We start from the raw sequence: 57671 nt of genomic DNA, 5'->3' as shown, positions 1-57671 counted from the left end.
CTTCGAGGTCGGAGCGGTGAAGCCGGAGCCGGAGATCTTCCGGACGGCCATCGAGCGGCTCGGCGTCGACCCGGCGGAGACGCTCATGGTCGGCGACAGCGAGGAGGCCGACGGTGCCGCACGCGCGGTCGGCTGCGCGTTCGCGCTGGTAGAGCCGCTGCCGACGACCGAGCGGCCCGACGCCCTGCTCGGTGCCCTGCGGACCCATAACGTGCTGTAATACGGTCACTGCGACGCCGCTCACGCGGACCCCGTACCCTTTTAGGGTGGCACTACACCTCTATGACACCGCGACCCGAAGCGTGCGGGAATTCCACCCCGCCCGTAGCGGAACGGCGTCCATGTACGTGTGTGGTGCCACCGTGCAGGGCATCCCCCATATCGGCCACATCCGCGGCGCGCTGAACTACGACGTCCTGCGCCGCTGGCTCGTCCACAGTGGACTCGACGTGCTGATGGTCCGCAACGTCACCGACATCGACGACAAGATCCTCACCAAGGCCGCCGAAGCCGGTCGTCCCTGGTGGGAGTGGGCGGCCACACACGAGCGCGCCTTCGAATCGGCGTACGAGTCGCTGGGCTGCCTGCCCGCTTCGATCTCCCCACGGGCGACAGGGCACGTCACGCAGATGGTCGAGTTGATGCAGCGGCTGATCGACGGAGGGCACGCGTACGCCTCGGGCGGCGACGTGTACTTCTCGGTCAAGGCGTTCGACGGCTATGGCGACCTGTCCGGGCAGAAGCTCGACGAGGTCCAGCAGGGCGAGACCCTCGCCGAGGGCAAACGCGACCCGCGCGACTTCACCCTGTGGAAGAGCGCGAAGCCGGGTGAGCCGTCGTGGCCGACGCCGTGGGGTGAAGGCCGCCCCGGCTGGCACCTCGAGTGCTCGGCGATGGCGACGACTTACTTCGGCCCCGAGTTCGACATCCACGGCGGCGGCATCGACCTGGTCTTCCCGCACCACGAGAACGAACGCGCCCAGTCCAACGCGGCGGGCGACCCGTTCGCGCGGTTCTGGCTGCACAACGCCTGGGTGACCATGGCGGGCGAGAAGATGGCCAAATCGCTGGGCAACACGGTGTCGATCCCGGCGATGCTCAAGAACTACCGGGCCCCCGAACTGCGGTACTACCTGGTCCAGCCGCACTACCGGTCGACGGTCGAGTACTCCGACGGAGCCGTCGCCGAAGCCGCTCAGGGCTACCGGCGGATCGAGCAGTTCCTCCGGCGTACCGCGGGCATCGCCGGTGATGTCCACCTCGGCGAGGTCCCGAAGGACTTCGCCGCCGCGCTCGACGACGACCTGGCCACCCCCCAGGCGTTCGCAGTGCTGCACAACACGGTCCGCGACGGTAACGCGGCCCTCGACGCAGCCGACAATTCCAAGGCACTCGAATTCGCCGCCTCCGTGCGCGCGATGACCGACGTGCTCGGCCTCGACCCGCTCTCCGCGCGCTGGTCCGAGGCGGGCGGCAACGAAACGCCCACCCGGCAGGCACTGTCCGATCTCGTGGAAGGGCTGCTCACCGAACGGCAGCAGGCCCGCGCCGAGAAGGACTTCGCCCGTGCGGACGCCGCGCGTGACCGCCTCCAGCAGGCGGGCATCGTGGTGGAAGACACCCCGAACGGTCCACAGTGGACCGTCAAGGACGTCTGACACTTACTCGCTTTTCTAGCTCAAGGATTCTCACTGATGGCAGGCAACTCCCGGCGCCAGGGCGCTATTCGCAAGCCCGGCACGAAGAAGGGTCAGGTCGTCGGTTCGGGCGGCCAGCGCCGGAAGGGCCTGGAAGGCAAGGGCCCGACCCCCAAGGCCGAGGACCGGCCCGGGCACAAGGCGTACCGCATGTCGAACGCGCGTGACCGCAAGGAACAGGCGCGCCAGAAGAAGGCCGACAAGCCGGAACTGATCGCCGGCCGCAACCCGGTGGTCGAGGCGTTGCGCGCCGACGTGCCGGCCACCGCGCTGTACGTCGCGATCAACATCGAGATCGACGACCGCGTCAACGAGGCCGTCCGGCTCGCCGGCGACAAGGGCATCTCGATTCTGGAGATCCCGCGCGAGGAACTCGACCGCAAGACCAACCGGGCCATGCACCAGGGCCTCGGCCTGCAGGTCCCGCCGTTCGAGTACGCGCACCCCGGCGATCTGATGGCCGCGGCGAAGGACTCGGGCAACACGCCGCTGTTCGTCGCGCTCGACGGCGTCACCGACCCGCGCAACCTCGGCGCCGTGATCCGTTCGGCCGCCGCGTTCGGCGCGCACGGTGTCCTGCTGCCGGAACGGCGCAGCGCGGGGATGACCGCGGTCGCGTGGCGGACCTCCGCCGGCACCGCCGCCAAGCTGCCGATCGCCGTCGCGACCAACCTCACCCGCCAGCTGAAGGCGTGGAAGGAAGACGGCCTGATGGTCGTCGGCCTCGACGCGGACGGCTCGGTGGACATCGACGAACTGAACCTCGCGGCGGACCCGCTGGTCATCGTGCTCGGCTCGGAAGGCCGCGGGCTCTCCCGGCTGGTCAAGGAGACCTGCGACGCGACCGTGTCGATCCCGATGGCGGCCGGTGTCGAGTCGCTCAACGCGTCGGTCGCGGCCGGGGTGCTGCTGGCCGAGGTGGCGCGCCGTCGTCGTCTCAAGGGACGTGTCTGACCCCGCACTTCGTCACACGTAGTTCATCGACATCGGGCGGGGGCCTCAGGCTAAGGTCACCAGCGGATAACGCGTAACCGCTCTGGGGGACCCCGCACCGATGTCGTTCATTTCGCCGCTGTTCCTGTGGTACTTCATGCCGGCGGTACTGCTCGCCGTGCTGGTGTGCCCGCGCAGCTGGCGGAACGGCATCGTCGCCGCGGGCAGCCTGATCTTCTACGCCACCGGCGCCGGGCCGTACACGCTGGTGCTGATCGGCTGCATGGTGGTCAACTTCCTGGCCGGGCCCGCGCTGGAGCCGAACGCGTGGGACCTGCAAAACAAGCGGCGCAAGCGGCTGCTGCTCGGGGTCATCGGCCTCAACGTCGGCATGCTGCTGATCTGGAAGTACGCGGGTTTCGCGACCCAGCAGATCGCGGCCGTGACACACTGGTTCGGCGGCGGCTTCCCGGTGGCCGACCTGGTCATCCCGATCGGCATCTCGTTCTACACGTTCCACCACATCTCGTACGTGGTGGACATCTACCGCGGTGAACGCCGCGCGCTACGCAATCCGGTGTCGTTCGCCGCGTACATCGCGATGTTCCCGCAGCTGGTGGCCGGGCCGATCGTGCGCTACCGCGAGATCGCCGACCAGCTGCCGCAGCAGCGCTCGCACCGCCTCGACGACATCGCCGCCGGTTTCCCGCGCTTCGCGCTCGGACTGTGCAAGAAGACGATCATCGCGGACTCGCTCAGCCCGATGGTGGACGCGTGCTTCAACACTCCACCTGACCAGATGACCTTCGCGATCGCCTGGCTCGGCGCGATCGGCTACACCCTTCAGCTGTTCTTCGACTTCTCCGGATACTCCGACATGGCGATCGGGCTCGGCCGCATGCTCGGCTTCCGGCTCCCGGAGAACTTCGCGCGACCGTACTCGTCGGTGACCATCACCGAGTTCTGGCGACGCTGGCACATGTCGCTGTCACGCTGGTTCCGCGACTACGTCTACATCCCGCTGGGCGGCAACCGCACCGGCGCCGGGCACACGTACCGGAACCTGTGCATCGTGTTCGTGCTGACCGGGTTCTGGCACGGCGCGCAGTGGACGTTCCTGATCTGGGGCATCTATCACGGCGCGCTGCTGATCGTGGAACGCGCTTTCGGCTACGACGTCACCCCGAAGACCCAGGCCGCCCGCATCGGCCGCCGTGCGCTGACCCTCGTGCTCGTGGTCTTCGGCTGGGTGTTCTTCCGCGCCAAGGACCTGCCGCACGCGCTCGGCATGATCGGGCACATGGTGCTGCCGGACTTCACCGGCCTCACCGACGTCGTCGAGAGCGCGGTGACCAACCAGCGGCTCATCATCCTGCTGTGCGCGCTGGCGATCATCTTCCTGCCCGCGCATCCGGTGACCGGGCCGCTGCTGGAGTCCTCACGGAGCCGCCCGGCGACGGCGCTGCGGATCGGCGTGATGACCGTGGGGCTGGTGTACGCGGCCATCCTGATCGCCACGGGGACGTTCAGCCCGTTCCTGTACTACCAATTCTGATGGAGCACCGAGAATGACCGACCTGGCCACGCAGCCTGGCGTGATCCCCTACGTCGACAACCACGACGGTCCGCGCCGGCTGCTCGTCGTCGACATACCTCCCTTCAGTGTCAACGCGGTGCGCCACTACGCGCCTTTCGCGAGCATCGACGGCAGGCAGTACGTGGTCTCGTGGGGCTCGGTCACGTTCGAGATACCCGCCGACCGGAACGTGCATGTCAGCGTGCATCTCCAGACCAACTACGCGACCGGCGTGACCTCGACCCCGTTCGCGTCGATCGTCCTGGCTCCACACCCCGGGCCGGTCCGGCTGGCGACCCAGTTCACGACCAACGCCGAAGGCTCACTCATGCCGGTCGGTTAGCTTGACTCATGACCGATGACTGGCAACGGGATCGGGTCGGGTCGGCGCTGCGCGGCGAGAACCCGACTGTGCTTCGACGACTGGGCGCGGGATTCGCGGTGATCGGCGACACCCAGTTCCTGCCGGGTTACTGCGTCCTGCTGACCGATACCCCCAACGTCGGCAGGCTGACCGACCTGCCGAAGACGCGGCGGCTGGAGTTCCTGGCGGAAATGGAGTTGCTCGGCGAAGCCGTCGAAAACGTCTGCGCGCAAAGGGATTCCGGCTTCCGCCGGGTGAACCTGGAGATCCTCGGCAACACGGATCCGTTCCTGCACGCGCATGTCTGGCCGCGGTACGACTGGGAACCGGCCGACAAGGTCGGACGGCCGGTCTGGCTCTACCCGGTGGAAAACTGGGCCTCTTCGCTGGGACCTCAGCACGACTCGCTCCGTTCCGAGCTGACCGCGGAGATCGACAGGCTGCGACCCTGAGCACCCCCGCCGCCGAAACCGGCGGCGAGGGCACTGGCTCAGACGAGACCGGTCAGCAGCTCGGCGAAGACCTGTGGCCTGCTGAAGTAGCCGACGTGCGACGAGGCCAGGGTGTGCACCTCGAACGGGTTGTGCGGAGTCAGCTCGTCGGCCTTGCGGATCATGTAGTCCTGGACGGCCGGGGTGATGCTGAGATCCGAGGTGAGCCGGACGTAGGTGTGCGGGACCCGCCCCCATCCGTCGGCCTGGACCAGCGCCCCCGGTTCGAGCACCGCGTAGCTCTCGTCCGGATCCAGGGAGTCCAGCAACAGCCGGAACTGATGGTCGGTGGAGTCGGCCATGATGGCTGCCTTCAACTCGGCGAACAACGCCGGGTCGCCGTGGGCGCTACGCCAGTTCAGCCGGACCACACCGGGTTCGTCCGCGTCCGGCACGGTGATCCGCGCCGCCAGGGCGTCCAGCAGGTTGTCGTCGACCACGTCCCACGGCTCGGTGAGCATGGCCGGGTCGCTGAGGCAGAGCGCGGAGAGGTAGACGACGCGGTCGAGCAGTTCCGGCGCGGCGTTGGCGACGGCACTGATCGTCAGCCCTCCGAGACTGTTGCCGACCAGGACGGCCTGCCCTGTTTCGGCGAGCCGTCGCAGGGTGTCCACCACGTGCTTCACGTTGTCCTGCAACGTGATTCCGCGCAGCGGGGAGGGAGCGGCCGCCAGTGCCGCGAGGTCCTGGGGTTGCCGGTAGTAGGCGGCCGGGCTGTCCGCGTGGTCGCCGTGACCTGGCAGGTCGACGGCGTGCGAGCGGTACCCGAGCAGAGCCAGTTCGTTCTGCAACGGGCCCCAGGCCCGCGCGTTACTGGAACCGCCGTGAACGAAGACGAAAATGGGGCGCGAATCTGCGCGCATGATGAAGATCCTTGTCATCCCTTGGCGAACGGTGGACGTGGACCTTGGCGTCGGCGAGGGCCGGCACCAGGGTCAGCGCGTCGACCGGAGGCGAAAGGCCTGCCAGGTGTGGATGACGGAACACATGGTGATCATCTTAGCGAGGGGCTCCGCCGGTCGCATCTGATTTAGTCGGCAGGCAGCGGGCCGCGTCGAGCACCAGCCGGGAGAACTCCTCGCCTCGCACCATCGGCAGGTAGTGCCCGGCCTCCGGCACGGTGATGAGCCGCCCGTCCGCGCACGCGGCGAGGAACCGGCGCTCGTGGCGGCGGAAGTGGTCGCGTGCACCGTTGATCAGCCAGGTCGGGCCGGGGTAGGTGGCGAGTTCCGCCAGCACGTCGAGGTCGGCGAAGGCCTTGGCCACGTCCGGGATCACTTCGGTCGCGATGCCACCGCTGATCACCGCCTCGGCGAGCTTCGGCGACAGGACGCTCCGGAACTGCCATCGGCTCAGCCGCTCACCCCGCTCCGGCAGCCGCATGAGCAAGCCGTGCGCGACGCGGAACGGCGTCTCCAGCGTCCGCCCTGGCAGAAAGGTCGAATCCGCGACGACGAGGCCGGCGACACGATCCGGATGCCTCGCGGCCGCGGCGATCGCGACGTATCCGCCCAGCGAATGCCCGACGACCAGCGCGGGCTCCTCGATGCCTTCGACAACCGCGTCCACCGCGCCGGTCAGGGTGAACCGCTCGCCTCGGCGGGTGCCGTGGCCGGGCAGATCGACTGCTCGCGCGGAAGCGCCTAAGTGTTCGAGCTGCTCGGCCCAGGCGGCACCGCTGAGCCGGATGCCGTGGACGAAGACGATGGGGACCATGGAATACCTCCTGAATGCAACGCACCGTTGCGTTGCAAAGTACTGGCGTTCGATGCGCAACGCAACGGTGCGTTGTATTGTCGCTCTGTGAGCACGCAGAACGGTCCGCGCAAGGCCGAGGCGATCTTCGCCGCCACCCTCGAACTGCTGGCCGAACACGGCTACGAGAAGCTCGCCATCGAGGCCGTCGCCGCCCGGTCCGGAGTCAACAAGACGACGCTGTACCGGTGGTGGCCGTCCAAGGACGCGCTCTTGGCCGCGGCGCTGCGCGAGTCAGGACTGTTCGCGCTCGACGTCCCGGACACCGGCAGCCTCCGCGGCGACCTTCTCGCCGTGGCGACGCAGATCCACCGGTTGCTGACCTCGGAACACACCGCGCCGGTCGTCACGGAGACGTTGACGGCGGGCCCTCGCCGCCCGGAACTCGGTGAGGTGTCGCGGAGTTTCTTCGCCGACCGTTTGGCACGCGAAGAGCCGATCTTCGACCGTGCCGCCACAAGGGGCGAACTACGATCCAGCGTCGACCCGGTCGTGGTGATGGATCTGCTCGCGGGGGCGATCTGGTTCCGGCTACTCCTGCGCGGCGGCGACTCCGGTCCGAAATTCCTCGAAGAAGCCGTCGACACCGTACTGAACGGAGCCTCGTGAAAATCACCTTGAAGATCGAATCCGAGCGGCTCGACGATTATCTGGTCGCCGACGCGGTCATCGATCACGATCATCCACTGATCCGCGAAACGGCTGACGCGCTGTCACCGACCGGCGGCACCGAAGTCGACGTGATTCGTTCGATGTTTCACTTCGTGCGCGACGAGATCGCCCATACGGTGGATGCCGCCGATTCCCGGGTCACTCTTATGGCCTCCGAGGTTCTGCGCGAGCGGGTCGGCCTCTGCTACGCGAAGGCCCACCTGCTGGCCGCTTTGCTTCGCAGTCAAGGTATCCCGGCCGGGTTCTGCTATCAGCGGATCGGCGTCCTGCACGGGCTCAACGGCGTGTATCTCGCCGGTTTGGACCGATGGATCCGGCTCGACCCGAGGGGTAACAAAAATGGCGCGGACGCCCACTTTCCTTTCATACGAGAGAGTTCACTGGAAGATGAGCGACTCGCGTGGACACTTGACCCCACCAGAGGCGAGATCGACTTCCCCACGGTGTACACCGCGCCGTCTTCGGCCGTTGTCGAAACACTGTCGTCCGCGAAGCCCGGCCCCGCTTGGTACGAAGGGATCCTTCCACACGCTCCGTGAGCGGTTTTTCCGCGTTTCGGCGAAACCTCGGCCGCGAATAAGGTATAGCCGTGCGTTACGTTCGCTGTTGGTATCTTTCCCCCGAATTTCTTATTTCGGCATTGTCACGAGGCGCGTAGAGTAACTCCCCGCACTCGAACAGATACGCAATGCGTTCGTCCGTTCGGGTGCGGATCAAGGAGGTGACCCCCGTGCCCGCGGACGCCGACCGGCTCCGCCGTACCCCACTGCAAGAGATCTTCTGGACCAGGACGAGCTTGTTGCTCACCGTACTGGTCGTCGTCGCGGGCCTCAGCCTGTGGATCTCCAGCATGATGGATCCCGGCGCCGGTAAAACCCTGCTCACTTCAGTGGGCACCGGCACCCTGATCTCCGCGGTGGTCGGCTTCGGCCAGACCCTGATCACCGCCGCCGCGTCACAGCGCGCGTTGGTGACCCCGGTGATCGAGGAAAGCCGACGCGCACTGGAAGCGCTGAGCGCCGAATACCGTTCGCTCAACAAGGAATTCTTTCCCACCCACGTGTTCGAGGCGACCGCCGATCCGGATCCGTTGTTCAACCGGGTCATGACCGAAGACCTCGACGTGGCCCGGCACTACTTCTTCCGAGGGTTCTCCGGCAGGCACGCCGCGGCCCGATTGCTGTTGTCCCGCACCGAAAGGGAGCTTCGCGTGGTCATCGCCGACCCGCGCGACGAGGGAGCCATCAGCGGCAGGGCGCGCTATCTCCTGCGCAGCGAAGAGGCGGGCATGGACTACGAGACGATCCAAGCGCGGCTCAACGACGAGATCAGCATCGGCCTGGTCGGGCTGTTCCTGGCCCGCAGCCGGTGCTCACTGGTGGACATCACCGTCGTCGCCGACCCGCCACTGGACCGGCTCGAGGTGTTCGACGAGAGCGTGTGGGTGACCTTGTACAGCGACATCCGCGGCGCGACCACGCTGTATCCGCGGACGCTGCGGTTCAGCGAAGGTTCCTTCCTGTACAACAAGGAACGCTCCGAGTTCCTGCGCGTGTCCCAATCCCGTTCCGGACGGCACTTCCGCATCTCCACCACGACGACGAGAGCGGATTTCCTCTCCCTGTACGAAAAGATCACCGGCTCTCCCCTATCCGAAGAGAACTTCCTCGAACTGGAAGGGAAGTTCCACACCTTCCGGAAGGAGTTCACCACACTCGCCGAGTTGAACCCCTGACCTCTCGGCGTCGCAAAGTACTAGAACTGAGGAGCTGAAGTTGCTCACTCGCTTGTCCCCCCTCACCCAGTTGTCCGCGCTGCTCCGCACGACGGACCTGCCGCTGGCGCAGCATTGGCAAGTCGTCGACGAGATCTTCCGGGACTGGACGTCGAGACCCGATCTGCGCACGGACCTCCGGCAGCACCTGGATTCGCTGAGCCCGGACGAGGCGAGCGCGGTACTCGGCCGATCCCGCGAGACGACCACCCATTTCGCCTGGTGCCTGCTCGACTCCCCGACGGATCCCTTTTCCATCTGGCTCCACGAGTACAAGGCACCGGAGGACTGGCGTGAGGGCTACGCCGATTCCGTGCACAACCACAGATATCACTTCTGCACCACGATCCTCCGTGGCCACTACGTCCACGAGCGTTATTCGACCCTGCGCGACCAGCTCTCCGGATTGATCACATCGGTTCGGTTACGACGTAGCGCGCTGTGTCAGGCCGGGTCGGTAGGCGTCATGTACGCGGACGAGTTCCATCGGATTCCCGAAGCCACCGAAGGGACTATGACGTTTTTGGTGAAATCACGCCCGGTAAGCGAGTTCAGTCTTTCCTATGACCCGAAGACCGGAATCGGGCATCGTCACGTTCCGGTGGAGGTCCGATTGGGGGACCTGGCCGGCCGCATCTAACTACACACCGCCGCCGAAGGCGCATACCATTACTCCGCCCGTCTGTAAACGGGATCGGAGAGGTGTATGCGCGCGCGAAAGAATACGATTCCTGCCCAGGCCATCGACGCCGTCGAGCATCGCGTCCGGCAACTGTGCTGGCGCTATGCGGACAAACTACAGTTCCACGGCTGGCACCACGTGAGTTTTGTCCGGGCCAAGGCCGCCGGGTTCGCCGAGCACAACGGTGCGGATCGCACCGTCGTGGAGGTGGCGGCGCTGGTGCACGACGTGAACTACATCGTGCTCCGGAACTCCCCCGCGGCCGCCGGACGAGACCTCCGGCTGGGCATCCTGCGGGAGTGCGGGGTCGGGGAAACCGTGGCCCGGTGGATCGACGAGATCATCGACGAGGCCGAGATGGCCACCCGCGGCCGGCACATCTCGCTGGAGGCCCAGGCGTTGAGCGACGCCGACACGCTGTTCAAGGCGCTGCCGGTGACGCCCGTCGTGCTCGCCCACCGCTATCTGCGGGAGAACGGGCTGAGTCTCCGCGAGCTGGCACACAAGATCGTCGGCGAGCAACGCGATGTCCACGACAGCGGCTATTACTTCTACAACCCCAAGGCCGCTGAGACCTACTCACGGTGGGCCCTGGCGAATCTTCAGCTGTGGCAGTGCATCAAGGAAGCCGTCGACGACCCCAACGTCGTCGAACTCCTCGACGCGGTGCACGCGGTGGATCTCGAAGCGGAGCCTGCGGCCTCCTAAAGCTGTCCGTAGCCGCGGAGTTTCTCCACGACGTGCTCGATCTCGGCGGGCGGGAGCAGGTTCGGCATTCCCGCCGCCCGCGCCGTCAGCCAGACCTGGCAGACCCATTCGAGCTGCTGCGCCCGGCTGTACGCGGAGGCGAGACTGTCGCCGAAGGTGATCGTGCCGTGGTTGGCCAACAGGCAGCCCCGGCGGCCTTCCAGCGCCTCCAGCATGGCTTTGGCGAGTTCCTCGGTGCCGTACGTCGCGTAGGACGCGACGCGGGCCGTCGGGCCGATCGCGGCGAGCATGTAGTGGATCGGCGGCACCTCGGCGACGAGGGTGGAGACGGCCGTGGCGTGCACGGAATGCGTGTGCACCACGGCGGAGACCGCCTTGCCGTCCGGATCCGCCGCCTCCCGGTAGACGGTGAGATGCATCGGGAGTTCGCTGGTCGGTTTGAGCGAACCGTCGACGATCTCGCCCTCGAGGTCGACCACGGGCACGTCTTCCGGCCGCAGCCCGGCGTAGTCGACCCCGGTCGGGGTCACCGCGACCAGCTCGCCCTGTCTCGCGGAGACGTTGCCGGACGTGCCGACCACCAGTCCGTCGGCGGTCATCCGGCGGGCGAATTCGCAGACCGACAAGCGCTCTGTGGCCAGGATCACCGTCACAACCTCCGCCGCACCAGAGGCTGGATCGACGACGAACTGTTCGCCGTCGTCCAGCGTTGAGAGATCAGGAAGGACGTGGGCCGTTGGTCTTGGTAGGAGCCGTCTTGTTGGGTGCTTCAGCCGCCTTGGACGCGGCAGTGGCCTCGGGGGCGGGAGCCAGCAGCTTGATGGCCTCCTGGACGGCGACGTCCGTGGCGGAAAGCCGTTCGGCGACCTTCGACCGGAGTTCCAGCGCGAGCTTCCGGGCCTGCTGAGCCTCGGTCTGCTGGGTCTTCGCGTCGGCGAGAGCCTCCGCGACCTGCTCCTGCTTCGCGGCGATGTCCTCCGCCGAAGACTTCTCCGACTTGGCGATCTTCTCCGCCGAAAGCCGCTCGGCTTCGGAGCGCTTGTTCGCCGAGACTCGGTCGGCTTCCGCGATCTTGTCCGCAGAGGCCTTCTCCGCCTCCGCACGACGAGCCGCCGAAGCCTCCTCGGCCTTCTTGTCCGCGGCAGCGCGAGTCCGGACGCTCTCCATGTCCAGTTCCTTGCGCTTCTGCGCCGCCTCGGAGTTCAGCCGCTCGATCTCGGCCTTGGCGTCCGCGAGCAGTTTCTCGCGTTCGGCCTGCGCGTCCTTGGCCGCCTTGTCGCTCGCGCGCTGCGTCTCGTGGGCGTACCTGTCCGCTTCGGTGCGGGTCGACTTGGCGTCGGCTTCCGCGGCCGCTTTGAGGTCGGCGATCTCCTCCTCGGCGAGCTGCATCATCATGCGGACGCGTTCGGCCATCGCGCCGGCGCCGGACGGGCTCGCGCTCATCCGCACGAGGGCGGCCTTGGTCTCGTCGAGTTCCTTCTGGGCGTGGCCGAGCGCCTTGGTGAGTTCACCGGCGGTCGCCACGGCCTCGTCGCGGTTGCGCGAGGTCTGCTTGAGTTCGGTCGACAGTTCGGCGAGCCGCTCGTCGACCTGACGCTTGTCGTATCCGCGGACGGCGCCCGCGAACTGGGGCGATTTCGCTGAGGGCGCCTGAGGCGCCGTCTTCTCAGGAGCGACCATGGCGGACACCTTAATGAGCTTGGGCCCGTCAGGTAGTACCGCCAAACGGCTGCACTCGGCGTACGACCGGTCGATCACATGGCATCCTGCATCGTTGACAGGCCGTAAGCAGGGGAGGCCCGGTTGGACATCTCGGCGATCCTGGACGACATCAGGGAGCACTGGCACGTCTACGCCACGATGCCCTTCATCGCCGCGCTCATCGGCTACATCACGAAACGTGTCGCCATCGAGATGATGTTCCGTCCGCTGGAGTTCGTCGGGATCAAACCCTTCCTCGGCTGGCAGGGAGTCATCCCGGCCAACTCTCGCCGGATGGCGACCACCGCCGTCGACCTGCTAACCAAGAACCTCGTCGATCCGCAGGAGATCTTCTCCCGGCTCGATCCCGACGAGGTCGTCAAGGAACTGGAAGAGCCGCTCCTCAAGGCCGTCGAGGACGTCACCCGCGAGGTGATGGAGCAGTACCAGCCCAGACTGTGGGAACTGCTCCCGACGCGGGCGCAGCGGATGCTGGTCGACCAGGTGCGGGCGCAAGCACCGAAGGTCGTCGCGCGGCTGATGCGCGAGGTGTCGACGAACATCGACGAGGTCCTCGACGTCAACGAGATGCTGATCAACGCGATGGTCCGGGACAAATCGCTGACCTGCCGCCTGATCAAGGAGGTCGCGACCCCGGAACTCCGCTTCATCGCCCGGTCCGGGATCTGGTTCGGCTTCATCATCGGCCTGGTCCAGTTCGTCGCGTGGGCGCTGACGAAGCAGCCGCTGATCATGCCGATCTTCGGTTTCGTCACGGGGTTCGTCACGGACTGGCTGGCCCTGAAGATGATCTTCTACCCGCGTGAGCCTCCCGCGACTACGGCGCGTTGATCGCGGACGAGGTCCTCACCGTGCGGAACGTGATGGAGGCCGTGCTCACCGGCCCGAAGTCGGACAAGCTGTTCTCGATGATCAGCCGTGAGGTCCGGCGGACCATCGACGCGCAGGCGAGTATCGCGAAACCGTTGGTGGCACTGACCGTCGGCGGCAAGCAGTATCAGGATATGAAGGTGGCCGCGGCGGAGAAGGCGATCGCGTATCTCCCCGAAACGGTGAAACACGTGGAGAGCTACGCCACTGACGCGCTCGACGTCCGCAACACGATCGTCGTGAAGATGCAGCAACTGACCCCGCTCGAGTTCGAAGGGATCCTGCGACCCGCCTTCCAGCAGGACGAATGGAAGCTGATCGCGGTCGGCGCGGTGATCGGCGGGCTCGTGGGTGAACTTCAGGTCCTGCTACTCCTCCATTGAGGACAGGCGACTAGGTTCCCTCTAGCAAGACGCGGGAGGGGCTTCAAGTGGACGCCGTCATCGCCGATCTCGGCGAGCACTGGCCGGTGTACGTCAGCATGCCGTTCATCGCGGCGCTGATCGGCTACGTCACCAAACGCGTCGCCATCGAGATGATGTTCAAGCCGGTGGAATTCGTCGGCGTCAAACCGTTCCTCGGCTGGCAGGGTGTGCTGCCGGCGAACGCCGAGCGGATGGCGGCCACCGCCACCGAGATGCTGACGAACAACCTCGTCGACCCGAAGGAGATCTTCGCCAGGCTCGACCCGGCGCAGGTGGCGAAGGAGATCGAGCAGCCGCTGCTGCGGGTCGTCGAGGACGTCACGCGCGAGGTGATGGAGCAGTACCAGCCGCGGCTGTGGGAAGTGCTGCCGAACACCGCGCAGCAGATGCTCCTCAAACGCGTGCAGGCCGAGGCGCCACGCGCGATCACGAAGATCATGGGCGAGATCGCGGAGAACATCGAGGACGTCCTCGACCTCAAACACATGGTCGTGACGAACCTGGTGCGCGACAAGGCCTTGCTGAACCGGCTGATCCGCGACATCTCGCGGCCGGAGATGCGGTTCATCGCGCGGTCGGGGATCGTGTTCGGCTTCTCCCTCGGCTGCGTGCAACTGCTCGTGTGGGCACTGACGAAGTCGCCGGTCGTGCTGCCGCTGTTCGGTATCGGCATCGGCTGGTTCACCGACTGGATCGCGCTGAAGATGATCTTCCTGCCGCGCGAGCCGAAACGGTTCTTCGGCTTCTACACCTGGCAAGGCGTGTTCCAGAAACGCAAGGACCAGGTGGCCGCGGACTACGGCGACATGATCGCGCGCGAGATCATCACCATCCCGAACCTGCTCGAAGCCGTGTTGAGCGGGCCGAAGTCGGACAAGCTGTTCACGATGATCACCCGCGAGGTGCAGCGGACCATCGACGCGCAGGCCAGCGTCGTGAAGCCGTTCGTCGCGATGGCCGTCGGGAGCCGGAAGTTCCAGGAGATGAAGCAGACGGCGGCGGCGAAGGCGGCGGCTCGGATCCCGGAGACGATCCGGCACGCCGAGGGTTACGCCGTCAACGCGCTCGACGTCCGGAACACCATTGTGGACAGAATGCGGCAGCTCAACCCGCTGGAATTCGAGCAGTTGCTGCGCCCGGCGTTCCGGCAGGACGAGTGGAAGCTCATCGCCGTCGGCGCCGTCATCGGCGGCCTTGTCGGTGAACTTCAGGTACTTCTGCTGCTTCACTGACCCGCCACTGCCCCTCCGCCACCTCAACGGAGACGCTGCGCGCCGCTAGCCCTGACTTCGCGATACCGTTTCCCATCTTCGGAGAACAAGCGAGGAGGTCCCATGGACGCCGTCCTCGACGACCTCGCCCGGCACTGGTGGCTGTACGCCGCGATCCCGTTCATCGCCGCGCTGATCGGCTACGTCACCAAACGCGTCGCCATCGAGATGATGTTCAAGCCGCTGGAATTCGTCGGGATCAAGCCGTTCCTCGGCTGGCAGGGTGTGGTGCCCAAGCACGGCGGGCGGATGGCCGCCGTCGCGACCGAGCTGCTGACGTCGAACCTGTTGGACGTCAAGGAGGTCTTCCGCCGGATCGACCCGGCGATCATCACGCGCGAAATCGAGCAGCCGCTGCTGCGGGCCGTGGACGAGGTCGCCCGCGAAGTGCTGGAGCAGCACCATCCCAGGCTCTGGGAGGTCATGCCGACGATGGCACAGGAACTGCTGATCAAGCAGGTCCAGGCGTCGACGCCGCGGCTGGTGCGCGAGTTCATGGCGGAGATGACCGAGAACCTCGACGAGGTGCTCGACTTCCAGCATATGACCGTGCAGCGGCTGACCAGGGACAAGAAGCTGCTCGTCCGGCTGATCCGCGAAACGTCGCGGCCGGAGATGGCGTTCATCGCGCGCACGGGGATCTACTTCGGTTTCGGGCTCGGTGTCGTGCAGGCGTTCGTCTGGGCGGTGACGAAGGAACCGTGGGTGCTGCCGATCTTCGGCGGGTGCATCGGGCTGTTCACCGACTGGCTGGCGATCAAGCTGATCTTCGTGCCGCGCGAGCCGGTGCGGGTCGGCCGGGTGATCCTGCAAGGCAAGTTCCAGCGGCGGCGGGCCGAGGTCGCGCATCAGTACGGCGAGATGATCGCGAACGAGATCCTGACCGTGCCGAACCTGCTCGACGCCGTCCTGCGCGGGCCGCGGTCGGACCGGCTGTACGCGCTGGTCGAACGGCTGGTGGCGCAGGCCGTCGACGAGCAGGCGAGCGTCGCGAAACCGATGGTCGCGATGGCCGTCGGCGGGGCGCGGCTGCGCGAGATCAAACAGGCGGCCGCGCGGAAGGCCCTGGAACACCTGCCGCCGACGATCCGCCATGCCGAGGGCTACCTGACCGAGGCGATGGACGTCGCGAAGATCGTCGAGCGGCGGATGCTCGGGCTGACGCCGCTGGAGTTCGAGGGGCTGCTGCGGCCGGCGTTCCGGCAGGACGAGTGGAAGCTCATCGCCGTCGGCGGGGCCATCGGATTCCTGGTCGGTGAGCTGCAAGTCCTGCTCATGCTCCACTGACCCCGGATCGCGTTTAGCCCGCTAAACGCGCTCCTGGGCCGGGGCGTCGCGGCCCGGCGCACTTGCGTTTAGCGGGCTAATCGCGATCCGGGGCAGGGCTGGGGCCGAGCGTGGCCAGATCGCGTTTAGCGGGCTAAACGCGCTTTGGGGGCGGTTCTCACGTGCGGGAGACACGGGGTGATTACGGTGGAGGGGTGGCGTCCGAATCCCAGCAACTGCCAGCCGTCCACGAGGCGTGGCTTCCGCGTGAGCACGCGCTGCACCGTCCCCGCCACGGCGGCAGGCAGCTGACCGCGCTGATCAGCGCGCTCCTGTTCTTCACCACCCCGGCCCTGCTGTGGGTCTTCGGCGTGCGGCCGGGAGAGATCGAGAACCACAAGCTCGCGAGCTTCCCCGGTCTCGACAAGGGCTGGGGTTTCTTCACCGACCTGCCGACCTGGGCCATCGACCAGCTGTCGTTCCGGCCGGGCGCGATCGCCGCCGCCGACGCGATCAGCCGCGGCGTCTTCGGCGAGGGTGCCCCGCTCGACCAGCCGCCACCGCAGCAGCAGGCGGGCCCGATCCCCGCCCCGCCGGCGCCGACGCAGTCCAAGACCGCGCCCACCCAGGGGCCGACGCCGAACGCCGCGTCCGGTTATCGCCGCGTCGTCCAGGGCCGCGACGGCTGGCTGTACTACGGCTACGACGCCGACGCGAAATGCGATCCGTCCCGGCCGCTGCCCGAGACCATCTCCAAGATCAACGAGCTGCGGCGCGCTGTCGAGCAGTCCGGGAGGCGGTTCGAATTCGTCGTCGCGCCGGACAAGTCGACGATGGTCCCGCAGTTCCTGCCCGACACCTATCCCGGCAAGGACTGCTCGCGTTCGGCCGAGGCGACCACCTGGCACCGGATGCTCAAGGACGCCCGCGCGATCGACCTGCGGCCCGAGCTGCGCGCGTCCGAAGGCCGGGTGCAGCGGCCGATCTACCCGCCGAACGACACCCACTGGGCCGACGAAGGCGCACTGGTGATGACGCGCGCCATCGCGAACGCGATCAAACCGGGCGTCACGCAAACCTGGATGAGCGTGCCCATGGGCCAGTACGACGCGACCGCCGACCTGCCGCCGCTGATCAGCAAACAGGGCACGAAGACGAACACGCTCTACAGCCTCCGCCCGGACGGCCTGGTCGAGCGCGCGGGCGAGACCAACGGCGACATCGACCGGCCGGTGTACCGCACCGCGAGTCCGCTGGTCGGGACCGTCGACGAGAAGGTCCTGATCTACGGCGACTCGTTCACGAAGGCGTCTTCGCGGTATCTGTCGGGCGCGTTCACGAACCTGACGATGCTGGCGCACTTCACCCAGAAGACGTCACAGGCCGAGGCGGTCGACGCTTTCGTGAACGCGAACGTCGTGGTCCTCGAAGCCGTGGAGCGCAGCGTGGCCGGGGGTCAGCTGGCGTTCATCGACCCTGGTTTCCTCGCAGCGGTCAAGAAGGCGCTCGCCGAACACCCGATCCGCTAGCTCAAGGCGGGCTGCGGCGTCCAGCGGGAACCGAACCTGGATCAAACCCCGCACTCACGTGCTCAGAGGCGGATCTCGCGTGTTTGGAGACCGCACACGCGAGTTACGGCTCTGAGCACGTGAGTGCGGCGAACGGGGTCACCGTGGTTGCCCGCGTACTTACGACACGAACCTCGGACCCGATCCGCTAGTGTCGCGCCTGAAATTCGCACCGCAAATTGATGCTGGAACCCGGTCACCCATCGCTGAATGAACCCCACCTGCTGAATCGTTGCTCCTGAGGTTGGCGGGATTATTTACCACTCACGATCCGCTCGCCCGAACGGCCGCCGCCGCTCGCAGTCCCGTCAGGACCCGAATTCGCCAACAACGCCAGACCTGATGCGTCGCGAAAGCCACTTTCGGGACGTCAGATGTCGCGAAAGTGGCTTTCGCGACACGTGCTGGGCGGCTGGGCACGCAGTACACCGAACAGCGTGACACAACACCGGAATCTGAGCACGAACTCAAGCCGCGAACTAACGAATCGCCACACTAGTGCCCCGCGCCGGAGGTTCGTGCGTCCAGCGGGAATCTGGATCAAACCCGGCACTCGCGTGCTCAGAGCCGTATCTCGCGTGCTTGGAGACCGCACACGCGAGATCCGCCTTCAAGCACGCGAGCCACGTCTCCGAGCACGCGAGTTCGGCGAACGGGGTCACCGTGCTAGCCCGCGCACTTACGACACGAACTTCGGACTCAGGACACTAGCTCAAGGCGGGCTGCGGCGTCGCCGTCGGTTCGACGCGGACGCGCGAGGAGCGGCCGCGCAGCCAAGCGATGAGGCGGCAGACCAGGTAGATCACGAACGAGATCGTCGTGACGAACGCGCTCACCGGCTTCCCCGGCGCGAGCGAAAGGATGATCCCGCCGAGCGCCGCGATCTCCGCGAACACGATCGACAGCACGGTCGCCTTCCACGGGCTCGCCGTGACCCGCGCGGCCGCGGCGGCCGGGGTCACCATCAGGGAGACCACGAGCAGCGCGCCGACGATCTGCACGCCGAGCGCGCTCGAAATCCCGACCAGCACCGCGAAGATCAGCGACAGCAGCCGCACCGGCACACCGCGCGCCGTCGCGACCGCGGGATCGACCGTGGCGAACAGCAACGGCCGGTAGATCACCGCGAGCACCACCAGCACGACGACCGACGCGCCGACGAGCAGGTTCAAGTTGGTCGAGTCGATGGTGATGATCTGCCCGACGAGGATGCCGAACTTGTTGGCGCTGCGGCCTTCGTAGAACGAGAGCAGCAGGACGCCCATGCCGAGCCCGAAGGCGAGGATCACGCCGATCACCGAGTCGCGTTCGGACTCGCGGCCGCCGAGGATCCCGATCAGCAGGGCGGCGATGACCGCGCCCGCGAGGCCGCCGAGTTCGACGCCGACGCCGAGCAGCAGCGCGCCCGCCGCGCCGGTGAAGGCCAGTTCGGCGGTGCCGTGCACGGCGAACGACATCCGCCGCATGACGACCAGCGGGCCGAGCACACCCGCCACCAGCCCGAGGACGGCCGCCGCGAGCAGCGCCGTCTGCACGAAGTCGAGACCGAGAAGCTCGCCAGTGAGGGCGAAGTCGAACATCTTGTCCACGGCGCTACGAAACCTGTTCGTCGAAATGGTGGGGTTCGTCCTCGCACAGCGCGCTCTGCGCCCCGGCGACGTGGATCTGCCCGCCGACCTTGAGCACCTCGATCCGCGTGCCGTACAGCTCGGACAACGTCTCCGAGTTCATCACCTCGTCCGGCTTCCCGACCCGGAACTGGCCGTTCACCAGATACAGCACCCTGTCCACATAGGACAGGATCGGGTTGATCTCGTGGGTGACGAACAGGACGGCGGTGTCCGCCGAACGCCGCCGCTCGTCGATCAGCTCGGACACGGCACGCTGATGCGCGAGGTCGAGCGAAAGCAGCGGCTCGTCGCACAGCAGGACTTCGGGGTCGCCGACGAGCGACTGCGCGACGCGGAGCCGCTGCTGCTCACCGCCGGAAAGCCGCCCCACCGGCCGTTTCGCGTACGCCTGGGCGCCGACGGACTCGATCGCCCGCGACACCAGCTGGCGTCGTTTCGAAATCCCGAAGAGCCCCGTCCCCCACCGGTGCCCGTCCAGGCCGAGGCCGACCAGGTCCACCCCGCGCATCGTCAGCCCCTCGTCGAGGGCGCGCTGCTGCGGGATGTAGCCGATCCGCCGGTTCTGCCCACCGGGACGCCGCCCCGCGATCTCGACCGTGCCCTCGGGCAGCCCCTGCTGACCGAGCAGCACCTTGAGCAGGCTGCTCTTCCCGGAGCCGTTCGGCCCGAGGATCGCGAGGAACTCGCCGGGCTCGACGTCGAGGTCGAGCCCGGACCAGAGGGTCCTGGTGCCGAACGCGAGGCTCGCCCCGCGGACACGGACCGCGGGACGCGCCTCGGCAGGTACGGAGGTCACTACTTCAGTGCTCCCGCCAGCGCTTCCACCGACTTGGTCATCCATGCAATGTAGTCGGTCACACCCTGGGGAAGTGTTTCGGTGACGTCGACGACCGCGATCCCGGCGCTCTTGGCGTCGCCGACGACCTGCTGGGTGACCGGGGTGGTGGTCTGCGCGTTGTTGATCAGTGCCTTGACCTGCTTGCCGGAGATCAGCTGCTTGACCTGGTTGAGCGCGGCGGCGGGCACGTCCTGCTCCGCTTCCACGGCCTCGGCGAAGGCGGGCGGGGTCGCGTCAGTGACCTTCGCGCTGTCGAGCAGGTAGTGCGCGACGGGCTCGGTCGCGACGACCTTGCCGCCCGAGGCGCCCAGCCCGGTGACCTTCTTCAGCAGTTCCTGGGTCTTGCCCTTGAACGCGGTCGCGTTGGCGGTGAAGGTGTCCTTCGACGCGGGCTGGATCTCGCCGAGCTTCGCGGCGACCTGGTCGGCGATCTTCTCGACGCCGGGCAGGCTGTACCAGACGTGCTCGTTCTCGTTGCCGGTCGCGGCGATGTCGACGGCGACCAGCTTCTGCGCGTCGGTGGCCTGGTCCGCGAGCTTCGAGAAGAACTCGTCGTAGCCGCCGCCGTTGGACAGCGTCAGCTTCGCGTTCTTCGCGGCGATGGCGTCGCTCGCGGTGGTCTCGTAGGAGTGCGGGTCGCCCGAGGGGTCGTGGATGATCGAGGTGACCTCGACCTTGTCGCCGCCGACGGCGGTCACGACACTGCCCCAGACGTCGGTCGAGGCGACGACCTTGATCTTCTCGCCGCCGCCCGGGTTCGCGGCGGCCGCGTTCTGCGAACCGGAGCCTGTCGACGCCTTGTCACTGGACGCGCAAGCCGTCGCGCCGAGCGCGAGGACGGCAAAGGCCGACACGGCCGCGAAAACACTCTTAGTACGGCGGGAATTCATTTACTGCACTCCTGCGGATGCCCAGGCCAGGTGTCCCAGATGCCGGGTAATGGAAACCGTTGTCAGATTCAACTGTACCCCATCCGGCTGACGACGCCCGCCATCCAGGCGAGAGCTGTACCCAGGGTCACTCTGAATCGAGACCTGCCACACGTCGGGTGATGCTTCTGCAAAACGTTCTGAACCGTTACGGTTTGCGGATGGGCCGTCCTATCCGCACCAGGAGGCAGGCGACACTGGCGTCGTTGGCCGCAGAGCTCGGTGTGTCGAGGACCACCGTCTCCAACGCCTACAACCGACCGGACCAGCTGTCCCCTGAGTTGCGCCGACGCGTCCTCGAGACCGCGCGCCGCCTCGGCTACCCGGGCCCGGACCCGGTGGCCCGTTCACTGCGGACGCGCAAGGCCGGAGCTGTCGGTCTTTTACTCACCGAGAACCTCTCCTACGCCTTCCGCGACCCCGCCGCCATCGGCGTGCTCGAAGGGCTCGCACTGGCCTGCGAAGACGCGGGCGTCGGCCTGCACCTGGTCCCGGCGAGCCCTGGCAACGAGGACGTCGCGGCCGTGCACCGCGCCGGTGTCGACGGTTTCGTCGTCTATTCGGTGCCCGACGACGACCCGCATCTGGGCGCCGTACTGGAGCGCCCGGTGCCGACGGTGATCGTCGACCAGCCGCGCGTGGACGGCGTCGACCGGGTCGGCCCGGACGACGCGGCCGCGGTCACCGCGATGGCCGAACACCTCATCTCGCTGGGTCACCGGCAGATCGGCGTGCTGTGCATGCGGCTGGCCCGCGAGCGCAACGACGACTTCGTCTCCATCCAGCGGCAGAGCGCCGCGCACTTCCACGTCCAGCGGATCCGGCTCGAGGCGCTGGCCACCGCGTTCTCGGCGGCGGGCGTCGACTGGGCGACGGTGCCGGTGGTCGAACGCTTCGATCACACCGTGGACGACGGCGCGTCGGCCGCACGTCAGCTGCTCGACGCGTATCCGCAGGTCACCGCCGTGATCTGCACTTCGGACATCCTCGCGCTCGGTGCGCTGGCCGAAGCGGAACGCCGGGGGCTGCGGGTGCCGCAGGATCTGACGGTCACCGGTTTCGACGGCATCACCGAAGCCGAACGCTCCGGACTCACCACGGTCCACCAGCCGGTGCTCGAGAAGGGCAAGGCGGCGGGCAAGCTGCTGCTCAGCTCGGCCGACCGGGTCGGGCCGAAGGTGATCACCCTGCAGACGGAATTGCGGGTCGGCCGCACGTCGGCGCCACCACGAACGGCCGAAGAACGCTGGTTCGGGCCGTGATCTACGCCCGCACGCGTTGCCTCCACCCGGCGTGTCGGTTCCAATGAGTACGTGACCTCCATCGACGTACTGCTCAAGCGAAATCAGGAGCTGGGCGATGTCACTCCTGGTGACCGCTCCTCCCCGAGGCCATCGCTCCACGTAACGATTCTGACCTGCATGGACGCCCGTATCCGGGTGTTCGAGATCTTCGGCCTGCTGCAAGGCGAGTCTCACGTCCTGCGCAACGCCGGCGGCGTCGTCACCGACGACATGATCCGTTCGCTCGCGCTGAGCCAGCGAAAACTGGGCACGCGCGAGGTGCTGATCGTCCAGCACACCGACTGCGGCCTGTCCATGGTCACCGAAGACGACTTCAAGGACGAACTCGAAGCAGCCAGTGGACTGCGCCCGACCTGGTCGGTCGAGGCGTTCCGCGAGGTCGAGGACAGCGTGCGGCGCTCGGTGCAGCGAGTGCGGCGCAGCGACTTCCTGCCGCACACCGACAACGTGCGCGGCTTCGTCTACGACGTCAAAACGGGGCAGCTGTCTGAGGTCGCGTAGGTGCTGAAGGGGACTTTCCCCGCTCCATCCATGCCCCCGCCACCACCCTCAACGGAGGCGCTCCGCGCCCAGCCTGAATTCCTGCGGGTAAAGCGCCCTTCGCCGCGTGAGACGCGGGGAAAGTCCCCTTCAGCTCCGCCACTACGCTGGACCGGTGGGCGTCGACGCGGATGTGCTGATCGAGTGGTTCGGCGAAGTGGGGCGCGACCTGCCCTGGCGTGAGCCGGAGTGCACCGCATGGGGCGTACTCGTCAGCGAGATCATGTTGCAGCAGACGCCGGTCGCGCGCGTCCAGCCGATCTGGCTCGACTGGATAGCGCGCTGGCCGGTGCCGTCGGCGCTGGCGGCGTCTTCGCAGGGCGAGGTCGTGCGTGCCTGGGGCAAGCTCGGCTACCCGCGGCGCGCGCTGCGGCTGCACGCCGCGGCTGCCGTCATCGCCGCCGAACACGGCGACGTCGTTCCGTCCGATGTGGACACTCTGCTCTCGTTGCCGGGCATCGGCGCGTACACCGCACGCGCGGTCGCGGCCTTCGCTTACGGCAAGCGGGCGCCAGTGGTGGACACCAACGTCCGGCGCGTGGTGGCCAGGGCGGTGCACGGCGCGGGTGACGCCGGGCCGCCGTCGAACACCCGCGACATGGCCGACGTCGAGGCGCTGCTGCCGCGAGAGGACGCGCCCGCCGCGAAGCTCTCGGCGGCACTGATGGAACTCGGCGCGCTCGTCTGCACCGCCCGGTCGCCGCGCTGCGCGGATTGCCCGATCTACGACGACTGCGCCTGGCAGCACGCGGGCAAACCCGCCTACGCCGGGCCCGCGAAGCAGGTCCAGAAGTTCGCCGGTACCGATCGCCAAGTGCGCGGGCTGCTGCTCGACGTCCTGCGCGGCACCGAAGGACCGGTCGAGAAGGCGCGGCTGGACCTCGTCTGGGACGAATCCGGGCAGCGTGACCGCTGCCTCGACTCCCTGCTGGTCGACGGCCTGCTCGAACAGACCGGGGACGGTCTGTTCACACTCCCTGGCGAACACTAACGCACTACGACAAAAGTTGGTCAATGGTTGTCATCGGCGCGATGGCGGGTTAGTTTTCCGGCCAACGCGCATGATGGGAGTTACGCCCGTGGCCGACTTCGACCGACGTACCGCGCTCAAGGGCGGCCTGACGGTAAGTGCCGTCGGGCTACTGGGGACAGCGCCGATTTCCGCCGCAGCCGCGGCGCCTGGGGCAGTACGAGAACCGACGATCCACGGCACGGCGGCCTGGGGTGCCCGGCCGCCGAACGGGGCGATCGAGGTGCAGAACCACAAACCGACGTACATCGTCGTGCACCACACGGTCGATCCCGGCAACACCACCGACTACTCGCTCGAGCGCGCGTTCTGGGGGTCGCGGGCGATCCAGAACTTCCATATGGACACGCGCGGCTGGGTGGACAGCGGCCAGCAGTTCACGAACAGCCGTGGTGGGCACATCACCGAAGGGCGGCATCGCAGCCTGGAAGTGCTGCGCGGCGGAACGCGGCACGTGCTCGGCGCGAACGTGGGCAACAACAACAGCACCTGCATCGGGATCGAGAACGAGGGCCTCTACAGCAAGGAAAACGTCACGCCGGCGCTCTGGGACTCGCTGGTGAAGATGGTCGCGTACATCGCTTCGCAGTACGGGATCTCGCCGGAGTTCATCAAGGGGCACCGGGACTTCAACTCGACCGAGTGCCCGGGGACCGTGCTGTACGACCGGCTTCCGGAACTGCGCACCGAGGTCGGGAGACTGCTCGGCTCGGCGTCACCGAAGGTCGATCTGCCGGAGTGGCCGCTGCTCAAGCCCGGCGACACCGGACCGCGAGTGCGGACGGCCCAGGAACTCCTGCGGGCACGCGGGTTCGCCGTCCCGACTGACGGCCTCTTCGGACAGTCCACAAAGGACGCAGTCGCCGCGGTGGCGGCTCGGAACGGACTGGAGCGCGACGCCTGCGGCGCGACCATGGCGACCGACGAGACCGGGTTCCTCGGGTCGGACGTCTGGCCGCTCATCGTGCGGCCGGGCACCGACCTTCGTGCCCTCAAGAAGCAACTCGTCCTCTAGTCGCGCTAGTTCGTAACGCGTACTACCGCAACCAGAGGACTAATTGCGGCAGGGAACTACCCGATGACGTCGGAGAGAAAAGCTTCGACGGCACCGAGATAGGTCTCCGGGGCTTCTTCGTGCACGACGTGCCCGGCGCCCTCGACGACGATGTGACGGCCGAGGCCGCCGGGTACGCGGGCCGCGAGTTCGGCCTGCTGCCCGTGCGGCATCGCCGTCCGCTCGCCCTCGATGGCCAGCAGCGGGCATTTGACGCGTTCGACGTATTCCCAGAAATCCCGGCGCCCCCATTCGGCCGCGATCTCGTACAGATCGGGGAGCGAGGCGATCAGGTGATAGCCGTCTTCCCGTTCTTCGACGCATTCGATGAAATAGTCGCCGGTTTCGCCGAAGAACTCGCGCACGTGGGCCAGTGACCGGAACGGGACCGGCCAGGATTCGAAATAGCCTCGCCAGTCGTCCACGGACCGCCCGCGCTGGTCGGGCGCGAAGTCCTCGCAGACCACCGCGCGGACGAGGTCGGGATGCGTGGCCGCGGTGACCCAGGCGTGCAGGCCGCCCATCGAATGTCCGATAAGGACCGCGGGTTCGCCGAAGGTCCGCAGCACCGCGGCGACGTCGTCGGCGAACCGCTCGGTGCGCCATGGCCCGCCACGCGGACCGCGTCCGTGGCCGCGCGCGTCGAGACCGTGGACACGCCCGTACCGTTCGAGTCTTCCAGCGACCCGCCACCACGTCGTCGCCCTGCCCATCAACCCGTGCAGGAGGACGATCGGCGGTCCTTCGCCGCCGAAAGTGATCAACCCGTCGCGGTGAATCACCACTAAGCTCCCCTCCATGCGCAGCCGAGTCCCCGCCGCCGGCCTGATTCTGGGGGTCGTCGGCGCCCTGATTATCGGTTGCAGCGTCGATGATCCACCGGCCGCTCCCCCTCCGCCGCCGATGAACCCGGCGCCGGGTGCTTCGGGCGCGGGCGACCCGTATTACCCGATGGACGGCAACGGCGGTTACGACGCGATCGAATACCAGGTCGGGATCACTTACGACCCCGCGAAGGGGCGGCTCGACGGCGACACCACGGTGAGCGCGAAAGCGACTCAGGACCTCAATCGGTACAACCTGGACTTACGCGGCTTGACGGTCCAATCCGTTGAAGTGGAGGGAAAACCGGCGAAGTTCGCTCGTGAGGGCGAATTCGAGCTGGTGGTGACCCCCGCCGAACCGATCCGGAACGGGACCACTTTCCGCACGAAGGTCGTCTACGGCGGCGACCCGTCGGCGACCCCGAAAGCGGGCGGCAGCGAGAACGGCTGGCAGAAGTCGAAGGACGGCGGCGCGTTCATCGTCGGCGAGCCGCATTCGGCGTCGTTCTGGTATCCCGTCAACGAAACCCCGCGTGACAAGGCGATGTTCAACCTCACCGCCCGGGTGCCGGACGGCTGGACCGTCATCTCGAACGGCCGCGAGATCCAGAAGACCTCGGCGAACGGCTGGTCCACGACGTCCTGGCAGGAGCGCACGCCGGTGGCGGCCTATCTGACCACGGTGGCGATCGACAAGTTCACCGTCGACCGGATGGCCCTCCCGGACGGGACGCCGCTGGTCAACGCGTACGCGCCGGGCGCGGAGGACCGGCGCGACACCGGCAGGCGGTTGCCGGAGATCATCGGCTTCCTGACCTCGAAGTTCGGGCCGTACCCGGTGGACGCGGCGGGCGGGATCTACCTCGACGAGGACATCCACTTCTCGCTGGAGACCCAGACCAGGCCCACCTACGCGAAATGGGCCGACCTGATCACCGTGGTGCACGAAACCGCACACCAGTGGTTCGGCGATTCGGTGACGCTGAATTCGTGGTCCGACATCTGCCTCAACGAATGTCTCGCCTCGTACGCGCAATGGCTGTGGCAGGAATCGCGGGACGGCCAGAACCTCGACGACCGTTACCACGCCGCCCTCGAGATCATGCGGGGCAGCACGGATTTCTGGACGCCGAAACTGGTCGGGATGGGGGCCGGGCAGGAATTCCACGGCGTCTACGACAAGGGGATCCTGGCCATCCACGCGCTGCGGCGGAAGATCGGCGAAGGGGCGTTCGCGCGGCTGCTGAAGGAGTGGCCGGCGGCCTATCGGAACGCCAACGCGTCCTGGGCGGATTTCGAGGCGTTCACGATCAAGCTTTCCGAGCAGGACCTGCGGCCGTTCTTCGACGCCTGGTTCCACGGCACGGTGATCCCTCCGGACGCCGAACTGCTCCCAGGCACCCTGCGGGGCTAGGGACGGTCGTGAAGGCCTCCTTACTTGCGCGCAACCCACGCCTCCGCAAGTAGTCCTCTAGTTGCGGTCAACGCGGAGCGGGGCGTTCCGTGCAGGTCGCCAGCCAGATGCCGGCGCGGGACCGGCGACACTCGCGCCGGAAACGAGGATCTTCGTGTCGGCCATCGCGGCGCAAAAGAGTTTCACCGTAGGGTGGCGGTATGGCAGTCGTGAAGATCAACGCGATCGAGGTCCCCGAAGGCGCAGGCCCCGAGCTGGAGAAGAGGTTCGCCGCGCGGTTGCACGCCGTCGACAACCAGCCCGGCTTCCTCGGCTTCGAGCTGCTCCGCCCGGTTTCCGGCGAGACGCGCTACTTCGTCTACACGAAGTGGGAGTCCGAAGAGGCCTACCAGGCTTGGGCGTCCGGCCCGGCGCGCGAGGCGCACGCGGGCGAGCGCGCGAAGCCGGTCTCCAGCGGGGCGAACCTGCTGGAATTCGAGGTCGTCCAGGCTTCGAAGCCGGGTGAGTGAGCTCGAACGAGCCGCGGAACTGATCGACGGCGCCGGCGCGCTGCTCGTCTGCGCCGGTGCCGGGATGGGCGTCGACTCCGGTCTGCCCGATTTCCGGGGCGACGAGGGTTTCTGGACGGCGTATCCGCCGTACGAGCGGCTGGGCATCAGCTTCGTCGAACTCGCCGACCCGCGGCATTTCGCCGAAGACCCCGAGCTGGCCTGGGGTTTCTACGGGCACCGGCTCGCGCTGTACCGGGACACCGTCCCGCATGAGGGCTTCCGGATCCTGCTGTCCTGGGGAGCGCGGAAACCCGGCGGCACACGCGCCTTCACGTCCAATGTGGACGGACAGTTCCAGAAGGCGGGCTATCCGCACGTCGCCGAAGCGCACGGGTCCATTCACCACCTTCAGTGCCTTGCCCGCTGTACCGGCGAGATCTGGGCCGCGGACGACGTAGAAGTCCCTCTCGACGAGGACACGATGCGCGCGCTGGAACCGTTGCCGTCGTGCCCGCGCTGCGGCGGTCTCGCGCGGCCCAACATCCTGATGTTCGGCGACTACGACTGGCTGGAACGGCGCAGCCAGGCCCAGCTCGACGAGCTGACGGCTTGGCGCCGCGCACATCGCGACCTCGTGGTGGTGGAACTCGGCGCCGGACAGGCCGTGCCGACGGTGCGGCGGTATTCGGAACTGGCCAGCGCCGCGACCGGTTCACTCGTCCGCGTCAACCCGCGCGAGCCGCAGATCCGGCACGGACGGGGCGTCTCGCTGGCGAGCAACGGCCTCGACACCCTCAAAGCGCTGGACGCCCTGCTGTCTTAGGGCAGGACGACCTCGGCATAGACGGCGTCGTGATCACTGCCCGGCATCTCCAGCACCTTGAAGTCCGCGATGGCCGTCCGCTTGTCCGCCAGCACGTGGTCGATCGGCACCGGCGGCACCATCCCGTTCGTCCAGGTCCCTTGCAGTGCCTTCCCCAGCTGATCGGCCGCGTCGACGTATCCCCTGGTCAGCAGCTCACGGAAGACTGAATGGTCGAGGCTGGCGTTGAAGTCGCCCGCCAGGATCCGGATGTCGTGCTCGGCGTCGGCGTAGGGCAGGTCCTTGGCCTCGTCGACCCAGGCGTGCCTGTCCCACATCGGCGCCGCCGGATGGACCGCGACGACCTCGATGCGGACCCCGTCGCCGAGGTCGACGCTCGCACTCGGCTGCTTGCGGTTCGAATCGCCGCTCAGCTTCAACGGCGTGAGCGGGTACTTCGACACCAGCCCGGAGCCGGACGCCCACGCCGCCGGGTTCAGCACGCGGAACGGCAGCAGCTGGAACAGCCCGGCCCGCTCCAGCCCGGAAACCGCCTCGGGCGTCATCTCGGTGAGACTCAGGATGTCGACCTGGTGTTCCTTCACATAGCCGACGATCGTGGCCAGCTCCGCCTGCCCGCCGAGCAGGTTCGACGCCAGCACGCGGACGTGCTTCCCGCCGAGCGCCTTCTGCTCGTTCGCGAACGCGCGGGGCAGCACCAGCGCGGCGATCGTGAAGGTCAGCACCAGCGCGATCGCTCCTGTCCACCAGCGCCGCGTTCCCAGCGCGAGGACGGCGAGCACCAGCGTCGCGATCCCCGCGTACGGCGTCAGCGCGAGCGCCGCGATCGTGTACGTGTTGCCGTCGAACCCCACCAGCCGCAGCATCGTCAGCACCGCGAACGGCACCAGCGCGCCGATCAGCAGCCCGCTGACCAGCTTCCCCCGCGGGCTCACGCGCACCCGTTCTTCGATCACCATGACGTCGAGTATGCCGATCATGGGCGGCGTGACGGCGGTCTCCACAACACCTTCACAACCTCCTCACCTCACGCCTACCAGCGCTTATCAGCCGGTGTCAGCGCGCTGTGCGCGGTCTGCCAGCCGGGAAGGGCACCTTTGTCCGCGGGGCGAGATCCACAGGAGGAAACATGACTCACGCGATCAGGGCCGAGGGCCTGGTCAAACACTATGGGGAGACGAAGGCGCTCGACGGGGTCGATCTGGAGGTCCCGGCAGGCAAGGTGGTCGGGGTGCTGGGGCCGAACGGCGCGGGGAAGACGACCGCCGTCCGGATCCTGGCCACCTTGATCCGGCCGGACCGCGGCCACGCGAGCGTCTTCGGTTACGACGTCGTCAAGAACCCGATGCAGGTACGGAGCATGATCGGGCTGACCGGGCAGTACGCGTCGGTCGACGAGGACCTCTCCGGCACCGAGAACCTCGTGCTGATCGGCAGGCTGCTGGAGTTCTCCAGGGCCGACGCGAAGAAGCGGGCGGCCGATCTGCTGGAGCGGTTCGAGCTGACCGACGCCGCCGGGCGCGCGATCAAGACCTACTCGGGTGGGATGCGGCGGCGGCTCGACCTCGCCGCGAGCCTGGTCGGCCGTCCCAAGGTGCTCTACCTGGACGAACCGACCACCGGCCTCGACCCACACGCCCGCAACGAGGTCTGGGCCGTGGTCCGGACGCTGGTCGCGGACGGGACGACGGTGCTGCTCACCACGCAGTACCTGGAGGAGGCCGACCAGCTGGCCGACACGATCACCGTGTTCGACCGCGGGCTGGTCGTGGCGAACGGCAGGGCCGACGAGCTCAAGCGGCGGACCGGCGGCCAGACGTTGCAGGTCCGGCCGACCGCGCTCGCCGATCTCGACGCCGTCGAGCGCATCTTGGCCGGGCTCACCGGGGTCCAACCGAACCGGGACAACGACACGGGGCTGCTCACCGCGCCCGTCGCCGATCCCGTCCTGCTGTCCACCTTGGTCCGCAAACTGGACGAGGCCGGGATCACCGCGGACGAGCTGGCGCTGCGGCTGCCCAGCCTCGACGAGGTGTTCCTCGCGCTCACCGGCAAGCGCCCCGAAGAGTCCACAAAGGACACTACTCCGGAAGGGAGCCTGGTATGACGACCATCGCCGCGCCCGCGCAGGCGCGTGTTTCACTGTCGAGCAGCGTCCAGCATGGGCTTTCCCTTGCCTGGCGCGGCATCCTGAAGATTCGCAAGAACCCGGAGCAGCTGGCCGACGTCACCATCGCGCCGATCATCTTCCTGGTCATGTTCGTCTATCTGTTCGGTGGCGCGCTCGCCCCGAGCATCGACGACTACCTGCAGATGATCGTGCCCGGCATCATGGTGTTCAACATCCTGCAAGCCAGCATGACCGTCGGGGTCCAGCTCAACACCGACGTCACCAAGGGCGTGTTCGACCGGTTCCGGGCGATGCCGATCGCCAGGTCCGCCCCGCTGATCGGCGCCGTGCTGGCCGACATCGTGCGCTACCTGGTGTGCATCACCGTGCTGATGATCGTCGCGACGATCATGGGCTACCGGATCCAGACCGGTCCGGCGGAGTTCGCGCTGGCCGTGGTACTGGTCATCGCGTTCGCGCTGGCGTTCTGCTGGGCGTCGGTGTTCGTCGGGATGCTGGTGAAGAGCCCCGGCGCGGTGCAGGGCCTGATGTTCGTGGTGCTCATGCCGCTGACCTTCGGCAGCAACGTGTTCGTGCAGACCGGCACCATGCCCGGCTGGCTGAAGGCGTGGGCCGACATCAGCCCGGTGTCGCAGATGTCCGACGTGCTGCGCGGACTGATGAACGGCGGACCGGTCGCCGGGCCGCTGACCGGCGCGCTGATCTGGATGGCGGCCGCGGTCGCGGTCTTCTTCCCGCTCGCCACCTGGGCCTATCGGAAGCGCGTCTGACGGGGGTCAGGGGGAACGCGCAGGAAGTCCGTGAAGGCCTCCTTCACTACCTTGAGGGTAGGTAAGGAGGCCTTCACGGACTCGCTTCGGCGCTCAGCCAGGAGAGCAGATCGGCCCGCGGCAGGTCGGCGTCCTGAACGAGCAGGGCCTCGTAGCGCTCCTCCCCGAAGTGCTCGCGGAGGTCGTCGATCAACGCCCGGATCGAGGGTTCACCGAGGTCGAGCCTGCCGCGCAGGAGATTCGCCGCGCCGAGCAGCCGGACGGCGCTGTCGGGCCGCCCTCGCAGGAACCGGATCAGGGCGACGACCTCGACGATCCGGGCGAGGTCGGGCATGTCGCCCCGCTCCTTGGTGGACTTCACGACGACGGCGGCCGCGCGCTCGGCCTCGTCCAGCTCTCCGGCGGCCAGCGCGACCTCCGTGTCGATGAACCCGCCGAACTCCTCGCCGAACAGGCCCGGCAGCGGCACCTGGGACATCAGCTCCCGGAACCGCGCGGCGACCTCGCGGGCCTCGTCCACCCGGCCGGCGCGGCTGAGCAGGTCGGCCTTGCCCACCAGCACCATCACCGCGAGCTGGTCGTTGCCCGTGTCGATCGCGTAGCGCTCCGCCTCCCGGATCTCGCGCATCGCCGTTTCGAGGTCACCGGCCCGCGCGTACTCCGTCGCGAGCCGCCAGCGCTGCTGGATCACGTCGTCCTGCGAACCCAGTTCGAGGGCGAGGGCAATCCCTTGCCGGTACAGGGAAAGCGCGGCTTCGTGGTCACCGGACATCGAGATGTCGGACGCCTTCATGCCCACCGCCATCGCGGTGCCCCACCGGTCGCCAACGGCCGAGAACCCTTCGAAGGCCCGGTCCCTCGCCTTTCCCGCCCCCTCGGAGTCCCCTTCGTCGCCGAGGATGAAACTCTGCGCCCACGAAGCGGCGGCACGCGACCACGGGTCCGGGCTCAGCAGCGCCCGCGCCACCTCGCGGTGCGCGAGTTCCCTGTCCTGGCAGAAGAACGCGAGCATCGGCAGCCCGAGAGCCAGCCCGGCGAACCGTTCCTGCGCGTTCGTCCGCACGCACTGATCGATGAGTGCGAGGCCCTCTTTCGCGTCGCCGATGCCGGGCACCATCGCCATCATCGCGCGGATCGCCTGGAAAGCGGCGGCGAAGTCCTCCTCCAGCCGGTCACCGAAGGCGAGCACCTCGGCGACGAACCCCTCCAACCGGTCACTGTCACCTTTGATCAGCCAGTACCAGTAGGAGTTGCCGAACAGGCGCGCCGCCATCTCCACGTCGTCCGCGTCGATCGCCTGACGAAGCGCCGTCACGAGGTTGCCGTTCTCGGCGTCGTACCGCGAGATGGCGATGAGCTGGTTCCTCGTCCGCAGCGACGGCTCCAGCCGCTCGGCGAGTTCGGCGTAGTAGCGGTGGTACGCCTTCGTCAGCAGCGCACGCTCTCCCGCCTCGTCGAGGCGCTCCGCCGCGTAAGCCCGGATGGTCTCCAGCATGCGGTAACGGGGCTCGCCCTGATCACCGGCCATGGCGTCCACAATGGACTTCTCGACAAGGGAACCGAGGACGTACAGGACGTCTTCGGCGGGCAGTCCTTCACCGGCGCAGACGCTCTCGACCGCTTCGACCTCGGCACCCGCCCCGAAGACCGACAGCCGCCTGGCGAGGACGCGTTCGGCGTCGTCGAGCAGATCCCAGCTCCACTCGACGACGGCGCGCAGCGTGCGCTGCCTCGGCAACGCCGTCCGGCTGCCCGAGGTCAGCAGGCGGAACCGGTCGTCGAGACGCCGCGAGATCTGCGCGACGGTCATCGACCGCAGCCGTGCGGCGGCCAGTTCCAGTGCCAGCGGCATCCCGTCCAGCCGACGGCAGATCTGCGCGACATCGTCCACAGTGGACTCGTCGAGGACGAAGTCCGGGCGCACCGCCATGGCCCTGTCGACGAACAGCCGGATCGCCCCCGCTTCGGCCGCCTCCGGCACGGTCGGGGTGCCGTCCGGCACGGAGAGCGGGCCGAGCGGGCACAGCGTCTCGCCGTCGATGGCCAGCGCCTCGCGGCTCGTCGCGAGGATCCGCAAGGTCGGCACGCGGCGCAGCAGGGTGTTCGCCAGCTCGGCGGCCGAATCGACCAGATGCTCGCAGTTGTCCAGCACCAGCAGCGCTTCGCCGGCGCCGAGCGTCTCCACGGCCCTGGCCAGCGCGTCCACCGGGCGCCGCATCGGGTCGCCGTGCGAGAGGCCGAGGTCCCACAGTTCCAGCGCCGCGAAGACCGCGCCGGGCAGATCGCCAGGATCGCGGACACCGGCGAGCGGCACGAACCAGACGCGCCCGCGCGAGTGCGCCGGATGCCGCGTCGCGACCTCGGTGGCCAGCCGTGTCTTCCCGGCGCCGCCGGGCCCGACCAGTGTCACCAGCCGCGCGCCCGCGAGGAGTTCGGCGACGAGCTTCAACTCGTCGTCACGGCCGACGAAACTGGTCAGGCGGACCGGGAGATGGTCGGCGGCCGCGGGTGGCGGGCCGAGTTCGCCGCGCAGCGCGGCGAGGTGGATCTCCTTGAGTTCGGCCGAGGGGTCGACGCCCAGCTGATCGGCCAGCGCCGCCCGGACCTCCTCGTAGACGGCGAGGGCATCGGACTGCCTGTCCGCCGCGCACAACGCCCGGATCCACAGCCCGGCGAGACGTTCGCGCAGCGGATTCCCCGCGGCCGCTTCCTTGAGATCCGCCAAGACCCGGTCTTGCCCGCCGAGCCGGATCTCGGCCTCGAAGCGATCTTCGACGGCTTCGAGACGCAGATCCTCCAGCCGGGTCGCCGGCGCCTGCGCGAAGGGAGCGTCGAGCACGTCGGACAGCGCTTGGCCGTGCCAGAGACCGAGCGCTTCGGCGAGGATCGCGGCCGCACCGCCGTCCCGGCCCGCCGCCAGCTCGGCCCGCCCCTCCGCGGCCAGCCGTTCGAAACGGAACACGTCGACGTCCTCGCGGGCGACGTCCAGCCGGTAGCCGCCAGGGCCCGAGTCGAGCGTGACGCCGTCGGCACGCAGGACCTTGCGCAGCCGCGAGACCAGGGATTGCAGCGCGTTCGCCGCGTCGGCCGGCGGTTCCGCGCCCCAGAGACCGTCGATGAGGGCCGTCGCCGGGACACCGCGGCCGGGGTCCAGCGCGAGCCTGGCCAAGAGCATGCGGAGGCGGACACCGCCGATGTCGACCGGGGTGCCGTCACCGGCCTCCGCTCCGATCGGGCCCAGCAGCGTCACACGCACGACCCCCAGCTTTCCAGAACGCGCAAACGCATAGCCCACACAGGCGACGGAAGTGGGGATTATCCGGGCACGAAGGATCTTTCCGGGCGGACGGCCGAGGTCACGGCGCTACGTTCGTGACCAAATGACAGCCGATCGACTGGGAGCGTGAATGAGGTACCGGAGTGCGGCCGTCATCGCCGCCGTTCTGGCCGCGAGTGTCCTCGGCGGCGGGACCGCCCTCGCCGACACCGACAAACCCGGCGCCGACGGCGCGGGCGACAGCTACTACCCGCAGGACGGCAACGGCGGCTACGACGTCGGCGACTACAACCTGAAAATCGGCTACGAACCGGCCACCAAGCAGCTCACCGGCCTGCAGACGATCACCGGCCGGACAACGCAGTCCCTGAGCTCGTTCAACCTCGACCTGCACGGACTGACCGTCGATTCGGTCAAGGTCAACGGGCGGAAGGCGGCCTTCACCCGGACCGGAGACCACGAGCTGGTGATCACCCCGGCCCGCCCGCTGCGCAACCACGAGCGGTTCACCGCCGAGGTCGTCTACCACGGTGTCCCGCAGCCGATCAACGATCCGATGCTGGGCGAGAACGGCTGGCAGTACGCGAAATCCGGCGGCGCGTTCGCGGCGGGCGAGCCGAAGTCCGCGACGACCTGGTACCCGGTCAACGACACGCCGCGCGACAAGGCGACCTTCCACCTCACGATCACCGTGCCCTCGGAATGGGGCGTCATCTCCAACGGTCGCGAGCGCGGGCAGTTCAAGAACGGCGAGCACACCACGTACGTCTGGGCCGAAGAAACCCCGGCCGCGCCGTACATGACGACGGTCGCGATCGACAAATGGGAGTTCGAGCGGACGAAGCTGTCCGACGGCACCCCGGTCGTCAACGCCTACGCCCCCGGCACCCCCGCCGCGACCAAGCAGGCCGAGGCGCGGCTGCCGGAGATCATCGACTTCCTGGCGTCGAAGTTCGGGCGGTACCCGGTGGACGCGGCGGGCGGCATCTTCCTCGCCGAGCCGATCGGGTTCTCGCTGGAGACGCTGAGCAGGCCGATCTACTCGGGCGCGGCTGGCAACGTTCCGACGATCGTGCACGAGAACGCCCACCAGTGGTGGGGTGACTCGGTCGCCGTCGACAAGTGGAAGGACGTCTGCCTCAACGAATGCTTCGCCTCCTACGCGGAGTGGATGTGGTCCGAGGCGAAGTCGGGCCAGGACCTCAAGGCGCGCTACCTGACCGCCGTGCAGAAGGCGACGGACCGGTTCTGGGCCGGAAAGCTGTACGACATGGGGCCCGGCAACGAGTTCACTTCCGTGTACTCGAAGGGCCCGATGGCACTGCACGCACTGAAGAACTACATCGGCGCGGCACCGTTCGACCGCATCCTGAAGACGTGGCCCGCCATCCACCGCGACGGCAACGCGAGCCTGCCGGAGTTCCAGAAGTTCGCCGAACGCGTCGCGCACAAGAACCTCCAGGGCTTCTTCGACGCCTGGTTCTACGGCAACACCAAACCGGCGCCCGAGTTCCTCTACCCCGGGGACCTCAAGCCGGCCGCCTGACGTCGGTCACACGTTAGGGTGAGGGGCATGACGTCAGTGCTCCTCACCGGTTTCGAACCGTTCGGCGGTGAGCGGGTGAACCCGTCGTGGCAGGCGGTTTCCCTGCTCACCGGCCGACGGCACGACGCCGTGGCCGTCGAACTGCCGTGTGTGTTCTCGCGTTCGCTGGTCACCTTGCGCGACGCGATCGACGAGTACCGGCCGGAGCTGGTGATCTGCGTCGGCCAGGCGGGCGGCCGTCCCGGTGTCACCCCGGAACGGGTCGCGATCAACCTGATCGACGCACGTATCCCGGACAACGCTGGCTCGCAGCCGGTCGACGTCCCGGTGATCCCGGGTGGGCCCAACGCGTACTTCACGACACTGCCGGTGAAGGCGTGCGTCGCGGGGATCGAGGCCGCGGGACTCCCGGCGTCGGTCTCGCATACAGCGGGGACGTATGTGTGCAATCAGGTCTTCTACGGGCTGATGCACTTGCTGGACAACGATTTCCCCGGTGTGCGGGGCGGTTTCGTGCACGTTCCCTACACGCCGGAACAGGCCGCGCGGACGACGGCGCCGAGCCTCGCCGTGCATCGGGCGGCGGAAGCGCTGGGGATCATCGTCGACACGGCGCTTTCAGTGACCGAGGATCTTTCGACGCCCGCAGGCACCCTGCACTGACTCAGTACAGGTTCTGCCGGTAGTCCACGGAGATCGCGGCGCGCATCATCCGCTCGCCCGCCGCCTTCCGCAGGAGCTTCGCGGCGATGCCCGTGGTCTCGTTGAGCTTGACGTGGTCGGTCCAGATCGCGGCGGGTTTGGGCAGTACTTCCGGATCGACGTGCCGCTCGGCGTCCCAGAGCCGGGCGTCGCGGACCGCTGTGCTGTGCGCGAGCCGGGCGTGCGTCACCTCGACCAGCAGCACCGCCTTGGGCGTGCGGCCACGTTCGGACATCGGCTCGCGCAGTGCGGGATCCGCGCTGACGCTCGCGGTGCCGGTGAGTTCGAGGACGCGGTCGTCGCCGGGCGCGACGGCCACGATCGCCACGTCAGGCCGTTCGAGGACGTTGTGGAACGTGTCGGTGCGGCGGTTTCCGGGCCGGTCGGCGATCGCGAATGTCGACGGTCCGATCGGCCGGATGACACCGGGCGGGTCGCCCTTGGGGCTGGCGTCCGCCTGACCGTCGCCGTCCCGTGAGGTGATCACCGCCAGCGGCGCGGTGGCGAGGAAGGCGACCGCGGCGGGGCCGAGCCCCTTTTCGGTGGTCTCGGTGGCGCCGTTCCCGGACGGCGTGGCGGGGCCCCAGACGTTCGACCGGATCACCGCCTTGCCGCAGTGCAGGAACGCCTCCTCGACGGCGAGGCCGCCGTCGTCCACCGTTCCGTTGATCCGCAACGTCTCGCGCCAGCCCGGAAGCAGGACCAGCAACGCGGCACCGCTGCCGTTCACGGCGTCCGGCGGCATCGGCAGGCGAAGCCGGGTTGGTGTCTCCGGCACCGCGAAGCCAGGAGCGCCACCGATCACCGTGGCCCTCGGCCCGTCCCCGGCGTAACCGAGCACGGCCACCGGGGCCCGGCCGAGCAGCGCGACGCAGTGGGAGTCGAGCCTGTCGATGGATTTCATCATCACCGGCAGCTGCCTGCTCCCCACGACCCGCTCCAGTTCGGCCAGGTCACAGATGGCTTCCATGGAGTTAGGTTACCCTGATCAGGGCTTCAGCTGGGCGGTGAAGAAGTCGACCATCTCCTGGGTCGTCCGCGCCGTCCCGTCGCGACGGGTCGAAACGAGCATCGCGCTCACTGGCGCGTCTTCGGTCCCGAAGAGCACGATGCCGCTTCGCTTGCCGACGCCCGCCAGGTAACGCCCGCGCAGGCCGTCGGCCGCCCAGGTGCCCTCCACGGGCTTGCCCTTGGTCATCTGGCGCCGGGCGTCGTCCTCCAGGCCGGTCATCGCGACGCCCTGGTAGTAGTTGATGGCGTTCGACGCCTCGTCGTTCTTGAACACGCACGTGACCGCCGACGCCGCCCCCATCGCGGCGGCCGCGTCCGGCGCGTCCCGGCAGTCGTCCCGCTGCGGGATGACGGCGGCGATCCGGCGGAGGCAGTCCGTGAACCCCTGCGCGTCCTTCTGGCCCGACTGGTCGCAGGCCGGTCGCGTTTCCGGTGCCGCTGCGATCGGTTCTTCCTTACCGCCACTGAGCAGGAAGATCGTCGTCACGATCGCCGCGACAGCGAGCCCGATGACGCCGTACGTCATGGGCTTCCGCCAATCCCGGCCCGGCGGGGGCTGCGGCGGCGTCCAGCGCGGAGGTTGCGGGCGCCGAGGCGGCGGTTGCCGCTGGACCGGCGGCTGCTGCCCTCGCACCGGCGGCGCGACAGGCGCGAACGCGGGCACGGTCAGTTGGGAGTCTTCGCCGCCCGCCGGCACGTGGTGCAACCCGAACGCGACCGCCGTCTCCGGCTGGTCCTGCGTCGTCGGCGTGATCCTGAGCTGATTCGCCAGCAGACTCGCCAGCAACGGCATCCGGCTCGGCCCGCCGACGAGGTAGACGCCGCCGAGCTGGGCCGGGGCGAGCCCGGCGCGGCGGATGGTGGTGGCCAGGAGTTCGGCGCTGCGCAGGAAACTCGGCCGGACGAGCGCCTCGAGCTCCATCCGGCTGACCCGCACGTCCCCGAACGGCTCCGGCATCGGGATCTCGGTCTGCTGGTGCCGGGACAGGCTTTCCTTGGCGTCACGGACGTCCTGCAGCAACGATCGGCGCGTCCGGCGGTCGTTGACCGACTGCGGGCGCAGGATCCGTTGCCACCGCGCGGGTTCGGAATGCGAAACCTCGCGGCCGATGTGCACCAGCAGCGCCTGGTCGATGTCGAGACTGCCGAGATCGGGCAAGCCGTCCTCGGCGAGCACGGCGAACCCCTGCGCGCTGACACCGACGACCGCGCAGTCGAAGGTGCCCGCCCCGAGGTCGTACACCGCGATCGGACCGGGCGGCCGGTGGCCGTGGTTGAGGGAGGCGTAATGCGCCGCGGCCGCGACCGGCTCGGGAATGAGCAGCGTGGTGCCGAATCCGGCCTTGATCGCGGCGTCGCGGAGGATCTGCTTGCGGTCCGGCCCCCAGCCCGCGGGATGGGAGATGCGCACCTGCGCGGGCGGGCGATGGAGGAGCAGCTCGGCTTCCTCGCCGACGCGGCGAAGGACGGCGGCGAAGGCGTCTGCGATGGGGAGCGTGACGTCACCGAGCTGGAGCGCGCCCTCGTCGATACGCCGCTTCGGGTTCGCTTCGAACCGGCTCGGATCCAGGCGGGCGCGGCGTTCGGCGTCGCGGCCGACGAAGACGGTGCCGTCCTTGTCGACGTAGATCGCGGACGACATCGTCACCGACCCGTCGATCTCGACGACCTGTGTCCCCCTGCCGTGGATCGAGAGCACCCCGACCGTGCTGGAGGTACCGAAATCGATCGCCAGAACGTCCACCTGACCCCCTCCCGGACCCGATGGCATCGTCTCACGCTCCCTGATCACGCGAGTTCCGCGTCCAATCACGCGAGTTCGCCATCTGATCACGCGAGTTCTCCGTCTGATCACGCGAGTTCGCCATCCACGCACACCGGCCTCTGTGCGGAAGGGCGAACTCGCGTGATTGAACACGTAACTCGCGTGATTGAACGGCGAACTCGCGTGATTGGAAGGCGATCTCGCGGGCGCGAACAAGGAAATGCCCGCCGCGGCCAACCCGCGACGGGCATTTCCGTTACCACCGAGACCTACTCCGCCTCGGCTTCACCGTTCTCTTCGCTCGTGCCGGCGCCGATGCTGACCGGCGGGGCGTCCGGGACCGACGAGGGCCGCGCTTCGCCACGGAAGACGAAGTGCGCCTTGTCGTCCTTCTCGCCCTCTTCGTCGTTCCAGCCTTCGACGTCGACCAGGATGATCTGACCGGCCTGGATCTCGCCGAACAGGATCTTCTCCGACAGCTGGTCCTCGATCTCGCGCTGGATCGTGCGGCGCAGCGGCCGCGCGCCCAGCACCGGGTCGAAGCCGCGCTTGGCGAGCAGCGCCTTGGCCTTGGGCGTGAGCTCGAGCTCCATGTCCTTGGCCTTGAGCTGCTTCTCGACCCGGGCGGCCATCAGATCGACCATCTGGATGATCTGGTCCTTGGTCAGCTGGTGGAAGACGATGATGTCGTCGATCCGGTTCAGGAACTCCGGCCGGAAATGCTTCTTCATCTCCTCGTTGACCTTTTGCTTCATCTTCTCGTAGCGGTTGGCGGTGTCGCCACCCTGCGAGAAGCCGAGCGAGACGGACTTGGAGATGTCCGAGGTACCCAGGTTCGAGGTGAAGATGAGCACGGTGTTCTTGAAGTCGACCGTACGACCCTGGCCGTCGGTGAGACGGCCGTCTTCGAGGACCTGAAGGAGCGTGTTGTAGATCTCCTGGTGGGCCTTCTCGATCTCGTCGAACAGCACCACCGAGAACGGCTTGCGCCGCACCTTCTCGGTCAGCTGGCCGCCCTCTTCGTACCCGACGTAGCCCGGAGGGGCACCGAAGAGCCGCGAAGCGGTGTAGCGGTCGTGGAACTCGCCCATGTCGATCTGGATGAGCGCGTCGTCCTCGCCGAACAGGAACGCCGCGAGTGCCTTGGACAGCTCGGTCTTACCGACACCGGACGGGCCGGCGAAGATGAACGAACCGGAGGGGCGCTTCGGGTCCTTCAGGCCGGCGCGGGTACGGCGGATCGCCTGGGAGACGGCCTTGACCGCGTCCTCCTGGCCGATGATCCGCTTGTGCAGCTCGTCCTCCATGCGGAGCAGACGCGTGGTCTCCTCCTCGGTGAGCTTGAACACCGGGATGCCGGTCCAGTTGGCGAGGACCTCGGCGATCTGCTCCTCGTCGACCTCGGCGACGACGTCGAGGTCGCCGTCCTTCCACTGCTTCTCCCGCTCGCCCTTCTGGCCGAGGAGGGTCTTCTCCTCATCACGGAGGCGTGCGGCGCGCTCGAAGTCCTGCGCGTCTATCGCGGACTCCTTGTCCCTGCGCACGTCGGCGATCTTCTCGTCGAACTCGCGCAGGTCCGGCGGCGCGGTCATCCGGCGGATGCGCATCCGCGCGCCCGCCTCGTCGATCAGGTCGATCGCCTTGTCCGGCAGGAACCGGTCGTTGATGTAGCGGTCCGCCAGGGTGGCCGCCTGCACCAGCGCGCCGTCGGTGATCGAGACACGGTGGTGCGCCTCGTACCGGTCGCGGAGGCCCTTCAGGATCTCGATCGTGTGCTCAAGCGACGGCTCGCCGACCTGGATCGGCTGGAAGCGGCGCTCCAGCGCGGCGTCCTTCTCGATGTACTTGCGGTACTCCTCGAGCGTGGTCGCGCCGATCGTCTGCAACTCACCGCGGGCCAGCATCGGCTTCAGGATCGACGCGGCGTCGATCGCGCCCTCGGCGGCACCCGCGCCGACGAGCGTGTGCAGCTCGTCGATGAACAGGATGATGTCGCCGCGGGTCTTGATCTCCTTGAGCACCTTCTTGAGGCGCTCTTCGAAGTCACCGCGGTACCGGGAACCGGCGACCAGGGAGCCGAGGTCGAGGGTGTAGAGCTGCTTGTCCTTCAGCGTCTCCGGGACCTCGCCCTTGACGATGTTCTGCGCGAGCCCTTCGACGACGGCGGTCTTGCCGACGCCGGGCTCACCGATCAGGACCGGGTTGTTCTTGGTGCGCCGCGACAGCACCTGCATGACCCGCTCGATCTCTTTACCGCGGCCGATGACCGGGTCGAGCTTGCCTTCGCGGGCCTGCACGGTCAGGTTGCGGCCGAACTGGTCGAGCACCAGCGACGACGACGGGGTGCCTTCACCGCGTCCGGAGCCGGTCTCGGTCGACTCCTTGCCACCCTGGTAGCCCGACAGCAGCTGCAGAACCTGCTGACGCACCCGGTTGAGGTCCGCGCCGAGCTTGACGAGCACCTGTGCGGCGACGCCTTCTCCCTCGCGGATCAGCCCGAGCAGGATGTGCTCGGTGCCGATGTAGTTGTGGCCGAGCTGGAGCGCTTCGCGCAGCGACAGCTCAAGCACCTTCTTGGCCCGCGGGGTGAAGGGGATGTGCCCGCTCGGGGCCTGCTGCCCCTGGCCGATGATCTCCTCGACCTGCTGGCGGACGCCCTCCAGCGCGATGCCCAGCGATTCCAGCGCCTTGGCGGCGACACCTTCACCCTCGTGGATCAGACCCAGGAGGATGTGCTCGGTGCCGATGTAGTTGTGGTTGAGCATCCTGGCCTCTTCTTGGGCCAGGACGACCACCCGCCTCGCGCGGTCGGTGAACCTCTCAAACATGTGCACTCCCTCGACTGCTGCGACGGCGGCCCGTTTCCATCGTGCTTTCACCGCGATGGATTCAGCACCGTGAGACCACTCTAGTAGCCAAGCGGTCGCGCTGGCGTACCACTACGGCTGATTGCGGCCCGTTCGCGCCCGGCCCGTTCTCCGGCCGTGCGCTCTTTCATCTTCCGGTTGCCCTGCACCTTTACGTCAAGCCCAACGTGCGAACACGCACTCGGATTCCGCCGGACGTGCCTTGTCCGCTGAGCGCGAACACGGCGGGCGATCAAGGACTGCCCAGTGGATGGACACCCGTCCGGAGTAGTCACGGACCGTATGTAAGGTTAGGCGTACCTAATGATGGGAGGATCGGCGTGCGGCATCAGCGGCCCTCTCACGCACTCGCGGCGCCCGAAGACGGGCTCCGAGCCTCCCTTTCGAGGATGCCAGAAGAAGCCGGGATCCGCGGAGCCGTGCCGGAGGCCGAGGCGGGCTGGGTCCGCTGTGACGACCTGCTCGACGAACCGGACCGTCTCGTGCGATGGCGGGAGCGGCTCGGCGGCTGGCTGGCCGAGCGGTATCCGGCGGCGTCCGCGATTCCCGAGCGAATCCCGGCGAGCTGGATCCTGTCCTGGTACCTGCACGTCCCGGCGTTCGCCGGCGCGACGCTGCTGCACCACGCACGCCGCGTCCCGTCGCTGGCGCCGTCCGCGCTGGCCTTCCGGATCGGCGCCGACCGGCCACACCCCGACTCGGTCGCCGTCCTCGACCCAGGCCTCCGCGGGTTCCACTGCCTGCCGACCGACCCGGGTTCGGCGCATCCGGGAGCCGTCGTCGTCCAGGACGAGCGGACGCTGGCGGCGATCCTCCGCGGTCGCTTCATCGCGCACGCGAACCGGTTCATCGACGTCTACGGGCCGCTGACGCGGCTCGGGCGGCGGCAACTGTGGGCGGCCGCCACGGACTCGCTCGACAACGCGCTGTGGTCGGCGGGACAGCTCGGCGGGACCCCGGACGCAGAGGGCGCCGGGGTCGCCGACGCCGCACTGGTCCTCGAATCGCGATTCCCTCCGCTGACATCGGCGTCGAAGCTGCGACTGGCCACGGGAGCCGACGGACGCCGCGAGTGGACGAGAAACCGCGAAAGCTGCTGTTACTCCTATCTGTTACCCGCGGAATCGGAATGCGGCGGCTGTCCGCGAATCCGTTAAGGAGTCCAGCCGGGATTCCGTCCAGTGGCACCCAAGGCGCGTTCGAGGGTGGTCGCGCCTTCCGCGACAACGACTTCTTCGCCGTACACCTTCATCGCCCGCGCCTGCTCTCCGATCTCCAGCGCGATGGCGTGGACGGCATCGGCGACTTCAGGGAGCACGGCGAAGTCCGCGCCGGTCGCCTTGGCGAGGTCCCAGCCGTGGAAGACGAACTCGTCCAGGACCATGTACCCCGCCATCGACGCGGGCATCTGATTGCCGCCGAAGGTGGTCTGCCCCTCCCACGCCGCGGGCGTGCCGAAGACCTCGACGAGCCGCGCTGTCTGCTTCTCCAGCGCGTCGAGCCAGTCGTCTCCGACGAGCCCCGCCTCCGCCTCGCCCGTAACCAACTCGGGCGGCGACGCCTTGCGTCCGGCGGCTTCGAGCCAGGGACCCCAGTAGAGAAGGTGGTTCAGCAACGCACGGACGTCGTACTCGGCGCACGGGGTGCGGGCGGTGAACTCGGGCTCGCCGATCCCGCGCAGGATTCCGGCGAATTCCGCGGCGGCGGGGGCGATCAGGGCAGCGTATTCGGGCATACGGGCATCAGTTCACGGGAAGGGTCGCGCTGTCTTGAAGAAACGCGACACGGTTAGGTTGAGCGGGTGAGCGGGCACCGGATCCCGGCGGGGATCGTCAACGCGCGAGGGGCGAACGCGGCGTTCAGCCTCGTCCGGCACCCGCCGACGCCGGAACTGCGGCCGTTCGTCGACCATCACTGGGTTCTGCGCTGGGATCTGGACGGCCGTCCGCCCCACGAACAGGTGGTCCTGCCCAATCTCGCGGTGAACGTCACGTTCTTCAGCGACGCGGCAGGGGCATCCGGACCGGGAAAACGGCCTTTTCGCTATGTCGTAGCGGGTACGGACCATGGTATCGGCGTGCGATTCCGGCCAGGGGCTTTCCGGGCATTCCTCACCGGTCCGGTCACGATGATCTCCGGCCGTTCCGTTCCGCTCACCGATCTCTTCACCGGCGCCGTACCAGTGACGGAATCGGTACGCAATGCGACGAACGACTTCGAAATGGTCCGCCAGTGCGAGGAACTACTCCTCACGAAACACCCGGTGCTCACCGCGGCGGCCAGGACGGCCATCGAAGCGGTGGAAACAATCGCGGCCGAACCGGCCATTACCAGAGTCGGCGAGCTGTCAAGCCGAACGGGCTTGTCTCACCGAAGTCTGCAACGCTTGTTCGCCGAACATGTCGGCACCGCCCCCAAATGGGCGATTCAGGTATACCGGTTGAACGAAGCGGCGGCACGGATCGCGGCCGAGGGACGGCCCGACTACGCGGAACTAGCGACGGTGCTGGGCTATAGCGACCAAGCACACTTCATCCGGGATTTCCGCTCCGTGACCGGATGGGCGCCCACGGAGTACGCCCGCTTGAACCGTGTACAAGAACAAGAAAGCCGCCGGGAATAAGTTCCCGGCGGCTCGAGGGTCGAAAGACCTTCAGTTCTTCTTGTGGTAGGCCTCCACGACCTCGGACGGGATACGTCCACGGTCGGAAACCTGGAAGCCGTTCTTGCGGGCCCAGGCGCGAATGGCCTGGTTCTGCTCGCGGTCGACGGTCGCGGGGCGGGCGGCGGCCTTCACGCCGGCGACCGGACGAATGGCGGTGCGCTTACGGCCACCCGCGCGGCGAGCGTGCTCCACATACTGGGCCAGCGCGTCACGAAGCTCTTCCGCGTTTTCCGCGGAAAGGTCGATCTGGTAGCTCACACCGTCCAAACCGAACTCGACGGTCTCTTCCGCCTCTGTGCCGTCGAGGTCGTCAACGAGCGAGACGAGCACCTTCTGTGCCATCTGTTTCCTCCTGCTGGGGGCTTACACGAATGATCTGGTACGGGGCATGCCCCGGACAGAAGACTTTGTCTAGCGACATTAATACCCGCTACCGAGACATAACGCAAATCTTGTTTACGAGAACGATCGAGGTATCTGTCACGCGGACGGGTTATTCAGGCCGTACGAGCGGGAACAGGATGGTCTCCCGGATACCAAGGCCGGTCAGCGCCATCAGCAACCGGTCGATCCCCATTCCGACACCACCGCTCGGCGGCATTCCGTACTCCAGCGCACGGAGGAAATCCTCATCCAGGTTCATGGCCTCACTATCGCCCTGCGCACCCAGGCGAGCCTGTTCCACCAGACGCTGGCGTTCTACCACGGGATCGACCAGCTCCGAGTATCCGGTGGCGAGTTCGAATCCGCGTACGTACAGATCCCACTTCTCCGCAACCCCCGGCTTGCTGCGATGTTGCCTGGTCAGCGGGGATGTCTCGACCGGAAAATCACGGACAAAAGTAGGTTCGTGAAGATGATCGCCGACGAGGTGTTCCCAAAGTTCTTCGATGAGTTTGCCGTGCCCTAACTTTGGGTCGAGCTCCAGCTCTCGCCCTTCGGCATAGGAACGCAGCTTGTCCACCGATGTCTCGGGAGTGATCTCTTCCGACAACGCCTCGGACAACGACTCGTACATTCCGAGGGTGGTCCACTCGCCGGACAGGTCGTACTCCGAACCGTCGACGAGAGTGACCACCTGAGTGCCGAGAACGTTCTGCGCCGCCTCCTGGATGAGCTGGCGCGTCATCACCGCATTGGAGTCATAGGTCGCATACGCTTCGTAGTACTCGAGCATGGCGAACTCGGGCGAGTGCGACGAGTCGCTGCCCTCGTTCCGGAAGTTCCGGTTGATCTCGAAGACCTTCTCGATACCGCCGACCACGCAACGCTTGAGGTACAGCTCCGGCGCGATCCTCAAGTAGAGGTCGAGGTCGAAGGCATTCGAATGCGTGACGAATGGCCGTGCCGCCGCGCCTCCGTGCAACGTCTGGAGCATCGGGGTCTCGACCTCGAGGAATCCCCGGCCGTGAAACGAGTCACGCAGGGAACGCAGCACACCAGCGCGGGTACGGACCACGTCCCGGGCCTTGGGACGCACGATCAGATCGACATAACGCTGCCGGATCCGCGTTTCCTCGGCCAGCTCTTTGTGCGCCACGGGCAACGGGCGCAATGCTTTCGACGTGATCCGCCACGAGTCGGCCATCACGGAAAGTTCGCCGCGCTTGGAGGTGATGACCTCGCCATCGACGAATACGTGATCGCCGAGATCGACATCGGACTTCCACGCCGCGAGCGCGTCTTCGCCGACCTTGGCCAGGCTGATCATCGCCTGCAACTCGGTGCCGTCGCCTTCACGGAGACTCGCGAAACACAGTTTGCCGGTATTGCGCAGGAACATGACCCGGCCGGTGATGCCGACGGTCTCGCCGGTGGCCGTGTCGACCGGAAGGCCGGAATGCTTCGCCCGTACTTCGGCCAGTGAGTGCGTCCGGGGCACCTCGACCGGATACGGATCGATACCCTCCGCGATTATCCGGTCGCGCTTGTCCCGGCGCACCCGCATCTGTTCCGGCAGGTCTTCGTCGGGGCTCACGCCCTCGGATGCGGGGATTTCAGTCATGCGCACAGCGTACGAACCCGTCGCTTCCCTACGCCAACCGGATTACCTTTTCCGGGTCCGGCCAAGCCGGTTTTCTCTCCATTAACCTGGCTCGCGTGAACTCATCCACTCCTGGCATCGAAGCCGAACTGCACGCACGACGCGCCGCCTCGTTCGGCTCGAAGGCCGCCGCCTATGCCGCACATCGGCCGGACTATCCGGAAAAGGCACTGGCCTGGGGGCTGGCGGGCGCGAGTAGCAGCCCGAAGCAGGTCCTCGACCTTGGCGCGGGAACCGGCAAGCTCACCGGAGGGCTACTCGCCCTCGGCCTCGCGGTCACCGCGGTCGAACCGGACGCGAAGATGCTCGAAGAGCTCACCAAGGCATTCCCGGCGGCGACCCCGCTCATCGGGACGGCCGAGAAGATCCCGCTACCCGACGAATCCGTGGACGCGGTGGTCGTGGGCCAGGCCTTCCACTGGTTCGCCCTCGACCGGGCGTATCCGGAGATGGCCAGGGTGCTGAAACCGGGCGGAATCGTTGCCGCGCTGTGGAACCACGACGACGAGTCCACCGGCTGGCTGGCGGAATTCAACGCGCTGATCAAGACCTCGGCGAGCAGGCGCTGGCTGAGTGACTACGAATCGCTGCCGGAACACGAGGCCTTCGAGCCGTTCGAGAGGAAGACTTTCGGTCACAAACAACCCAGGACGGCGGAAACCCTGGTGGAGACTCTCGCCACCCATTCGCACATGGTGGTGGTTCCGGCGGAGGAACGCGAAGCCAAGCTTCGCACGGCACGGGAATTCCTCGAACGGAACCCGGAAACCGCCTCGGGGGAATTCGACCTGCCGCTCACCACCATCGTCTTCCGGGCGCGTAAACGATGACCGACTGGAAGGCCACCTTCACCGCGACCTTCGGCACGCCCGCGTCCGCGGTGTCGGCGGAGATCTGGGCCGAGGTATACGGCGACGACTACCCCGCCGAACTCGACACCTACAGTTTCGTGACCCGGACCGACCTGCACCGCATCGCCGCCGAAGCGCGGCTGCAGCCGGGCGGACGGCTGGCCGACATCGGCTGCGGACGCGGCGGGCCGGGGCTGTGGGTCGCCGCACGCACCTACGCGACGCTCACCGGCGTCGACATCGCGGAGACGGCGCTGGGTTCGGCACGGCGTCGCGCGGAGGCGATGGACGTCGAGGCGACCGATTTCCAGGTCGGCAGTTTCTCGGACACCGGTCTGGAGGACGCGTCGTTCGAGGCGGTGATGAGCGTCGACGCGCTGCTGTTCGCCCCCGACAAGCAACGCGCCTGCGCGGAGTTCGCGCGGATCCTCGTTCCCGGCGGCCGGTTGCTCGTCACGACCTGGGACTTCGACGGGCAACCTCAGAACCGGCCGCCGCAGGTGCCCGACCACCGGCCGCTGCTGGAATCGGCCGGATTCGACGTCCTCTCCTACGAGGAGACGCCGGACTGGCGGTCGCGGCAGCGGCGGACCATGGAGTTGTCGCTTTCGCGAGTGGAAGACCTGGCCGCGGAGTCGGGCGAGGATCCGTCAAAGCTGCGGGCGAGCCTCGAGCAGACCCTGCGGAACCAGGACCTGATGACCCGGCGGGTCCTGATGATCGCCTCGCGCCGCTGACCGACCCCGAAACTCACGTGCTCAGACGGCGAACTCGCGTGATCAGATGGAGATCACGCGTGATCAGGCGGAGAACACGCGAGTTCTCCGCCTGATCACGTGAGTTCGCCGCCCAAGCACGCGTGATCGCCGTCCAATCACGTGAGATCGCCGGAGAGGCACGCCGCAAGTAGTCCTCTAGTTGCGGTGGTGGCGTTCGTAGACGAGGCGCAGGCCCAGGAGGGTCAGGTCCGGGACGTGTTCGGTGATCGTCTCCGATTCCTCCAGCACCAGCGGCGCCAGGCCACCGGTCGCGATCACCGCGATCGGATCCGCCCCGCCCGGCGCAAGCTCGCGCTTGATCCGCTTCACCAGGCCGTCGACCTGGCCGGCGAAGCCGTAGAGGATGCCGGATTGCAGGCATTCCACGGTGTTCTTCCCGATCACCGACCGCGGCGGCACCAGTTCCACCTTGCGCAGCGCCGCGGCGCGGGCGGCCAGCGCGTCGACCGAGATCTCGATGCCGGGCGCGAACGCGCCGCCGAGGAACTCGCCTTTGGCGGAGATGGCGTCCACATTGGTCGAAGTCCCGAAATCCACCACCACACAGGCGGTCCTCGGGTGCAGATGGTGCGCGGCCAGGGTGTTCACCAGCCTGTCCGCGCCCACCTCCTTGGGGTTGTCGACCAGGAGCGGCACCCCCGTGCGCACCCCGGGCTCGATGACGATCTTCGGCAACCCGTCGTAGTACCGCGAAAGCATGACCCGCAGTTCCCGCAGCACGGCGGGAACCGTGGACAGCGCGCTGATCCCGGTCACCGCGTCCGCGTGCGCGCCGAGGAGCCCGCGCATGGTGAGCGCGAGCTCGTCGGCGGTGATCCGCGCGTCGGTGCGCATGCGCCAGTCACCGACGAGTGCCGGTCCCTTATAGAGACCGAGCACGATGTTGGTGTTGCCGACGTCGACCGTGAGCAGCAAGGACTCAGCTCTCGGCGTGCAGCAGCGCGTCGAGACGGCGGGCGTCGGCGGTTTCGGCGACCGGGAAGGTCATCGTGTCGTCGTCGGCCAGCGTCACGGTGCCGCTGAGCAGTCCGGATCCCTCCGGCGCGTGCCCGGGGTTGGCGCCCTTCTCGACGATCCGGTTGTCCTCGTCGACGAAGATGACCCGCGGCCGGAACGCGGCCGCCTCGGCGTTCTCCATCTGCGCGTACGAAATCAGGATCACCAGATCCCCGGGGTGCACCAGATGCGCCGCGGCGCCGTTGATGCCGAGCACCCCACTGCCGCGTTCGCCCGCGATCACGTAGGTCTCGAGCCGCGCACCGTTGGTGACGTCCACAATGGACACCTGTTCGCCCGGCAGCAGATCCGCCGCGTCCATCAGGTCTTCGTCGACGGTCACCGATCCGACGTAGTGGAGATCGGCCTGGGTGACCGTCGCCCGATGGATCTTCGATTTCAGCATGGTTCGGTACATCGTGGACTCTCCCTATTCCCCTGCGTCCAGCGCGTGTTCCGGATGGTCCGCGGCGGCGCCGAGCACCACGCCGACGTTGTCGATCAGCCGGGTACTCCCCACCCTGGCCGCGATCAGCAACCGCGCTTCACCGTCGACGGGCGCGGGCCCGAGGTCGGTTCCCCTCAACTCCAGATAATCGATCTCGACCGCGGGTCGCGCGGCGAGGGTCTGCCTGGCGGTCGCCAGCACGGCGTCCGCGCCGTCGCGCCCGACGAAGGCACCCGCGGTGAGTGCCGCCGACAACACGATCGCGTCCTCGCGCTGTTCAGGAGTCAGGTAGACGTTGCGCGAGGACAACGCCAGCCCGTCACGTTCCCTGACCGTCGGCACCCCGATGACCCGGGTGTCGAAGTTCAGGTCCCGCACCATTTTCTTGATCAGCACCAGCTGCTGGTAGTCCTTCTCCCCGAAGAAGGCGTAGTCCGGCCGCACGATGTTGAACAGTTTCGCCACCACGGTCAGCACGCCGGCGAAATGCCCCGGCCGCACCACCCCTTCGAGCTCGTCACCGAGCGCGCCCGGGTGCACCGTGACGGTGGCGCCTTCCGGGTACAGATCCGACGCCTTGGGCAGGAAGCCCAGTTCGACGCCGTCCTCCTTCAGCACCTCGAGATCCTTGTCCAGCGGACGCGGGTACGCCTCGAAGTCCTCGCCTTCCCCGAATTGCAGGGGGTTCACGAAGATCGACGTCGCGACGACGGTGTTCGGCAGCCGCTTCGCCCGGCGGATCAGCTCACGGTGCCCCGCGTGCAGGGCGCCCATGGTGGGCACCAGCGCGACCTTGCGGCCGACCCCGTGCAGGGCACGCGTCACCTGGCTCACCTGCTCCGGCGGCTGGAAGGTGTGCAGCGTGCCTCGGGCGAATTTGGGTGTGGTCACTGGTTTTGCTGCCCTTCGGCGGGATCTGCGGGATCTGCGGGTTCACTGAGGAGTTCGGCGAGCTCGGCGGCGGCCGAGGCGTCCAAGAGCCCGGCGGCGTCGCCGCGCGCCAGCGTGCGCTTGGCCAGCGCGCGATAGCTCGGGGCGATGTCGGGGCCACGTTCGGCCAGCACCGCGAGATGCTTACGCACGGTGCCGAGATCACCACGGGCCACCGGCCCGGTCAGCGCCCGGTCCCCGTGTCGCAGAACATTATCCAACGCCGCCGACAACAACGGAGCCACCAGGCGTTCGGGCTGGGCGATTCCCGCTTCCCGCAACAGTTCCGCGCAGTCGGCGACCAGTGTCATCAGGTGGTTCGCGCCATGCGCCAACGCCGCGTGATAGAGCGCTCGCGCTTCGTCAGGGACCCGGACGGGCTCCGCGCCCATCTCCACGGTCAGCGCCTCGCCGACGTTCCACGCCGCTTCGTCACCCTCTGTGGCAGTGACGCCGACGCTGCACGTGGCCAGCCTGTCGAGGTCTTCCTCGCGGCCGGTGAAGGTCATCACGGGGTGCAGGGCCAGCGGTAGCGCCCCGGCCTCGGCGGCGGGCGTGAGGACGTCGATGCCGTGCGACCCGGAGGTGTGCACCACGATCTGCCCCGGCCTCAGTGATCCTGTCGCGACGAGGCCGCGCACCATCCCGGCGAGCGCGTCGTCGGGCAGCGCCAGCAGGACGAGATCGGCGCGGCGGGCGACCTCGTCGGGCGGCAGGAGGGGAACGTCGGGGAGCAGGAGCTCCGCCCGGCGTACCGAAGCGTTGGAAAGGCCTGAAGCCCCTACGACGGTGTGACCGGCCCTCGCCAATGCGGCGCCGACGACACTGCCGACCCGGCCCGCGGAGACGACTCCCACGGCCAGTCGAGCGGGCCTCATCATGGCGTACGCCAGTGGACGCTCATGGTCGAAAACTCCTCAACTCGTTCCAGTCCCGCTCTGCGGTGGCGGGTACCGGACGACGGCGCGAGGGTAACCCTCCGGCCCACGTCCGAACCGACCCTCGTGACCAGCTTCACCTGATACGGGTCACCCGCGCGGAGCACCGTCCGCCAGCCTCACCGCATCGGCCCGCGACGTCTTGAGCACTCGCAGCAGTTCGCGCTGCCGCTGTTTACCCTCGTCGGTGAGCTTGGGGGCACGCCGCAGGAACGCGAGCTCGGTCACGCTGGCCTGGTAGCGGCCGACGGCCTTCGCCGCGTCGCGGCCCGACTGTTTCCGTGCCTGTTTCCGCCACGATCGCCGTCCGGACAGGCTGGCCAGCAGCGGCACCTCGGACGGGGCGATCCAGCGTGCGTCGACCATCATCGGCAGCGCGGCCGCGACGATCCGCTGCTCGCGGCGCCGCTGCATGACCACCACCGAGAACACCCCGATGAACAGCGGCACCATGATCAGGAAGTAGACGTTCAGGAAGGTCTTGGCGCCACCGAGCAGCGCGGCGCCGTTCCACAGCGCGTGCAGCAGCACGGCGACGACGTAGCCGCCGATCGGCGCCAGGATCCTCAGCGCGCGGACCTTGCTGCTCGCGGCGACGCCGAGCCCGATCCCGGTCATCACGGCGAACAACGGATGCGTGAACGGCGAGAGCACACCGCGAAGGAAGAACGCGGCGAGGACACCGGCGCTCGTGCCGTCGCCGAACCCGTTCTCGGCGAACGCGCGGCCGAAGTAGTAGATGTTCTCGGTGAACGCGAACCCGGCCGCGGTGAACCCGGCGTAGACGATGCCGTCCACGACGCCGTCGAACTCGATCGGACGGCGCCACCACAGCAACAGGATGAAGGCGGCCTTCGCGGCTTCTTCGACCAGCGGCGCGGAGATCAGGCCGCTGATCTTGCCGCCGCTGCCACTGCCGAGCAGCAGGTCACCGACGGCCTCGGCGCCGCTGTTGAGCAGCAGCGCGATGATCGTCGCGACGCACGCGCCCCAGACGAACGACAGCAGCAGGAGCTTCGGCGGTTCCGGTTCCCAGCGGTCGACCCACAGGAACGCGGTGACCACCACGCCGACCGGCACGAGTGCCGCGAGCACGCCGATCGTCACCGCGGGCAGGCCGACCTTCTCGGTCACCGTGCCGAAGACGAACAGCCCGCACAGCGCGACGGCGATCAGCCCGAGCACCGGCAGCAGCACGGTGATCGACCGGGACCGGCGGGCCCGGTCGAGGCCGGGCTCCGGGGAGGAAGGCTCGCTCACAGCGGGTCACCCTACCGTCGGTATGCGCTCAGTCCTCCGCACGCCGCCTGCGCCGCGGAGTGGACTCGTTCGCGCCGTTGGCGGCGAGCAGGTCCATCACCGAACGGCCGGAAGCGTGGGAGCCGGCGTCAGGGGTCTCCGGACGGCTGTGCGACGACCCGTTGCGGGACGGCGCCTCGTCCTCCGGCTTCGCCCGCCCGCCACCGTGACGGCCGCCCGAGGACTCGGTGCTCTGCCAGGCCGGGGGCTCGCCGTCCGGACGGCGGCGACGGCCACCACCGGTGGGCTCCGGGACTGGGGGAACGGGGGTGAGCGAGACCGAGGAGTCGTCCGACGCCCGGCGACGGCGTCCGCCGGACCGGTTCTGCGTCACGCGGAGTTCCTCGGGCAGCGTCGGGTTGACCGCGGGTGGCTCTTCGACGCCGCCGCTGTGCCGCGACGGCGTCTCGGCGGCCGGACGGCGCACCGGTTCGGGCTCCGGCGGCCGCACGGGCTCGGCCACGACCGGGATCGACAGCGGGGTCGGGGGCTCCGGGTCGCGACGAGGCGGCGGACCGGCGGGCTGGGGACGCTGCTGCGGACTGGAGGACTGGGGCTTCGAGGGCGGCGTGGGGCGCAGCCGGTCCTGGAAGTCGTCCTTCCTGGGGAACGCGGCACTCAGATCGGAGACCGGGCGCTCCTGCGTCCACGACGGCTTCCACTCGCCGGTGGCCTCCATCGGCTCCGGGGTGGGCTTGTTCGCGGGCGGCGGCGTGCCACCGGCCGGACGAGGCCGGTCGACCGGCTTCATCCCGGGCCGGGTCAGGCCGAGCTCACGGTTCGGCCGGGGACGGTCCGGCTCGACCTTCTTCACCGGCTTCGCCTGCGCGGCGGGCTTCACCGGCGGCGCCTGCTTGCGGGTCTGCTCCTCCGGCCGCGGGGCGGGAGGACGCTGCACGGTGCCGGCGTCGAGACGCTGCTGCAACGAAGGCTGCTGCGGACGGCGCTGGGGTTCCTGACGCTGGGATTCTTGGCGCTGAGGTTCTTGGCGCTGGGGCTCCGGACGCTGGGGTTCTAGACGTTCGGGCTGCCTGACCTCGGGGCGCGAGACACCGGGCATGGACGGGCGGGACACCTCGGCCGGAGTCACCGGCGGCGGCGTCTTGCGCTTGGCGTCGACCTTCGGCATCGGCCGGGAGATCTCTGCGGGCGACATGCTGGGGTTCGACATCTCGAGCCGCTCACGACGAGCGGCTTCGGCGGCGAGCGCCTCGGCCGCCTTCGACGCGCGGGCGTCGGCCTTGCGCATGCTGCGGCGAGTCGACTCGTCGACCGGCTTCGGCCGCGGCACCTGATTGTTCTGGCCGTAACCGTTGGTGCCGTTGACCTGACCGTTCGTCGGCTTGCGACGCGCGGCGGGCGGGGCACCGTTCCGCGCGGACGCGGGTTCGAGGACGCGGTCGATCAGCTCGGTCGGGCGTTCCCGGCCGTGGTCGCGTTCGTCGACGTCGATCGTGGTGCTCTTGGCCGCCATCAGCTGGGGTTTGCCGTTGCCGTTCTCGGACCCCGCGCTCATCAGCTGCTTGTTGTCGAGGGATCGCATCCGGGTGGCCTGCGCGGTGAGCGCGACGCGTTCGAGGAGAACCTCGCCGCCGCCGAAGAGCGATTGGAGGCTCTCACGCAGAGCGGTCACCTCGGCTCTGAGCGCTTCGAGTTCGTCCTGGGAGCGGGTCTCGGCGGCCTGCCGGGTCTCCGCTTCCATCTCCAGCTCGAACTCGCGGCGGGCGGCGATCTCGCGTTCCAGCTCCAGCTCGTAGACGGCCTGCGCCTCGGCGACGGCGTCCTCGCTCTGTGACACGTGCTTGCGGTAGCGGACCGCCAGGAACGCGCCGATCAAAGCGGCCCACAGCGCCGCGACGATCCCCAGCCGCAAGTAGCGGAGGTCGTCGGAAAGCACCAATGCGAGAGTCGCGCCGACGGCGAGAACCAAGCCGACGACAAGCCACGGCCTACCCGCAAGGCGGCCGCGCGAGTCGTCACCCACCCCGGTCATGCCCAACACCGTACCTTCTAGTAATCCGAACGAGACCTAGTCGGTACTTCGAGCGGTGGCTCTCAAGCGTTAACCGGTCGGCTCGGGATCGCGCTCCCGATCGCCGCCTTCGGGGGTCCGGCAGCAGTGTTCGAGCCACAAAGCCGCAGCTACCAGCGCCACCGCGCTGACGATCCCGACCATCGCCGAGCGGAGGTCACCGCTCGCCGCGAGGAGTTCGTCACGTCGCGGAAAAAGATACGCGAAAGCCGCCAGCCAGACCCCCGTCATGACGGATCCGGCCAGTGACGAGGCCTTCGCGAGGGCCACCGATCGGGCGATGGAGATCGCGGCGAGGACCCGGCCCTCCTTGATCCGCGACCGGACGATGAAGGCGAGCACGGTCTCGCAGAGCGCGAGGACGAGCAGCGTGATTCCGGCGAAGAGCGGAAGCGCGGGGATGGATCCGTACGCGACCTGGAAGAGCAGATAGGCCAGGACCAAACCCAGGAGGCCGGCCACCGCCAGCTCGCGTGGCCGGGTGAAGTGCATGGTCCAACGCTACCTGTCAGGCTTGACTCTCCACCAACTGGAGAGTCGAACATGAAGCAGATGCGCACCGCAGCGGTTTTCACCATCGGGGAGCTGGCCAAACGGACCGGCCTGCCGGTGAAGACCATCCGCTTTTACTCCGACGAAGGCCTCCTGCCGCCGACCGACCGCACCGACTCCGGTTACCGCCTCTACGACGCCACCGCGATGGCGCGCCTGGAGCTGGTCCGGACGCTGCGGGAGCTCGGGCTGGGTCTCGCGGACGTGGAGCGGGCGCTGACCAGGGAAGCGACCATCGGGGACCTCGCGGTCCAGCACGTCGCGGCCCTGGACGAGCAGATCCGGCGGCTTGAGCTGCGCCGGGCGGTTTTGCGCGCGGTGGCCAAACGGGACTCACCACTGGAGGAGGTCGAACTGATGAACAAACTCGCGTCGATGTCGGACGAAGACCGCAAACGTTTGCTCGACGAGTTCTGGGCGGACATGGTCGAAGGGCTCGAACTGGATCCGCAGTTCTACGAGCGGATGCGCTCGGCGAAACCGGAACTGCCCGACGACCCGACGCCCGAGCAGCTGGAGGCGTGGATCGAGTTCGCCGAACTCGTCCAGGACGACGAGTTCCGCGCGTCCATCCGCCGGATGAGCGAGTGGCACTCGAAACTCCGGAAAGAAGACGGGGCCGACTTCGGCGAGCAACAGCAACAGCTGTGGATGGCTTGGAGTGAGAAGGCGTCGGAGGCACTCGAAGCCGGCTTCGCGCCGGACTCGCCTACGGGCCGGGAACTGGCCGAGACGATCTTCTCGGAGTCTTCGCGAAACGGGCGGGACGCCAACGACCCGGACTGGCGGAAGAAGCTGGCCGACGGGATGGCGATCAGTATGGATCCGCGGGCGGAGCGGTACTGGCTCCTGCTGGGGAAGATGAACGGCTGGCCGTCGTTCCCCTCGCAGATGCCGCAGGCCGAGTGGATCGTCGCCGCCCTGCGCGCCGCGCTGGGGTAGGAAGGGACCTTTGCTATCGCCCCTTGCCCTCCCGCCGCAATTAGTCCCCTAGTTGCGATGGTTCGTGACGCGAACTACCGCAACTAGGGGACGAATTGCGGGGGTCGGGCGGGGGCTCACGAGGGTGTCGCGTCGGGTTTGTCGTGAGTGGTCGTGAGTGGTCGTGAGTGTTTGTCGTGAGTGGCGATCCGCGTGCGTCGCTTATGCCGATGTCCCCAATGCCACATTGGTGACACTCAGCGTCTCCAATGCCTCATTGGGGACATTGGCCGACCGACGGCGCCACGCTGGGGTAGCAAGGGACCTTTGCTATCGCCCCTTGCCCCCCGCCGCAATTCGTCCTCTAGCCTCGATCTTGCATGGGTTTCTGTGAGTTCGTCGGGATTGCTGCTGCGGCTGGGTTTTGGTCGGAAATCGTGCTGTGGGCAGGGTTGTGGGCCGACTGTCGTGTCGGTGGGCGGGTTCCGAGGGTCC

General features: G+C 67.9%; 53 protein-coding genes and 1 pseudogene (1 of these 54 running past the window's edge). 31 read left to right on the top strand and 23 right to left on the bottom strand.

Going from position 1 to position 57671, the window contains the following annotated elements:
• The 6 genes from ACLARN_RS28490 to ACLARN_RS28465 all read left to right on the top strand — a co-directional run.
• A protein-coding gene (locus ACLARN_RS28490; protein WP_409494547.1) for an HAD family hydrolase crosses the window boundary here: on the top strand, positions 1-220 show its 3' portion. 467 nt of this gene lie to the left of the window's left edge; 220 of the gene's 687 nt are visible here — the last part of the coding sequence; the start codon falls outside the window, past its left edge; it ends in the stop codon at positions 218-220.
• 46 nt (positions 221-266) lie between these two features.
• A complete protein-coding gene (gene cysS / locus ACLARN_RS28485; RefSeq protein ID WP_409494546.1) occupies positions 267-1658 on the top strand; it encodes a cysteine--tRNA ligase in 1392 nt (463 codons plus the stop codon).
• A gap of 36 nt (positions 1659-1694) precedes the next feature.
• A complete protein-coding gene (rlmB, locus tag ACLARN_RS28480; RefSeq protein WP_409494545.1) occupies positions 1695-2651 on the top strand; it encodes a 23S rRNA (guanosine(2251)-2'-O)-methyltransferase RlmB in 957 nt (318 codons plus the stop codon).
• Between the two features lie 100 nt (positions 2652-2751).
• Positions 2752-4185, top strand: a complete 1434-nt coding sequence (locus ACLARN_RS28475) for an MBOAT family O-acyltransferase (protein ID WP_409494544.1) — start codon at positions 2752-2754, stop codon at positions 4183-4185.
• A gap of 13 nt (positions 4186-4198) precedes the next feature.
• Positions 4199-4549: a hypothetical protein gene (locus ACLARN_RS28470; RefSeq protein ID WP_409494543.1), complete on the top strand. Its 351-nt coding sequence runs from the start codon at positions 4199-4201 to the stop codon at positions 4547-4549.
• An 8-nt stretch (positions 4550-4557) separates the two neighbouring features.
• Positions 4558-5022 carry an HIT family protein gene (locus ACLARN_RS28465; RefSeq protein WP_409494542.1) on the top strand — a complete coding sequence of 155 codons (465 nt, stop codon included), beginning with the start codon at positions 4558-4560 and terminating at the stop codon, positions 5020-5022.
• A gap of 38 nt (positions 5023-5060) precedes the next feature.
• Here the strand turns inward: ACLARN_RS28465 and ACLARN_RS28460 are convergent, their stop codons facing one another.
• Positions 5061-5924 carry an alpha/beta hydrolase gene (locus ACLARN_RS28460; protein ID WP_409494541.1) on the bottom strand — a complete coding sequence of 288 codons (864 nt, stop codon included), beginning with the start codon at positions 5922-5924 and terminating at the stop codon, positions 5061-5063.
• 136 nt (positions 5925-6060) lie between these two features.
• On the bottom strand, positions 6061-6777 hold the full coding sequence (locus ACLARN_RS28455; RefSeq protein WP_409494540.1) for an alpha/beta fold hydrolase: 717 nt from the start codon (positions 6775-6777) through the stop codon (positions 6061-6063).
• A gap of 87 nt (positions 6778-6864) precedes the next feature.
• Between ACLARN_RS28455 and ACLARN_RS28450 the strand changes: the two genes are divergently transcribed.
• From ACLARN_RS28450 to ACLARN_RS28430, 5 genes are all read left to right on the top strand, one after another.
• Complete coding sequence (locus ACLARN_RS28450; protein ID WP_409494539.1) at positions 6865-7425, top strand: TetR/AcrR family transcriptional regulator; 561 nt, start codon at positions 6865-6867, stop codon at positions 7423-7425.
• A complete protein-coding gene (locus ACLARN_RS28445) occupies positions 7422-8027 on the top strand; it encodes a transglutaminase-like domain-containing protein (protein ID WP_409494538.1) in 606 nt (201 codons plus the stop codon). The genes ACLARN_RS28450 and ACLARN_RS28445 overlap by 4 nt, the downstream gene beginning before the upstream one ends.
• Positions 8028-8176: 149 nt before the next feature.
• Complete coding sequence (locus ACLARN_RS28440) at positions 8177-9223, top strand: hypothetical protein (RefSeq protein ID WP_409494537.1); 1047 nt, start codon at positions 8177-8179, stop codon at positions 9221-9223.
• 40 nt (positions 9224-9263) lie between these two features.
• Positions 9264-9902: a hypothetical protein gene (locus tag ACLARN_RS28435; protein ID WP_409494536.1), complete on the top strand. Its 639-nt coding sequence runs from the start codon at positions 9264-9266 to the stop codon at positions 9900-9902.
• A gap of 66 nt (positions 9903-9968) precedes the next feature.
• Positions 9969-10652 (top strand): HD domain-containing protein, encoded by a 684-nt coding sequence (locus ACLARN_RS28430; RefSeq protein ID WP_409494535.1) that lies wholly within the window; start codon positions 9969-9971, stop codon positions 10650-10652.
• Here ACLARN_RS28430 and ACLARN_RS28425 read toward each other — a convergent pair.
• Both ACLARN_RS28425 and ACLARN_RS28420 read right to left on the bottom strand, forming a co-directional pair.
• Positions 10649-11299, bottom strand: a complete 651-nt coding sequence (locus ACLARN_RS28425) for a class II aldolase/adducin family protein (protein WP_409494534.1) — start codon at positions 11297-11299, stop codon at positions 10649-10651. The two genes, ACLARN_RS28430 and ACLARN_RS28425, sit on opposite strands and share 4 nt — an antisense overlap.
• A gap of 70 nt (positions 11300-11369) precedes the next feature.
• Positions 11370-12332 carry a hypothetical protein gene (locus ACLARN_RS28420; protein WP_409494533.1) on the bottom strand — a complete coding sequence of 321 codons (963 nt, stop codon included), beginning with the start codon at positions 12330-12332 and terminating at the stop codon, positions 11370-11372.
• A gap of 123 nt (positions 12333-12455) precedes the next feature.
• Here ACLARN_RS28420 and ACLARN_RS28415 point away from each other — a divergent pair.
• From ACLARN_RS28415 to ACLARN_RS28400, 4 genes and pseudogenes are all read left to right on the top strand, one after another.
• A pseudogene (locus ACLARN_RS28415) lies at positions 12456-13627 on the top strand (DUF445 family protein).
• Positions 13628-13674: 47 nt separating this feature from the next.
• On the top strand, positions 13675-14901 hold the full coding sequence (locus ACLARN_RS28410; protein ID WP_409494532.1) for a DUF445 domain-containing protein: 1227 nt from the start codon (positions 13675-13677) through the stop codon (positions 14899-14901).
• Positions 14902-15003: 102 nt separating this feature from the next.
• Positions 15004-16227, top strand: coding sequence for a DUF445 domain-containing protein (locus ACLARN_RS28405; RefSeq protein WP_409494531.1), 1224 nt, complete (start codon positions 15004-15006; stop codon positions 16225-16227).
• Positions 16228-16421: 194 nt separating this feature from the next.
• A complete protein-coding gene (locus tag ACLARN_RS28400; RefSeq protein WP_409494530.1) occupies positions 16422-17735 on the top strand; it encodes an alginate O-acetyltransferase AlgX-related protein in 1314 nt (437 codons plus the stop codon).
• Between the two features lie 746 nt (positions 17736-18481).
• On the opposite strand, the gene ACLARN_RS28395 is transcribed toward ACLARN_RS28400, so the two are convergent.
• From ACLARN_RS28395 to ACLARN_RS28385, 3 genes are read right to left on the bottom strand one after another with little or no spacing between them, the layout of a single operon-like run.
• Positions 18482-19363, bottom strand: a complete 882-nt coding sequence (locus ACLARN_RS28395; protein ID WP_409494529.1) for a metal ABC transporter permease — start codon at positions 19361-19363, stop codon at positions 18482-18484.
• Between the two features lie 4 nt (positions 19364-19367).
• Positions 19368-20201, bottom strand: a complete 834-nt coding sequence (locus ACLARN_RS28390) for a metal ABC transporter ATP-binding protein (RefSeq protein WP_409494528.1) — start codon at positions 20199-20201, stop codon at positions 19368-19370.
• The gene (locus ACLARN_RS28385; protein ID WP_409494527.1) at positions 20201-21133 is read right to left on the bottom strand and encodes a metal ABC transporter solute-binding protein, Zn/Mn family; all 933 of its coding nucleotides are present in this window, start codon (positions 21131-21133) and stop codon (positions 20201-20203) included. The genes ACLARN_RS28390 and ACLARN_RS28385 overlap by 1 nt, the downstream gene beginning before the upstream one ends.
• 200 nt (positions 21134-21333) lie before the next feature.
• Between ACLARN_RS28385 and ACLARN_RS28380 the strand changes: the two genes are divergently transcribed.
• From ACLARN_RS28380 to ACLARN_RS28365, 4 genes are all read left to right on the top strand, one after another.
• A complete protein-coding gene (locus ACLARN_RS28380; protein ID WP_409494526.1) occupies positions 21334-22434 on the top strand; it encodes a LacI family DNA-binding transcriptional regulator in 1101 nt (366 codons plus the stop codon).
• A gap of 51 nt (positions 22435-22485) precedes the next feature.
• Positions 22486-22977 (top strand): beta-class carbonic anhydrase, encoded by a 492-nt coding sequence (locus tag ACLARN_RS28375; RefSeq protein ID WP_409494525.1) that lies wholly within the window; start codon positions 22486-22488, stop codon positions 22975-22977.
• Between the two features lie 154 nt (positions 22978-23131).
• Positions 23132-24007, top strand: a complete 876-nt coding sequence (locus ACLARN_RS28370) for an A/G-specific adenine glycosylase (RefSeq protein WP_409494524.1) — start codon at positions 23132-23134, stop codon at positions 24005-24007.
• Positions 24008-24095: 88 nt separating this feature from the next.
• Positions 24096-25061, top strand: a complete 966-nt coding sequence (locus ACLARN_RS28365) for an N-acetylmuramoyl-L-alanine amidase (RefSeq protein ID WP_409494523.1) — start codon at positions 24096-24098, stop codon at positions 25059-25061.
• Between the two features lie 56 nt (positions 25062-25117).
• Here the strand turns inward: ACLARN_RS28365 and ACLARN_RS28360 are convergent, their stop codons facing one another.
• Positions 25118-25900: an alpha/beta fold hydrolase gene (locus ACLARN_RS28360; RefSeq protein ID WP_409494522.1), complete on the bottom strand. Its 783-nt coding sequence runs from the start codon at positions 25898-25900 to the stop codon at positions 25118-25120.
• On the opposite strand from ACLARN_RS28360, the gene ACLARN_RS28355 reads away from it, so the two are divergent.
• The 3 genes from ACLARN_RS28355 (at position 25899) to ACLARN_RS28345 (ending at position 28652) form a co-directional block, all read left to right on the top strand.
• The gene (locus ACLARN_RS28355; RefSeq protein WP_409494521.1) at positions 25899-27338 is read left to right on the top strand and encodes a M1 family metallopeptidase; all 1440 of its coding nucleotides are present in this window, start codon (positions 25899-25901) and stop codon (positions 27336-27338) included. The genes ACLARN_RS28360 and ACLARN_RS28355 overlap by 2 nt on opposite strands.
• A 200-nt stretch (positions 27339-27538) precedes the next feature.
• Positions 27539-27847, top strand: coding sequence for an antibiotic biosynthesis monooxygenase family protein (locus ACLARN_RS28350; protein ID WP_076155856.1), 309 nt, complete (start codon positions 27539-27541; stop codon positions 27845-27847).
• On the top strand, positions 27840-28652 hold the full coding sequence (locus ACLARN_RS28345) for an SIR2 family NAD-dependent protein deacylase (protein ID WP_409494520.1): 813 nt from the start codon (positions 27840-27842) through the stop codon (positions 28650-28652). Before ACLARN_RS28350 ends, ACLARN_RS28345 begins: the two co-directional genes overlap by 8 nt.
• On the opposite strand, the gene ACLARN_RS28340 is transcribed toward ACLARN_RS28345, so the two are convergent.
• A complete protein-coding gene (locus ACLARN_RS28340; RefSeq protein WP_409494519.1) occupies positions 28649-29656 on the bottom strand; it encodes an endonuclease/exonuclease/phosphatase family protein in 1008 nt (335 codons plus the stop codon). The genes ACLARN_RS28345 and ACLARN_RS28340 overlap by 4 nt on opposite strands.
• Positions 29657-29781: 125 nt before the next feature.
• Between ACLARN_RS28340 and ACLARN_RS28335 the strand changes: the two genes are divergently transcribed.
• Together ACLARN_RS28335 and ACLARN_RS28330 are read left to right on the top strand one after the other, a co-directional pair.
• Complete coding sequence (locus tag ACLARN_RS28335; protein WP_409494518.1) at positions 29782-30759, top strand: ATP-binding cassette domain-containing protein; 978 nt, start codon at positions 29782-29784, stop codon at positions 30757-30759.
• A complete protein-coding gene (locus tag ACLARN_RS28330) occupies positions 30756-31553 on the top strand; it encodes an ABC transporter permease (protein WP_409494517.1) in 798 nt (265 codons plus the stop codon). The genes ACLARN_RS28335 and ACLARN_RS28330 overlap by 4 nt, the downstream gene beginning before the upstream one ends.
• A 73-nt stretch (positions 31554-31626) precedes the next feature.
• Here the strand turns inward: ACLARN_RS28330 and ACLARN_RS28325 are convergent, their stop codons facing one another.
• Complete coding sequence (locus tag ACLARN_RS28325; protein ID WP_409494516.1) at positions 31627-34809, bottom strand: BTAD domain-containing putative transcriptional regulator; 3183 nt, start codon at positions 34807-34809, stop codon at positions 31627-31629.
• Positions 34810-34960: 151 nt separating this feature from the next.
• Here ACLARN_RS28325 and ACLARN_RS28320 point away from each other — a divergent pair, with 151 nt between their 5' ends.
• A complete protein-coding gene (locus ACLARN_RS28320) occupies positions 34961-36376 on the top strand; it encodes a M1 family metallopeptidase (RefSeq protein WP_409494515.1) in 1416 nt (471 codons plus the stop codon).
• A gap of 27 nt (positions 36377-36403) precedes the next feature.
• Positions 36404-37039 (top strand): pyroglutamyl-peptidase I, encoded by a 636-nt coding sequence (pcp, locus tag ACLARN_RS28315; RefSeq protein ID WP_409494514.1) that lies wholly within the window; start codon positions 36404-36406, stop codon positions 37037-37039.
• Between the two features lies 1 nt (position 37040).
• Here pcp and ACLARN_RS28310 read toward each other — a convergent pair whose 3' ends face one another.
• The 3 genes from ACLARN_RS28310 to ACLARN_RS28300 form a co-directional block, all read right to left on the bottom strand.
• Positions 37041-38048 carry a pyridoxamine 5'-phosphate oxidase family protein gene (locus ACLARN_RS28310; RefSeq protein ID WP_409494513.1) on the bottom strand — a complete coding sequence of 336 codons (1008 nt, stop codon included), beginning with the start codon at positions 38046-38048 and terminating at the stop codon, positions 37041-37043.
• 18 nt (positions 38049-38066) lie between these two features.
• A complete protein-coding gene (locus tag ACLARN_RS28305; protein ID WP_409494512.1) occupies positions 38067-39833 on the bottom strand; it encodes an Hsp70 family protein in 1767 nt (588 codons plus the stop codon).
• Positions 39834-40123: 290 nt separating this feature from the next.
• Positions 40124-42682 carry an ATP-dependent Clp protease ATP-binding subunit gene (locus ACLARN_RS28300; protein WP_076155872.1) on the bottom strand — a complete coding sequence of 853 codons (2559 nt, stop codon included), beginning with the start codon at positions 42680-42682 and terminating at the stop codon, positions 40124-40126.
• A 428-nt stretch (positions 42683-43110) separates the two neighbouring features.
• Between ACLARN_RS28300 and ACLARN_RS28295 the strand changes: the two genes are divergently transcribed.
• The gene (locus ACLARN_RS28295) at positions 43111-43878 is read left to right on the top strand and encodes a (2Fe-2S)-binding protein (protein WP_409494511.1); all 768 of its coding nucleotides are present in this window, start codon (positions 43111-43113) and stop codon (positions 43876-43878) included.
• Here the strand turns inward: ACLARN_RS28295 and ACLARN_RS28290 are convergent.
• Positions 43875-44456: a TIGR03086 family metal-binding protein gene (locus tag ACLARN_RS28290; protein ID WP_409494510.1), complete on the bottom strand. Its 582-nt coding sequence runs from the start codon at positions 44454-44456 to the stop codon at positions 43875-43877. The genes ACLARN_RS28295 and ACLARN_RS28290 overlap by 4 nt on opposite strands.
• Before the next feature lie 66 nt (positions 44457-44522).
• Between ACLARN_RS28290 and ACLARN_RS28285 the strand changes: the two genes are divergently transcribed.
• Positions 44523-45344 carry a DUF6597 domain-containing transcriptional factor gene (locus ACLARN_RS28285; RefSeq protein ID WP_409494509.1) on the top strand — a complete coding sequence of 274 codons (822 nt, stop codon included), beginning with the start codon at positions 44523-44525 and terminating at the stop codon, positions 45342-45344.
• Between the two features lie 30 nt (positions 45345-45374).
• Here the strand turns inward: ACLARN_RS28285 and ACLARN_RS28280 are convergent, their stop codons facing one another.
• The gene (locus tag ACLARN_RS28280; RefSeq protein WP_005165380.1) at positions 45375-45728 is read right to left on the bottom strand and encodes a histone-like nucleoid-structuring protein Lsr2; all 354 of its coding nucleotides are present in this window, start codon (positions 45726-45728) and stop codon (positions 45375-45377) included.
• Between the two features lie 151 nt (positions 45729-45879).
• Entirely contained in the window at positions 45880-47391 is a 1512-nt protein-coding gene (gene lysS, locus ACLARN_RS28275) for a lysine--tRNA ligase (protein WP_409494508.1), read from the bottom strand.
• Between the two features lie 95 nt (positions 47392-47486).
• Between lysS and ACLARN_RS28270 the strand changes: the two genes are divergently transcribed.
• Positions 47487-48260 carry a class I SAM-dependent methyltransferase gene (locus ACLARN_RS28270; RefSeq protein ID WP_409494507.1) on the top strand — a complete coding sequence of 258 codons (774 nt, stop codon included), beginning with the start codon at positions 47487-47489 and terminating at the stop codon, positions 48258-48260.
• Entirely contained in the window at positions 48257-49018 is a 762-nt protein-coding gene (locus tag ACLARN_RS28265) for a class I SAM-dependent methyltransferase (protein WP_409494506.1), read from the top strand. The genes ACLARN_RS28270 and ACLARN_RS28265 overlap by 4 nt, the downstream gene beginning before the upstream one ends.
• Positions 49019-49195: 177 nt before the next feature.
• Here the strand turns inward: ACLARN_RS28265 and ACLARN_RS28260 are convergent, their stop codons facing one another.
• The 7 genes from ACLARN_RS28260 to ACLARN_RS28230 all read right to left on the bottom strand — a co-directional run bounded on the left by ACLARN_RS28260 (position 49196) and on the right by ACLARN_RS28230 (position 56195).
• Positions 49196-49975 carry a type III pantothenate kinase gene (locus tag ACLARN_RS28260; protein WP_409494505.1) on the bottom strand — a complete coding sequence of 260 codons (780 nt, stop codon included), beginning with the start codon at positions 49973-49975 and terminating at the stop codon, positions 49196-49198.
• 4 nt (positions 49976-49979) lie between these two features.
• Positions 49980-50474: an aspartate 1-decarboxylase gene (gene panD / locus ACLARN_RS28255; protein WP_409494504.1), complete on the bottom strand. Its 495-nt coding sequence runs from the start codon at positions 50472-50474 to the stop codon at positions 49980-49982.
• Positions 50475-50486: 12 nt separating this feature from the next.
• Positions 50487-51395 (bottom strand): pantoate--beta-alanine ligase, encoded by a 909-nt coding sequence (gene panC / locus ACLARN_RS28250; RefSeq protein WP_409494503.1) that lies wholly within the window; start codon positions 51393-51395, stop codon positions 50487-50489.
• The gene (locus tag ACLARN_RS28245; protein WP_409494502.1) at positions 51392-52315 is read right to left on the bottom strand and encodes a Rossmann-like and DUF2520 domain-containing protein; all 924 of its coding nucleotides are present in this window, start codon (positions 52313-52315) and stop codon (positions 51392-51394) included. Before ACLARN_RS28245 ends, panC begins: the two co-directional genes overlap by 4 nt.
• Positions 52316-52462: 147 nt before the next feature.
• Positions 52463-53632 (bottom strand): PrsW family intramembrane metalloprotease, encoded by a 1170-nt coding sequence (locus ACLARN_RS28240; RefSeq protein ID WP_409494501.1) that lies wholly within the window; start codon positions 53630-53632, stop codon positions 52463-52465.
• 28 nt (positions 53633-53660) lie between these two features.
• Positions 53661-55664, bottom strand: coding sequence for a DUF6779 domain-containing protein (locus ACLARN_RS28235; RefSeq protein WP_409494500.1), 2004 nt, complete (start codon positions 55662-55664; stop codon positions 53661-53663).
• Between the two features lie 69 nt (positions 55665-55733).
• Positions 55734-56195: a DUF3180 domain-containing protein gene (locus ACLARN_RS28230; protein ID WP_409494499.1), complete on the bottom strand. Its 462-nt coding sequence runs from the start codon at positions 56193-56195 to the stop codon at positions 55734-55736.
• 60 nt (positions 56196-56255) lie between these two features.
• Between ACLARN_RS28230 and ACLARN_RS28225 the strand changes: the two genes are divergently transcribed.
• Positions 56256-57197, top strand: a complete 942-nt coding sequence (locus ACLARN_RS28225; RefSeq protein WP_409494498.1) for a MerR family transcriptional regulator — start codon at positions 56256-56258, stop codon at positions 57195-57197.
• The last annotated feature ends 474 nt before the right edge of the window (positions 57198-57671 follow it).

Source organism: Amycolatopsis sp. cmx-11-12 (assembly GCF_046269425.1).
Lineage (GTDB): Bacteria > Actinomycetota > Actinomycetes > Mycobacteriales > Pseudonocardiaceae > Amycolatopsis.
This window is presented reverse-complemented; position numbering and strand designations above follow the sequence as displayed.

Coding starts and splice junctions, on each gene's coding strand:
- ACLARN_RS28295 (WP_409494511.1), top strand. CDS start 43,111: ATGCCAGAAGAAGCCGGGATCCGCGGAGCCGTGCCGGAGGCCGAGGCG.
- ACLARN_RS28380 (WP_409494526.1), top strand. CDS start 21,334: ATGGGCCGTCCTATCCGCACCAGGAGGCAGGCGACACTGGCGTCGTTG.
- pcp (WP_409494514.1), top strand. CDS start 36,404: ATGACGTCAGTGCTCCTCACCGGTTTCGAACCGTTCGGCGGTGAGCGG.
- rlmB (WP_409494545.1), top strand. CDS start 1,695: ATGGCAGGCAACTCCCGGCGCCAGGGCGCTATTCGCAAGCCCGGCACG.
- ACLARN_RS28465 (WP_409494542.1), top strand. CDS start 4,558: ATGACCGATGACTGGCAACGGGATCGGGTCGGGTCGGCGCTGCGCGGC.
- ACLARN_RS28280 (WP_005165380.1), bottom strand. CDS start 45,728: ATGGCACAGAAGGTGCTCGTCTCGCTCGTTGACGACCTCGACGGCACA.
- lysS (WP_409494508.1), bottom strand. CDS start 47,391: ATGACTGAAATCCCCGCATCCGAGGGCGTGAGCCCCGACGAAGACCTG.
- ACLARN_RS28355 (WP_409494521.1), top strand. CDS start 25,899: ATGCGCAGCCGAGTCCCCGCCGCCGGCCTGATTCTGGGGGTCGTCGGC.
- ACLARN_RS28290 (WP_409494510.1), bottom strand. CDS start 44,456: ATGCCCGAATACGCTGCCCTGATCGCCCCCGCCGCCGCGGAATTCGCC.
- ACLARN_RS28470 (WP_409494543.1), top strand. CDS start 4,199: ATGACCGACCTGGCCACGCAGCCTGGCGTGATCCCCTACGTCGACAAC.
- ACLARN_RS28475 (WP_409494544.1), top strand. CDS start 2,752: ATGTCGTTCATTTCGCCGCTGTTCCTGTGGTACTTCATGCCGGCGGTA.
- ACLARN_RS28335 (WP_409494518.1), top strand. CDS start 29,782: ATGACTCACGCGATCAGGGCCGAGGGCCTGGTCAAACACTATGGGGAG.
- panD (WP_409494504.1), bottom strand. CDS start 50,474: ATGTACCGAACCATGCTGAAATCGAAGATCCATCGGGCGACGGTCACC.
- ACLARN_RS28320 (WP_409494515.1), top strand. CDS start 34,961: ATGAGGTACCGGAGTGCGGCCGTCATCGCCGCCGTTCTGGCCGCGAGT.
- ACLARN_RS28385 (WP_409494527.1), bottom strand. CDS start 21,133: ATGAATTCCCGCCGTACTAAGAGTGTTTTCGCGGCCGTGTCGGCCTTT.
- ACLARN_RS28245 (WP_409494502.1), bottom strand. CDS start 52,315: ATGATGAGGCCCGCTCGACTGGCCGTGGGAGTCGTCTCCGCGGGCCGG.
- ACLARN_RS28330 (WP_409494517.1), top strand. CDS start 30,756: ATGACGACCATCGCCGCGCCCGCGCAGGCGCGTGTTTCACTGTCGAGC.
- ACLARN_RS28230 (WP_409494499.1), bottom strand. CDS start 56,195: ATGCACTTCACCCGGCCACGCGAGCTGGCGGTGGCCGGCCTCCTGGGT.
- ACLARN_RS28460 (WP_409494541.1), bottom strand. CDS start 5,924: ATGCGCGCAGATTCGCGCCCCATTTTCGTCTTCGTTCACGGCGGTTCC.
- ACLARN_RS28300 (WP_076155872.1), bottom strand. CDS start 42,682: ATGTTTGAGAGGTTCACCGACCGCGCGAGGCGGGTGGTCGTCCTGGCC.
- ACLARN_RS28360 (WP_409494522.1), bottom strand. CDS start 25,900: ATGGAGGGGAGCTTAGTGGTGATTCACCGCGACGGGTTGATCACTTTC.
- ACLARN_RS28440 (WP_409494537.1), top strand. CDS start 8,177: ATGCGTTCGTCCGTTCGGGTGCGGATCAAGGAGGTGACCCCCGTGCCC.
- ACLARN_RS28455 (WP_409494540.1), bottom strand. CDS start 6,777: ATGGTCCCCATCGTCTTCGTCCACGGCATCCGGCTCAGCGGTGCCGCC.
- ACLARN_RS28265 (WP_409494506.1), top strand. CDS start 48,257: ATGACCGACTGGAAGGCCACCTTCACCGCGACCTTCGGCACGCCCGCG.
- ACLARN_RS28235 (WP_409494500.1), bottom strand. CDS start 55,664: ATGACCGGGGTGGGTGACGACTCGCGCGGCCGCCTTGCGGGTAGGCCG.
- ACLARN_RS28310 (WP_409494513.1), bottom strand. CDS start 38,048: ATGGAAGCCATCTGTGACCTGGCCGAACTGGAGCGGGTCGTGGGGAGC.
- ACLARN_RS28405 (WP_409494531.1), top strand. CDS start 15,004: ATGGACGCCGTCCTCGACGACCTCGCCCGGCACTGGTGGCTGTACGCC.
- ACLARN_RS28350 (WP_076155856.1), top strand. CDS start 27,539: ATGGCAGTCGTGAAGATCAACGCGATCGAGGTCCCCGAAGGCGCAGGC.
- ACLARN_RS28430 (WP_409494535.1), top strand. CDS start 9,969: ATGCGCGCGCGAAAGAATACGATTCCTGCCCAGGCCATCGACGCCGTC.
- ACLARN_RS28420 (WP_409494533.1), bottom strand. CDS start 12,332: ATGGTCGCTCCTGAGAAGACGGCGCCTCAGGCGCCCTCAGCGAAATCG.
- ACLARN_RS28225 (WP_409494498.1), top strand. CDS start 56,256: ATGCGCACCGCAGCGGTTTTCACCATCGGGGAGCTGGCCAAACGGACC.